The following is a 46,409-nucleotide window of genomic DNA, read 5'->3' as shown; positions in this document are numbered from 1 at the left end:
TCTTTTTCTTTCTTGCTCTCTTCAATCACTCTTGAAGCATAAGGTTCTGGTACTGGATCATAACGGTCCATTTCCATTGTATATGTTCCTAAACCAGTTGTCATACTTCTAAGTTCAACACAATATCTAGACATGTTTGCCATAGGAACTTGTGCATCAATTTCTTGATCTGAATCCACTGGAGTCATACCCATGATTGAACCTCTACGCTTGTTCAAATCACCAATGACAGCACCTGTAAATTCATCTGGAACACGAATCTTGACATTCATGATTGGTTCTAATAAGATTGGACGAACTTTTGTCATCGCATCTTTATAAGCTAAGTGAGCAGCCATCTTAAATGCCATTTCACTTGAGTCAACATCATGATATTTACCATCTAACAATGTAGTTTTTACATTTACCATCTTATATCCTGCTAAAGGACCCTTTTGGCAACATTCACGAAGACCCGTTTCAACAGCTGGAAAATATTGTTTAGGAACAGCTCCACCAAATACCTTTTCTGCAAATACCATTTCTTCTTCATCAGGATTAGGACTAAATTCTACAAATACATGTCCAAATTGTCCATGTCCACCCGATTGTTTTTTATGACGACCTTCACCAATAGCTGTCTTTGTGATGGTTTCACGATAAGTAACCTTTGGATTACTTAAGACAACTTCAGCTTTAAATTTAGAATTTAATTTATTCACAATCACGTCTAAATGCTGATCACCAATACCATAAATCACTGTTTCTTTTGTTTCCGGATTATTCACAACTTTAAATGTTGGATCTTCTTCTTGTAAACGAGCAAGACCATTTGATAAACGATCCTCATCATTTTTAGTCTTAGGTAAAACAGCCTGACCATACATTGGCGTATCGAATGTGATTGGATCAGCCATCAACAATTTACCTTTATCGCACAAAGTGTCATTTGTCTTTGTGTTTTGTAACTTAACTAAAGCTCCAATATCACCTGTAAATAATTTACCAGCCGCTGTCTGATGTTTACCCTTAACAATATAGATTTGACTGATCTTTTCTGGTTTACCATTATTGGCATTCACTACTGTACTATCAGCTGCAAGCACACCACTCAATACTTTGACATAGCTAATTCTTCCAACAAATGGGTCTACGATTGTTTTAAATACTTGCGCTGTTAAAACTTCCGTTTCACTTGTCAACAATTCCACTTTAACACCATTTGGAGTTGTAGCTGTATACATACCTCTTTCTGAATATGTTGGGAAATAACTAACGATTAAATCCATCAAACGTTGAATACCAATTGAATTAACTGCACTACCAGAATATACTGGACAAATTTCTCCATTACGCACACCAATTCGAACACCACGTTTTAATTCTGCATCACTAAATTCTTCACCAGAGAAGAATTTTTCCATTAATTCATCATCCCCCATAGCTACAGCTTCTGCAATCTGATCTTTATATAGAGCCACTTCTTCTTGCATAGATTCTGGAACTGGACATGGTTTATCCGCTAATTCTGGACTGTAATACCAAGCTTTATTTTTAATGATATTTACAGATCCAACGATTTTTCCATCTTCAACGATAGGAACTTCAAACGGAATAACACTTTTACCAAATTCTTCACGCAACGCTTGATAACTAGCATCAAAGCTTGTGTGTTCTTCATCTAATTTATTAATAAAGAAAATAGTAGGTTTCTTTTCAGCAACGGCTTGTTTATACGCAAGTTTTGTTCCTGATTGTAAAGGATCTTTGGCATTGACTACAATTAAACTTGAATCACCAACTGAAAAACCACCTTGTTTTTCACCAACGAAGTCTAAATAACCTGGTGTATCAATAAAATTAATCTTACTATCTTCCCATTCAATTGGAACAATAGTTGTATAAACAGATAGGCCACGACGAATTTCTTCAGTGTCAAAATCAATCATTGAACTTCCTTCTGTTGTTTTTCCAAAACGATCTGTTGCCTTTGTATAATACAACATAGCTTCTAATACACTTGTTTTTCCTGCTCCACTATGTCCGATTACGCTTACGTTACGTACTTCAAAACTTTGATAATCTCTCATACGCTTAACCTCATCTTAAGATAGGCTCTAATTGAGCTCTACAATGTTCACGAACATAATCCAATGCAACACGACCTTGTTTATCTGTCATATCTTTATCAGCTCCATACGCCAATAATTTTTCAACTAAACTTGGATATCCACCATAAGCAGCACGCATCAATGCAGTTACACCATTATTATCAAATAAATTCACATCGGCGTTTCTTTCAAGCAATAAGTGAATTGTGTCACGTTTAAATGCGATACAAGCTTCCATTAAAGCACTACGACCTACTTCATCTTGATCATTGATTCTTGCCCCAGCATCTAATAACACTTCAACACAACGATCTTGTCCTAATAAACAAGCACGCATTAAAGCTGTACGACCTCTATCATCTTTGGCATTTACATCTGCCCCTGCATCAATCAAAGCCTTTAAGATTGTTTTATTGCCTTTTTTTGCAGCTGTCATCAAAGCTGTTTTCCCTTTATTATCTGTAATATTCACATCTGCCCCATTATCAAGTAAAACCTGTACAACATCTTTTCGATCACGTTTACTTGCACGCATCAAAGCTGTACGTCCATCACCATTCTGATAATTTACATCTGCCCCTGCTTTGATTTGAGAACAAACCATTGGGAAATCACCATTTGCGCATGCATCCCAAAATACCTTATTAAAATTCTGATCCATTTCAATCATCCTCCTCATCCTTTATTGTTCATGAAATCACAGAAAAACTGGAATGATAGTTCACCCCAGTTTACATATGTACAAAGAAAAGATTGAAATTTTATTTAATTTTACACCTTGAACTTGATTCATCTCAATCACTCCTTTGTCTAACCTGATTTCATTCTAACAAAGAAATTATTTTGTGCAAATCAAGTACCAACTTGGACAGAAAACCTACCGATTATGCCTTTTCCCAGAACAATTCGATAGATTCATGAAGCGGACCTTCAATAAAAGCTACTCGAATAGGAAATACAGGATCTGTTTTCATAACTACATCTATAGGTTCAACACTCACTTTATAGCCAGCATTATGAACTCTTTCAACAATTTCATCCACATGATCTGTCGCAAACGCAAAATGACGAATACATCCTTCACCGACGGATTTTGTGCCATCCAAAAAGATTTCAATACAACTATTAAAACAATCCAAATGAATTCCTGAATCCCACTTTCTTAAAATAGGAAATCCAAGTAATTCGTGATAAAAATAAATCATTTCATCATATTGTTCTTGTGTCTCACATTTAAATGCGACATGATGAATACCTTTAATCATAATTTCTCCTTTCTAACAAGCTAAATGTAACTTGTCCTTTTTCCCTTTGAACATCCGTACAAACCACACGTACACGCATGCCCATTTGGAACACTTTACCATGTGTCTGTCCCTTTAAAGTCATTGTATCTTCATCATAATCGTAGAAGTCGTTTGAAAGAGTATGAACAGGAACAAGACCTTCAACCGTATTATCCATTTCCACAAAGAATCCAAAACTCATTACACCAACAATTGTACCTTCAAAAACTTGACCTACACGTTTTTCCATATATTGTGCCTTTTTATAATCATTGACCATTCTTTCCATCATGATCGCATCTCTTTCTTTTTCAGAAATATGGAAGGCTTGTTTTTCGATTTTCTTTTCATCATTTGATGGTGTACGCTTTTGTTCTTTAAAACAATATGCATGCAACATACGGTGTACGACTAAATCTGAATAACGACGAATTGGACTTGTGAAATGACAATATTCTTCTAAAGCAAGTCCAAAGTGTCCAAGACAATGTGCATCATAACGCGCTTTTTGCATAGAACGCAAAGAAACCATAGACAGGACTTCATATGCATTTTCATCTTGAATGGATTCTAAAAATTTTTGAATTTGACTCGCATTGACTTCATCTGGATAAAAATCAAATGGAATACGCAAAGAATTCGCAACCGTACAAATTGTTGCCACCTTTTTAGGATCTGGATTTTCATGCACACGATACATACTTGGTATCTTATTGACATGCATATGGTGAGCTACGCAAACATTGGCTAAAATCATACATTCTTCGATCATTTGTTCGGCAAAACCACGTTCTAACACATTAACATCCACTGGATATCCATTTTTATCCATAATGATCTTTGCTTCTTTTGTATTAAAATCAATACATCCACGATTATGCGATTGTTTCTTTAATAGTTTAGCCAAAGACTCTAAAGTAAACAACAATTCTTTTACTTCAGAATACTCTTGTAAAATTGCTTTATCACCATCTAAACACGCATTCACTTTTTTATATGTACAACGCTTGTCAGAATGAATCACACTTGGAAAAATATTGTATGTCAATAGATTTCCCTTTTCATCCACTTGCATAGCACAAGTAATTGTGAGTCGATCTACATTTGGATTTAATGAACAAATACCATTGCTTAAATCAAATGGAAGCATAGGAACAACTCGATCACAAACATATATAGAATTTCCTCGTAAATAGGCTTCTTGATCAAGGGCACTATTTTCTTTTACATAATGAGAAACATCCGCAATATGTACATACAATACATATCCTTTTTCATTTTTCACAATAGAAATCGCATCATCAAAATCCTTGGCATCATCCCCATCAATGGTAACCGTTAATAAGCCTCTTATATCTTTACGATTTTCAAGTTCATCCTTTTGTACTTTAGCAGGAATTCTTTTGCACTCCTTCACAATTTTTCCATTAAACACCTGGCGCACTTGATTACTTGTAAGCATCGCACTAATATCAACACCTGCATCATCTGGATGTCCTAGAACCTGAATAATTCTTACTTCTAGTGGATCTGCATATTTCACGATTTGACATACAACTTTTGTACGTTTTTTAAAACTAAATTCTTTTTCATTGACTACACGAATCGAACAATGTAAGTCTAGATCACTATAAAAGAATGTCTTCTTCTTTTTAACAATCATAACTCCTGTAATATTTGTCAATCCATGATTAAACACTTTAATTAAAGATGGTTCAGGCTTTAAGCGAACTAACACTTCATCTTTATCAAAGATCTTCATCTTTTTATTTTTCGGAACATATACTTTATTGTTTTCATTAAAGACAGCTATTTCATATCTCGAAATATCTTTTGCGCTTCCAGCCATAAAATGTATATCATCAATCAAATACAAACTTGTATGATCGTTATAAATCAACTTTTCATCTTCTAACTCATTTAAAGACTTCACCATTTCTGTAAATTCTTTACTTGATTTAGGTCTTACTATTTTTTCTAAATCTCGTATTTTACATTCTTTTTTTTCTTCTAAATATTGAATGATTTTTTCTTTCATTTCTTTCCTCCTTTAAAACAGAAAAAAGACCTTAACGGTCTTTTAATTACACAATCTGCAATGCGATCACAATCGCAAAGAACAAAATCCCACAAAACAAAGTTAAGCGAGAGATAACTTTTTCTGGTCCTCTTTCTTTTTGTACCGCAAACAAGTTCAAATCTCCACTTCCTGTAAAGGCAGCCGATAATCCGTCTGATTTACCACTTTGTAATAATGTTAATATAATAATAACACCAGATAATGTCATTAAAACCACGTTTAATATATCTTTCATTTTTTCATCACACCTTCTACGATATTTCGATTATACCAATAATTCAAAAAAAATACTAGTCAAAATTATAGCCCACTAAATCCATTAACGTATCCACTACGTGCGTCGGATAAATCTTTAGTTGTTCAATATCTTCCTTTTTATGAACACCCGTCTGTACAAGTACTGTTTCAATATTTTGTTCAAATCCAAGTTTAATATCCGTTTCTAAATTGTCACCGATCAATATGATTTCATCTTCTTTTAAGCCAAAATACTCCAAACATAAATCAAGAATAGCTCGATTGGGCTTACCAATACGAGGCGATTTTTGATTGGCTGCATACTCAAACATATCGACTACACTTCCATTGCCTACTTCAAATCCGCCAGGTTTTGCCAAAATACGATCATTATTTGTACCAATGATCTTAGCTCCATTTAAAATCAAAGATAACGCTTTTGAATAAGATTTATATGTTGCATCTTTATCCAATCCAATAAACACAAAATCCGGATTTTCATCATCAACAATAAAACCTTCTTGATCCAACGCATCTTTCATACCTTGTTTTCCGATATAATATGCCCTATTTCCCTTGTAGTGTTTCTTAACATATTGACAAGCTGCCATAGCACTATTATAAAACATGGACGGCTCTATGTTTGTATATCCCATATCTTGCATATGTTTTACATTTTCTTGTGGCGTACGCATAGAATTATTTGTCAAAAAAATAAACGGAATCTTATTTTGGATACAATAATCTAAAAATTGATGAGCACTTTCAATAATTTGGGTACCACGATACATTGTGCCATCTAAATCAAATACTAAAGTCTTCATAAACATACCTAAAAAAAGAAAGTCTTAGTCGACTTTCTTTAAATCCATATATGGAATTTCTGTTGGTGTTTCACGACCAAATAAAATCAATAATACTGTAGCTTCTTTCTTTTCTTCATCCATAGATTCAATAGTACCTTCTGAATTTTTGAATGCACCATTTGTGATTTCTACGCGATCTCCCACTTCAAAATCAACCTGAACATTTACATCTTGACGACCTAAACGACGCAATACCGCATCTACTTCTTCTTGAGCTACTGGGAATGGTTTTGCACCCTTTCCACTTGATCCGATAAATCCAGTTACACCTGGTGTATTACGTACAATATACCATGCTTCATCTGTCATAATCATTTGCACTAACAAATAACCAGAAAATAAGTTATGTGTTTTTTCAACTGGTTTACCATTTTTATATTCAATTTCTTTTTCTTCCGCAACGACGATCTGAAACAAGAAGTCTTCAAGACCCATAGTTTTAATACGACGTTCTAAGTTTTCTTTTACACGATTTTCTTGACCTACATATGTATTTACTACATACCATTCTTTTTTTAACTCTGACATAATTTCCTCCCTATGCGCCAACGATCATTTTAACTAGACCACTTGATAAAACCTCACAAACAAAGAAATACAAACCAAATAATACTGTAAATACAATAACTAAAGCACTTGATGACATCAATTCTTTAAATGTTGGCCATTTTACAGTCTTTAATTCTTTGAACACCTTTGAAGGTGAATATGTTCTTTCCTTTTTTTCTTTACTCATATGGATTCCTCACTTTGTTTCCTTATGCAAAGTATGTTTGCCACACTTTGGACAATACTTTTTAATTTCAAGACGTTGCGTGTTGGTCTTCTTATTCTTTTCGGTCGTATAATTTCTTGATAGACACTCTGTACACGTCAAAACAACTTTATCTGCCAATTCCTTCACGCTCCTTAACTCATTAAATGTACCATTTAAACCATTCAACTGTCAATTGTCGTATACCATTTTTTTACCTTTTCAAACATAAAGTTAACCTTTGCACAGCTTAATCCAAGTTTTTGCGCTATATATTTAAAGGTATATCCCTCCATACGTAAATCGACAATTTGAACATATTCTTCGCCAAATAAATTCATAATTCTTGTCTTAATGTGCTCCCACATCAACTTATCCATCACAATTTCATGTACTTCTAAAGAATCATCCGTGCTGATTGTACTATAATACAAGTTCGTATCTTCTTTCACTTTTTGATCAAAACTTATACAAACCTGATTTAGATAACATTGTTTGCGTATGGCTTGACGTAAAAGATCATACCCTTTATTTTTGGTGCAACGCCTATAAAAACTTGTAAATGTTAATACACGATCCATACGATATTCAAAAATACATCGATACAACAATAAGTCTGCATGTCTGTAAAACTCATCTCTTTCACATAATATTGTATTCGTCTTACGCACAAATATATCCGCCCATATTTCTGTAACCATAGGTCTGTAATATTGGATTAAATGATTCATCTCATAAAAATCATTCATTTGAATCAAGTATATACTTTCATATATGTTCATAACTATCACCTAAATTCATTATAATAAGGCAATGTGAAAAAGACATTAAAAAAGCCAATTTTTAAAAATTGACTTATTTTTTTGGATTTCTTTGATTATATACTTCATACATCAAGATAGCAGCTGCCACACTCGCATTTAATGAAGTGATACTTCCTACCATCGGTAAGTAAACCATATAATCGCATTGTTTTTTTACAAGATTTGAAATGCCTTGCCCTTCTGAACCAATTACTAATACAGTCGGTGAATCATACATACCTTCACGATATTCCCTGGCATCTTTCATATCGGTTCCGACAACCCAATATCCTTCTTGTTTTAGGTTTCTAAGTGTTTGTGATAAATTTGTAACAATGGAAACAGGCACTGTATACGCTGCTCCTGTACTTGCCTTCACAACCGTTGGTGTTAAGCCACAACTGTTGTGTTTTGTTAAAATTACACCATCTACACCTGCACAATCACAAGTTCTTAAAATTGCACCTACATTATGTGGATCTTGTATTCCATCCAAGGCAACAAGAAGACCTGGTTTTTTTTGCGCGAGATACAATCTGCTCAATACTATACGTTTCAATTTCACTGACCTTAACTGCCACACCATTATGATGTGTAGTATTGGCAATCTTATCTAATTTTGCACGATTACAATATTCTACTTTTAAATTTGATTTTTGGATTGACTTCAAAAGTTTTGCATCTTTCAATCCTTGAAGTACATATACCTTTTCGATTGAATCCATATCATTTTGAAGTGTAGAATATACGTTTTTTCCATATACGATCATAGACTATCCCCTATTTCAATAATTTTATCAAGACAAACCTTCAGTCTTTCTTGATGGCCATATAAGTACAAATAGCCAAGCATTGATTCCAATGCGGTTGCTTCTAAGTATGTTTTGTGTGTCGCATTTTTAGCTTTTGAATGAATAGTGGCATTTCTTCCACGCGCTAAAATTGTCTTTTCATCTTCTGTAAAAAAATCTTCTTCCATCATTTTATTTAGCATGATGGCTTGTCCTTTTGCGCTACAAATAACAGCATTTTTCTTTTGAAGAACATGGGCCTTACGAAAGCCTAAACTCAAAAGGTGTTCACGTACTGCCAAAGACATAACGGCATCACCAATCCATGCAAGACTAGTCGCATTTTCTGTTACTATTTCCATTACAGAATTCCTTTTTCAATCAATGTTTGACGAAGTGTATCCGCTGTTTTGAAATCTTTTTCTTTTACAGCACTTCTCCAGTTTTGATACATCTCTTTGTCTTCGTTAGTCATTGAAACTTTATCGAATTCAATACCTAGAATATAAAGCATCTTTTCTAATGTATGTACTAAAACAGCTAAATTTTCAACATCGATTTCTCTTTGACGTACGGCCTGATTGATTTTCTTAACCAATTCATATACAACACTTATCGCATTTGGCGTATTTAAATCATCATTTAATGCATCAATAAATGCAGTATATGTTTCATCAAATGTAGTAGCTTCTTGAGCACTTGATAATACCAATTTTACGCATGCTTGTTTATAAGCTGCCGCAATCTTGTCTAGTTCCTTCTTTGAAGTTGCGAAAGCTTCTTCATTTAAATTTAATGGTGCACGATAGTGTGTAGAAATCATTAACCAACGAGTTAAATTACCTCCGTGGTTGGCAATCAAATCTTTAGCCCACCATACATTTCCTAAAGATTTAGACATTTTAATACCATTGATATTGATCATACCATTGTGTACCCAGATATTTGCCAAGTGTGTATCGTTGCATACTTCACATTGGGCAATTTCATTTTCGTGATGTGGGAATTTTAAATCCAATCCACCACCATGAATATCAATCAATGTTTTCTTGAATACATCCTGAATCATTACAACACATTCTGTATGCCATCCTGGACGTCCTTTTGACCAAGGTGAATCCCATTTAATACCTTCTGTTGTCTCTTTCCATAAAGTAAAATCTAATGGATTTTCTTTCTTTTCATTTTCATCAATACGAGCTCCTACCATTAAATCATCAATACTTTGATGAGATAGTTCTCCATATTTTTTATCACTATTAACTCGGAAATAAACATCGCCTCCAACTTGATAAGCTGAACCATTTTTAACCATCTTATCAATGAACTCAATAATTCGATCCATAGTTTCTGTTACACGTGGTGCATAATCGGGAAGATCTGCATGAAGTCCTCTTCGTACATCATTGTAGGCAGCAATGAATTTATCTGTAATTTCTTTTTCAGACACGTTTTGTTCAATTGCCGTTTTGATGATCTTATCATCTACATCTGTATAGTTTGAAGCAAAAGTCACTTCATAGCCTTGTGCAGACAATGCTTTTTTTAATGTATCAAATACAACGATAGGACGTGCATTTCCAATATGTGGATAATTGTATACTGTAGGTCCACATACATACATAGAAATCTTACCTTCTTCGATGGGTTTTAATTCTTCAATTGTTTGAGAATAACTATTATATAATTTCATAATAAAATGTCCTCCAATTCATACAGTTTATTATACAATACAAAGCTCGAAAAAAAAAAGCTAACCAAAAGGTTAGCTTACATGTAAATTATTCATAATACGACGAATATCTTCTTCATATGGTGTACCTGCTAAATTTTCTAATGCCGGTGTAAAATATTCCATCATATGATCTACATCTTTCAAATATGAATATTGAAGTCCAATTAAATATTGAATGGTTCCAACTGGAAATTTCTTATTGTTGTCAAGCTCAGATTTTCCATCCCACATACCATTTAAGATATCTTTGCAATCCTCAATATATTTGGCTTCTTTCTTCATTAGAATGCTAAATTGAATTTGCATATTCTTAAATGATTTTTCATCAATATAGCTTTTTCCATAAGAAAGCATACCCTCTGCTTTTTTAATTTTACCTTTTTCTAAATAATAATAGAATCCACGAGAAGCAACACTTGCTTTTTGTTTATTTGAAATACGCATGTTTTTCAATAAATCAAATTGTTCTTCAATTTTAGCATCATTTCTTTGCGCTAAGTATCCACTTAAACGCATATACTCACGATTAAATGCTTGATATGAAAATTTACAAGCATTTGAATCCAATGTTTTATAGAATTCATCATATTGTTCATTATCCAATTGAGATAACAATTTTTTCCATACCACTTTCTTCATAATGATTGGCACAAAAATAAAAACCAATGTCATTATGACGATAATTATTAAATTTAAATTCTTACTCATCTTTATCCTTATCCTTTTCTAATTCTAAAGTTAAATCACGAAACTGAGCCAATAGATCTTCACTAATTCCGTCTTTTCTTAATTTTTCCATGTAGACAGCATCCAAATCATCTACATCTTTTGTCAAATCATCGCGCTCAGAATCTGTCAAACGATGTCGAATTCCCATCGCTAGCACCTCACAATCTCTAAAGGTTAGAATACAGTATTTACCTATTTATTTCAAGTTTTGGTTTGCACTTTTTAGTTAAGATGAAAAAAAAGGAATCCAATTGGATTCCTTTAAAAAGTCTTACGATAATTAAGCTAATTCTGAGAAATACTTAATTGTACGAACCATTTGGCTAGTGTAAGAGTTTTCGTTGTCGTACCAAGAAACAACTTGTACGTGAGTAGTTCCGTCACCTAATGAGTGAGCCATTGTTTGAGTAGCATCGAACAATGATCCGTAACGCATACCAACGATATCACTAGATACTAATTGTTCTTCAGTATATCCGAATGATTCAGTTGTAGCAGCTTTCATAGCAGCGTTGATTTGGTCAACTGTAACTTCTCCGTCAACAACAGCTACTAAAATAGTAGTTGATCCTGTAGGAGTTGGAACACGTTGAGCAGATCCGATTAATTTTCCGTTTAATTCAGGAATAACCAATCCGATAGCTTTTGCAGCACCTGTTGAGTTAGGAACAATGTTAACTGCAGCAGCACGGCTACGACGTAAATCACCTTTACGTTGAGGTCCGTCTAATGTCATTTGGTCACCAGTGTAAGCGTGAACTGTAGTCATGATACCTGATTTAATTGGAGCTAATTTGTTCAAAGCGTTAGCCATTGGAGCTAAACAGTTTGTTGTACAAGAAGCTGCAGAAATTACTGTATCTTCTGGTTTTAATGTTTCGTGGTTTACATTGTAAACGATTGTTGGTAAGTCATTTCCTGCTGGAGCAGAGATAACAACTTTACGAGCACCTGCTTTAATGTGTGCTTCTGCTTTAGCTTTTGAAGTATAGAATCCTGTACATTCTAATACTACGTCAACTCCTAATTCACCCCAAGGTAATTTAGAAGCATCAGCTTCTGCGTAGATAGTGATTTCTTTTCCATCTACTGTAATTGAGTTTTCACCAGCAACAACTGTGTCAGCCTTAGCGTAAGTTCCTTGAGTTGAATCATATTTCAACAAGTGAGCTAACATCTTAGGGCTAGTCAAGTCATTGATAGCTACTACTTCGTAGCCTTCAGCACCAAACATTTGACGGAATGCCAAACGTCCGATACGTCCAAAACCGTTAATCGCAACTTTTACTGTCATGTCAGTAAATCCTCCTTTAAATACCATTGTTATTATAAAAGCCTACCGTTAATTTGTCAATTCTCTAACAAGTAAAACTTTTAACAACTAACAACCACTTATATTTTAGACTATTTACAGTCCATTCTCAAGTGCTTTCACACTTTTTACATAACCTTAATTGTGCTATTATATTCAAAAGGAGGAATTCAAAATGAACCAAAGTTTAATCCTAGATTTACTAGAAAATAACGCTCGCTTATCATCACAAGATTTAGCAGATATTCTAAACGACGATGAAGCGAGTATAAAATCCGAGATTCAATCTTTAGAAAAAAATAAGATCATTTGTGGTTATCACACGATTATCAACTACAACAAAGCATTAAAAGACCAAAAAGTCTTAGCTTATATAGAAGTAAGTTGTACACCAACTAGAAATAGAGGGTATGACAAAACGGCAGCATTGATCGCCAATTATCCAGAAGTCGATACTATGTATCTTTTAAGTGGAGATTGTGATTTCTTGTGTTTAGTACAAGGAAAAACAATGTTTGAAGTGGCTCGCTTTGTATCAGATAAAATTGCTTGTGTAGAAGATGTACGATCTACCAAGACTTTATTTGTCTTAAAACAATATAAACAAAGTGGTATTGTTATGATTGACAAGCCTGAAGACAAAGAATCAAGATTGGTTGTGACTCCATAATGAAATGTTTATCTACAAAAGCAACATCCATTAAACCGAGTGGGATCCGAAAATTTTTTGATTTAGCAAGCACCATGGAAGGGGTTATCTCTTTAGGTGTTGGTGAGCCTGATTTTGCGACACCATGGCACATCTGTGAAAATGCAATTCATTATATGAGCACAGGTCACACACACTATACTGCTAATCGTGGGTTATTAGAACTTCGTGAAGAAATCTGTAAATTTCATAAAGAACACTACAATCAAGTATATGATCCTGAAAATGAAGTCATTGTTACAATTGGTGGAAGTGAAGCCATTGACCTATGTATGCGTGCCCTTTTAAATCCTGGAGATGAAGTCATTGTATTGGACCCAAATTATGTTGCCTATGCACCTAGTGTTATATTAAGTGATGGTGTCGTTGTTCCTTTAAAATTAAAAGAAGAAAATGATTTTAAAATTCTTCCAGAAGATTTAAAGAAAGTGATCACACCAAAGACAAAAGCTATGATCATTAACTACCCTAGCAATCCTACTGGTGGTGTCATGACTAAAGAAGATTACGCAAAGATCATTGATATCATTAAAGAATCTGGCATTTACGTCATTAGTGATGAAATCTATGCAGAACTTAGTTTTGATCAGCCATTTGCTTCATTAGCTCAATTTGATGAAATCAAATCTCAAATTATTGTCGTTAACGGATTTTCAAAAGCCTATGCGATGACAGGATGGCGACTTGGCTATTGTATGGCCAATAAAGAACTATCTTCTGTAATGAATAAGATTCACCAGTATGTGATTATGTCAGCTCCTGTTATGTCCCAATATGCTGGTATTGAAGCCATCAAAAATGGATATGACGATGTATTGATGATGAAAGAAGATTATCTAAAACGAAGAAATTTCTTAGTCAACCGATTGAATCGTATGGGTCTAAAAACAAATATGCCACATGGTACATTCTATGTTTTCTGTAATATTCAATCAACTGGGCTTGATTCAGAAACATTCTGTGAAAGACTACTACAAGAACAGAAAGTAGCCTGTGTTCCAGGAAACGCTTTCGGAGATAGCGGAGAAGGATATGTCCGTATCTCCTATGCGTATAGTATTGACCATATTAAAGAAGCCATTGTTCGCCTAGAACAATTCTTAAAGGATTTAGAAAATTAGTCTAAATCCTTTTTTTCAATTAAGCACAAAAAAAGGATGCCATTTTGACATCCTTTAATTTTACTTAGCAATCAAATCATCCATTGCCTTTTGGAAATGAACTGTTTTGTTGTGAGCATCCTCTTTTGAAGCTCCCTTGATACAATAGTAGAATTTACATTTTGGTTCTGTTCCACTAGGACGTACCGCAATCCAACTTCCATCTTCTAGATAGTATTTTAATACATCGGATTTAGTGAATCCTGTAAGTTCAGTGACTGTATCTCCTTCTTTGATTGTACATTCTTTATAGTCTTCACTACGAACAACTTTCGTACCACCAATTTGGGTTGGAGCATCTTTTCTTAATGTAGCTAGAATTTCTTTTATACGCTTAGCACCTGCTTCGCCCGCTAATGATAAAGCCACTTGACTTTCTTCATATGTTCCATGACGATCATACAAGCTATCTAATACATCGACTAAATCTTTTCCTTGTTCTTTGTAGAATGCACAAGCTTCTGCAAGCATCAAACAAGCTTGAGGCGCATCTTTGTCACGAACGAAAGGTTTGATTAATGAACCATAACTCTCTTCATATCCGAATACATAATTCTTTTCGTGCGTTTTTTCATATTTAGCGACTTTTTCACCAATGAATTTAAATCCTGTCAATGTTTTTTCTGTTGATACACCATAATCAGAAGCTACCTTTTCACCTAGATCACTAGTTACAACTGTATTGAACATTACAGGGTTTTCAGGCATTTTACCTTGTTTTTGAAGCTGTGAACAAATATATTCAATTTCAACAGAACCAGATTGGTTACCAGTTAAAACAACATATTCTCCATTATGCAATACTCCAACACCCATACGATCAGCATCAGGATCACAAACTAAGATCAAATCAGCTTTATTTTCTTTTGCGTATTTCAATGATAATTCATAAGCACCGGCTTGTTCTGGGTTTGGTGTTGGTGTGTTTGAAAAATCAGGATCTGGACTACATTGTTCAACAACTGGAATGCAAGTATATCCTGCACGTTTATAAACTTCTTGTACTGGAATATTTGCCGTACCATGTTCTGGTGAGAATACGATTTTGATATCTTTTTTAACTTCAGGATTTAATTGAATACTCAATACATTCTTGTAGTATTCTTCATCGACATCTTTACCAATGACTGTAATCAATTTCTTTTGTTCCTCTGTACAATTTGCATCAATAGCCAATTCGTCTTCAATTGCGTTTACTTTATCAATAACCTGACTCGCTAAACATGGAATCAATTGACATCCTTTATCATCATACAATTTATAACCATTATATTCTTTTGGATTATGACTCGCTGTGATCATAATACCACCAAAGCAATTTAAGTGACGTACCGCAAAACTTAATTCTGGTGTTGGTCTTAATGATTCAAACACATAAGATTTAATATTATTTTTTGCTAATAAATCAGCGCAGTCAAACGCAAATTCTTTTGACATATGACGATTATCATACCCAATCGCAATACCAGCTTTTCCACCATTATTTTCGTTAATGTAGTTCGCATATCCTTGAGTAGCTTTACGAATTGTATGAATATTAATACGATTTGTTCCTGGACCTAAAAGACCACGCATACCTGCAGTTCCAAATTCAATTGTAGTATAGAATGCATCATTTTTTTCTTCAGCATCCATAGCTTCTAAAACAGGTTTATATTGAGGGGCTAAATTTTCATGGTTCAACCATTTTGAATATCTTTCTTCAACAATAGACATTATTCATTCTCCTTCTTTTCTAACTTTGAAATAAAAAAGTCTCATAAACTATGAGACTTTTCTTAATTAAGCAATGATCTTTTGAGCGCGCAATACTTCTTCGATTGCAGCTACAGCAGCATCTTCATCTTCGCCTGAGCAGCTAATTGTGATTTCTGACTGTGTAGGAATTCCTAAAGACATAACTCCCATGATAGATTTCATGTTTACTTCGCGTCCTTTGAAAGCTACATTGATTTCACTTTTGAATTTACTAGCAGCGTTAACAGCTACAGTTGCTGGACGTGCGTGAAGACCTACTGGATCTACTACAGTTACAGTTACTTGTTTCATAATTATCCTCCTAAATCAAATCTAAATGTATTTTATGACATTTTGCTAAAGAAAACAATACCTAAACGAATTTTTCTGATTCCGCTTCCATAATTGGAATATCTAAACTTTGCAACTTTTGGGCAAAGATACCACTACCAACTATAAGATTCCCATTAAAAGTCCCATCATAAATTAGGGAATATCCACAACTAGGTGATCTTCTTTGTAAAATCGCAAAATCCACTTGTTTTTCTTTCGCTATATTTAGAGCAATTTCTGCTCCTTTGATAAACTGTTTTGTACAATCGTTCCCCTCTTTATCCATAATTTTATCCCCAACTTTTTCACAAGGAATGCGCGGACAAGAAAGTCCACCAAGCATTTCTGGACAAACAGGAACCACTTCATGTTCTTTTAAAAGTTCAACAATTTTCGAATTATAATTGTTCTTCCCATTATACTTACAGTTATATCCTAATAAACATGCACTAACAAGAATTCTCATTAGTCTACTAATTCATCATACAACAAAGAATATGTTTTAGCACTTTGTTGCCATGATACATCTGTGTTTAACGCATTGCGTTGTAACATTTCCCAATCTTCTTTGCGATTATAGTAAACATCACAAGCATAATACAATGTGTGGATCAATTCATTTGAATCGTAGTTCTCAAAACTAAATCCATTTCCTGATTTTTCATATTCATTATATGCATCGACTGTATCTTTTAAACCACCTGTTTCACGAACAAGAGGTAAAGTACCATAACGCATAGAACACAATTGCGAAATACCACATGGTTCAAATAAACTAGGCATCAAGAATAGATCACTTGCCGCATAAATACGGTGTGCCAAACTTTCATTATATCCGTAATAGAAACAAATTTTGCCTTTGTTTCCATCTTCCAATTCGCGGAATTTATTTTCAATTTGACTTTCTCCGCTACCCAAAATAACCAATTGAATAGGAGCAGCACATAATGCATCTAATTGTTCCATCAATAGATAGAATCCTTTTTGCCAAGTTAGACGAGAAACGACTCCAACCATCATAACATCTGGATTTTTTTCCAATCCTAATTCTTCTTGAAGAGCCATTTTTGCCTTTTTCTTTTGAGCCGTAATATTTACCTTATCAAAGTGATAAGGAATTTCTGGATCTGTACTCGGATTCCATAACTGGATATCAATTCCATTTACAATTCCCCACAAATCATATTTACGCATATTCAATACAGCTTCTAAGTGTTCACCATATTGAGGTGATAAAATTTCTTGAGCATAAGTTGGTGATACAGTTGTAACTTTATCTGCATATAAAATACCAGATTTCATGAATGAAATTCCACCATCAAAACGCACATTACCATTGTCTAACAAATAGTATGGTAAGCCTAAACAACTATCTAACATTTCAGGACCAAAGTTTCCTTGATATGCCATGTTGTGAATAGTATATACGAAACGAATAGCACGATATCTAGGATCTGCATCATGTGTTTCTTTTACCATACATGGAATCATACCTGTATGCCAATCATGGCAATGGATAATGTTAGGCCAATAGTTCAACTGATTCAACATTTCGATAACAGCTTTTTGGAAATATCCAAAACGTTCACCATCATCTTGATAACCGTATAATGAATCTCTTTCAAAATAACCTTGATGTTGAATGAAGAAGAAACAAACATTATCTACCACTTTTGAGAATACACGCACCGGTACTTCATGATAATTGATTGAAACTGAGTATTCACAATCAAAGTGAAGTTCATTATAGTATTTATCACTAATTTTCTTATATAAAGGCATTACAACCTTTACTTCATGTCCTCTTTCAGTAAGTGCTTGTGGTAAAGAACCAATAACATCAGCAAGTCCACCTGTCTTAATGAATGGTAATCCTTCCCCAGCAACCATCAAAATTGATGCCATTAAACGTTCTCCCTTCTACCAATATACAAAGGTTGTTCTTCCAAACCTGCTAAATCTTTTTTCTTTGCGATTTTAGAATGTTTGTCAACAATCACATTTTTCAAATGTGCACCATCTGCAATTTCTACATCTGGCATAATGATACAATTTTCAATTAATGCATCTTTTCCAATTTTACAAGAACGACCCACAATCGAATTCTTAACTACACCACTAATTTCACAACCGTTCGAAATTAATGAACCTGTTGCAGTACCACCATTTAAATAAATAGCTGGAGCTGAATCACTTGTACGAGTATATACAGGCCATTCAGGATCATTAATATCTTTCATTTTTTCTTCTGTTAAGAATTGCATATTACTTTCATAATATGATTTCAAATCATTAATAACATAAACGTGTCCACGATAATTCAATCCACGAATATCCATATCTACACATTTGTCATTCAAAATATCTTTAAACCAATACATTGAACTTGTTTCTTGAGCTTCTTCAACTAATGTTTTGAAGATTTCCTTTGACATAATGTATGTTTGTAAAGATAAATATCTAGATTTATAGTTACCTAAATTTTGTTCAATACTCAATACACCACGTTGTTTATTCATTTGAAGAACATCACATCCAATGTAGTTTTCTTTTGCGTTATCAACATGTTGATATAAAACAGAAACTTCTGCACCACTTTCAATATGTTGTTTTAATAGTTCTTCATAATTTCCTTTATAAAGCATGTTAGCAGGAGCAATCACAACATAATCATTGTGGTTTTCCATAACTGCATGAATATTTTCTGCATAACATGAAATATCTGTAGTAAAACGTGAAGTTCCACCATCTGTATATACAGGCACTAACGATAAGTGTCCATGTTTTGAGTTTATATTATAGTGACGACCTGTTCCAACATGATCAATTAAAGAACGAGGATTTCCATTTACATAAATTTGGATATCATCAATTCCTGAATTTGACATATTTGAAATCGCAAAGTCAACTAAACGATAACGCCCTAAAAAGCTAAATCCAGCGATTGGACGATATTTTTGCATACCTTCTACATATACAGAAGAATCATTGTAAGTAATTATTCCTAAAGCGTTACACATAATTATTCACCCTTCTTTACTCTTTTTGAAATCAATACGATTTCTTCACTGTCTGGACTACCAACAACAGCACCATCATCAATTTTTACACCATCCGCAACAATTGCACGATAGATTTTTGCGCCTTTACCAACTTTAACATTCGGCATTAATACAGCTTGAGATACAAATGCATCTTCATCAATATCAACATTATTAAATAATACGGAATCCACTGCATGTCCTCTAATGACAGCACCTTGGTTAATATAACAATGTTCTACTTTTCCAGTTGGACCTACATAGTGAGGTAAAGTTGGAATATCTTCTGTATAAATTTTCCAATTTGGATCATCCAAATTCAATTCATTATTTTTGTTTAACAAATCCATGTTAGCTTCCCACAATGAATCAATTGTACCAACATCTTTCCAATATCCTTCAAATTTGTAAGCATATAAACGCTTATCTGCATTTAAGAAGTTAGGAATAATATCTTTACCAAAGTCATGGTGAGAGCCTTCTGCAGTCATGTCCAAAATCAATGCTTTACGCAATTGTTTCCAGTTAAAGATATAAATACCCATACTTGCTAAATTACTTTTTGGATGTTCTGGCTTTTCTTCAAATTCAACAATTCTTCCTTCATCATCCGTATTCATAATACCAAAACGGCTTGCTTCTTTCATTGGAACTGGAAGTACTGCAATTGTACAATCAGCATTGTTTGCCTTATGACAAGATAACATATCCGCATAATCCATTTTATAGATGTGGTCACCTGAAAGGATCAATACATATTCAGGATCAAACTTGTCAATAAAGTCAATGTTTTGAGTAATGGCATCTGCCGTTCCTTGATAAACGTCAAATTTTGTTCCATCTTTTTCACGTGGTGGTAGAACATAAACTCCGCTTCCACGTGCATCAAGTCCCCATCTTTGTCCAGCGCCAGCGTAAGCATTTAATTCTACAGACTCATACTGCGTTAAAACACCTACAACGTTGATATCTGAATTCGCACAGTTACTTAGTGGGAAATCGATAATACGATATTTTCCTCCGAAATAAACAGCCGGCTTCGCATTCTTTTTAGTTAGTTCTAAAAGACGTGTACCGCGGCCACCCGCTAAAATCATGGCGAGCATATTATTCTGTTTCATAATCATCCTCCTAATAATACTCTTTATATAACTAAAGTATAGCACTTTTTCAAATAAAATCTACTTATTTAAGGAAATTTGTATGCGTTTTCAAATCACTATAAAAAAAGACAAATCATTCTCTGACTTGTCTTTGTAAAGCATAAATTGACTCATTTTGGTTTACTATATAGGAGATAGCACATACTACAAAGAAGAACGGAAAATATTGATATCCAAATACTTCCATACCTATCGCAATCGGCGCTAAAAAGGTATTCGTCGCAGCACCAAAAACACTACAATATCCCAAAGATGCGACAAATAAAGGGTTTAATCCAAAAACAGGCGCAATTATAACTCCTAGACTTGACCCAATCGCAAATAATGGTGTAACTTCTCCACCTTGAAAACCAGCTGATAAAGTTAAAATTGTTAAAATAAATTTTAAGATCCAATCATAACTATATATCTTTTCAGATGTAAAAGATCCCACAATCAAGTTTTCACCAACCCCAGAATAACGACACTTGCCAAATACAAACAATAAAATCGCAACAATAATACCCATCATAAAAATGCGTTTATAGGGATTCGTAATTTTATTTGTGACAAAAGCCTTGGTATGTTTTAAGAAATACGCAAATAAACCACCAACCATACCAAACAAAATACCTAACACTAATAATTTTATAGATAATTCCATATTTAGTTCGGCAACATTTCCTATCTTGAAAGTACTTTTGTGTAATCCAAACAAACCAGAAACATAAGCTGCCGTAAAACTAGCCGGAATTGCACATGACATAGCTCGATATTTTAAGGTTCCCGCAACAAGTACTTCTAAGGCAAAGAAAATAGCCGTAATTGGAGTCCCAAATAAACCGGCAAAACCAGCTGCCATACCTGCAACCATGAAGATGACACCACTATTTTTAAAACGAAAATACTTACCAAAATAATGGGATACAGTCGCTCCAATCTGCATTGCAACTCCTTCTCGACCAGCACTACCACCAAAGAAATGCGTGATCCATGTCGATACAACCATAAACGGTGCCATACGAAGAGGAATCCAATCACTCTTTCCTTGATCAACTTCAAAGACAAGCCCCATACCTTTTCTTGAGATTCTTCCCCAATGATCAAACAAGAACACAATTGCTAAACCAGCAAACGGAAGTCCTACTAACATAACACATCCCATATGTTCTCTAAAATTTAAGATCCATTCTAGACCTTTGCCAAAAACAACTTCACAAATCGCAACAATTGCGCCAATAAAAATTCCGCAAAAACACTTTAATACGATTTCATCATATACTTTAAATGATTCTCTTAATTTCTCTTTATACATACATTTATTATAAGAAAACAGATTGTTTATTTCAACAATCTGTTATCATTTTTACATTTCCGTTACAATTCTATTTCATTTTTCCACAAACCATGCAAGTTACAATACTCATACACAGTTACTTTGCCTGTTCTTCCTTTTGGATCGAAAACATATTCTGGTTTCATTCCTGGTACTAGTCCTGCACGATCCACAGTTCCATCACTATATTCAACCCAGATATTTGTGATATAGTGTGCTTCTAACATTGGATGTTCGACACTTCCAACTACAACTTTAAGTTTATTATCTTCTACACTTACTTGTGGAACATGTTTTTCTTGTGCCGCATCCACTTCACCAGCTTTTAATTCACGATACCCATTAGGAACAACATCCATCAACAATCCTTCAACAACACTACCGTTTTCTAAATTTTTAAAGATTTTCATAAGTATTCCTCCTGTTCTTCTATTGACATTATGCCACACATCATTAAAATATTCTATTGATATGCTCATAAAAGATATAAATGAAAACTACATGCGCTATACAACAACTTCTCAAGAAATCTTTGAGACTTTTTGTATTTCAAAAACACATAAAAAGCATCTTAAAATAGATGAAGAGAAAAAGACGATTTATTTTAATTACCCAGAAAAAGATGTTGAAATAAATTATGAACCGGTTGACATTTTATACGAAAATACCTTTTTGATTGTAGCCTTTAAACCTCCATTTTTATTGGTTCACGATGACGGAAACAACCAAGACACTCTACAAGCTCGAGTCAATGGATATTTACAATTAAACCAAAACAAATATCCCGCTCAAGCGATCCATCGAATCGATTATGAAACAAGTGGTTTAGTCTTATTTTGTAAGCATCCATTCTTTCAGGCATATTGCGATAAAAACATGGAAGAGCACCATATAAAAAAAGAATATATTGCCTTAGTACAAGGTCATACAAATTATAAAAATAAAAAGATCATTTCAAATATCGCAAGAGATCGTCATAATGCCAAGAAAATGATCATTCATCCAAATGGAAAAGAAAGTGTTTCAATATTTAATACACTTAAAAATTATAAAGATTGTTCATTAATTCAAGTAACGATTCTTACCGGAAGAAAACATCAAATCCGTGTTCAATGTGCTTCTTTGAACCATCCCATTTTAAACGATTCTCTATATGGAGGTAAAAAAATTGATAATACAGGACTTTTACTTCAAAGTCATCATATTCAATTTAATGATGTAGATATTACTTGTCCTCAAGAAAAAAGATTCATTAGAAAATAGAAAATCGTATATCCTTTCAAAACGGCAATCCATACACCAATTGCCAAACACGATATATAGGGAAGGATATGCTTTTTTTTATATAAAATCCAAAGTATTCCAAGTAAAACACTAATATATAAAGCTACAAGCATTCTTTCTATGCCCAAATAAAATCCAAAAAAAGCCAAATAACACACATCCGCACTGCCAATCCAATCGGATTTAATCAATTTAATGGTTCCACTGACAAAAAGAAAAGCTAGACTTGTACAGACTCGATTTAATAATGGCACATAACTTGAACAAAAGAATAAAAAAAGTAACGATGGAAAAATCCAATACTTTTCAATATACATCGTTTCATAGTCTTTTTTGGCAAGAAAATACAAGAATAAAATGAAATAAACAGTCGATAGTTGAATTGGTTTTATTAAAAATGTAATTATAAACATAAATAAAAGAGTCTTCATACTTTCAGTATAAAGACTCAATGTGAATTTATTATTAACAATTTGCAGTTTGTACAAAATCTGCATCATTTGGTTTCTTTTTGTATACGATTTTTAATAAGATTGGTGTAATAACCGTTGTGAATACGACACACAATAATACCGGAGTCACAAAGACCTCAGGTAAAATACCTAATGCCATACCTTTATTTGCGACAATCAAGGCAACTTCTCCACGACTAATCATACCACATCCAATACGAATAGCTTGTGTAGGTGTATATTTACATGCAATAGCACCTAAACCACATCCAACAATTTTTGTCAAAACGGCAACCACACATAATACAATAACTAACTCAATAAGTTTGGCATTCCATGTGATTGGAGAAAGTTTTAATCCAATACTCGCAAAGAATACAGGTGTAATCAACATATAAGATAATGTTGAAATACGTTTTGTGACATAATCACATTGTCTTGTACCAGAAAGAATCAATCCGGCCACAAAACTACCAGTGATATCTGCAACACCAAAGAAGGCTTCTGAACAGAAGGCCATAATCAATGCGAACGCAAAAGATACGATTGAATATCTTTGTAGTCCACCACATGAATCATGTTCAAACCACCATGAGAATACTTTGTGTAAAATCACACCTACAACAACGGCAAACACAAAGAATAATAAGATTTTAAACATAACAACACCAATATTAACTGAACTATCAGCCATACCTGTTACTAATGTTAAACAAATAATACCTAAAACATCATCAATGACAGCGGCTGCTAGAATCGCATTTCCACTTTCTGTAGACATACATCCCATTTCTTTTAATGTTTCTACCGTAATACCAACACTTGTAGCTGTTAAAATAACACCTAAGAATAAGTTGTGTAACCATGCATCTGGTCCAACATTATAGAATCCACCAACCACGTATCCAATAGCTAATGGAACCAACACACCAAGTGTCGCAATAATAAATGCTTTTAGTCCTGCTTTCTTTAAATCTGTTATGCTTGTTTCAAGACCAGCCGCAAACATTAAGACGATAACACCAATTTCCGATAAAGATTCAATTAACTTACTTGGCTCAACTATATTTAATACCGCAGGCCCTAAAACGATTCCTGCGATCAATGCACCTACTACAGATGGCATACGTAATCGACGAGAAAAAAGTCCAAAGGCTTTTGTCATTAATAAAATTAAGGCAATATCTAATAGATATCGATATTCTTGCATATTCATACCCTCCTACTATGCTCTTGGAATTTCAAACACCGTTTGTTGAAGTGGCAAATCTACTTCATGAAATTCCAACCGATATGCCATCAATTCTATCGGCCTTTTCTTTCCATGATATCCATATTTGACGTCACCCAACAAAGGATGTTGTATGTGCCCCATTAAAGCACGAATCTGATGAAATCTTCCTGTATGAAGAGTAATTGTACATATTGAATTCTCGCCATCATCTCTTTCAACATGTACATCCATTAATGCTTTTTGATAGCCTTCTAATTTTTTATCACTTACCTTCGCAATTGTATTTTCTTTGCGAATGTAATAACACATAGTAAAATCTTTTTGTTCAAAAGTACCCACAACATGGGCTCGATACATCTTTTGAATCGTACGATTTGCGATTGCCTCATTTACTTTTCTTAAAGCATTCGCATTTTTTGCAGCAATCACTAGACCCGTTGTATTTCGATCTAATCTATGACAAATACTAGGCGCAAAAGAATGTTCCTTATTAGGATCATATTCGTTTTTCTCCATTAAATATGCCTGCACACGATTCACTAGACAATCTTGATTTTGACTTTGATCACTCTGTGATAATAAGCCATATGGCTTATTCACAATTAAGATATTTTCATCTTCATAAATGACATCTAATTTCGATGATATATAATTTGTTTCCACTTTTTTCTCTTCTAAAACATCCGGAGGTAAAAACAATAGAATACTATCATTTTCCTGGATTTTCTGATCAAAAGTACAACGCTTGCGATTTACTTTGATTTTTTTATTTCGAATCGCCTTATACATCATTGACTTGCCTAGCTTAGGAAAAGTTTTCATTAAAAACTTATCTAATCTTTGATTCGCATCATTTTGATTGATCTTAATCTCTTTCATAAATAAAATCCAAACTTTCCATTAAACTGTCCATAACCGGTACATTCACACTTTCTAAAGTCTTACGATTTTGATGCCCTGTTGTCACCAAGATACATTTGGCATCAATACTTTTTGCGACTTCATAATCATGAACGCTATCTCCTACAAAATAAATTTCATCATCTTGGCTGCATGTTTGTTTAAACGCATGGGCTAATTCCACTTTACTTTTCGCATAGATATCATTGATTCCATAAATGGAATCAAATAAAGTATCTACATTTAAATTTTGCATTTGTTTTAGAAGATAATCCATCTTGCTTGCAGAAAGTACAGTTTGTGAAAAACCTAAACGCTTAGCCTTTTCTACAACATTCAATACATCCGCATGTAAATTACAATCATAACTTTTTTCTTGATAATCTTCCATATATTCGTGAGCCAATATGGAAAAAGGTATTTTATCAAAATTAAAGCCAACCCTTTTATAATAATCCTCTATTGGAAATGTAAATACTTCTCGATATTGATTTAAAGTGCTTAACGGCTGTAGTTCATGATTCACTAAAAGTCGGTTGATACATGAAAAGCATAAATCAACATCATCTAACAAAGTTCCGTTCCAATCCCATACAATTTTTACCAAACAATTCACCCCGCACGGTATTATATCACTATTAGAAAAAAATAATAATATTTTATACTAATTAAAACTTTCACAAATAGACTTTTTACTATATAATATTGTATGAGTCTATATGAGGAATAAAAATAGGAGGAAATATGAGAGGAATTTATAACTCGGTAACTGACCTTCGTCGTCAGGTCTTTACTGCCATCGCTTCAATGGCGTACGATGACAATACAGATTATTCGAAACGTATGGAAGAGATTCCATATGAAATTTTACCTGGTACAAAAGCAAAATATCGTGACAGCATCTTTCTAGAACGTGCAATCATTGGCGAAAGATTACGTTTAGGTATGGGTTTACCTGTTCGTGACATTACTGAATATACGAATGTTTCTGATGGAATTGAAGAAAGTACGATTGCTAAAAAATACTATGATGATCCACTTATCAACATTATTAAATTTGCATGTAATGCATGTCCAGAAAAGAAAGTATTTGTAACAAACGCTTGTCAAGGATGTTTATCACACCAATGTACAGAAGTTTGTCCAAAAGACGCGATTCATATCGTAAATGGTAAAAGCTGTATTGATCAAGAAAAATGTATTAAATGTGGACGTTGTATGGATGCATGTCCTTATCACGCAATCACTAAATTAGAACGTCCATGTGCTGCTAGCTGCGGTATGGATGCAATTAAATCCGATGCAGATGGAAAAGCAGAAATTGATTATGATAAATGCGTTAGTTGTGGAATGTGTCTAGTTAACTGCCCATTTGGAGCTATCGTTGATAAAGGACAGATTTTCCAAACAATTTATGCCATGAAAGAGGGTTATGAAGTCATTGCAGCTGTTGCCCCTGCTTTCGTTGGTCAATTTGGTCCAGCTGTAACTCCAGATAAAGTAAAAGCTGCATTAAAAGCTGTAGGTTTTGCGGATGTTGTAGAAGTTGCGATTGGTGCTGACTTATGTACAATTGAAGAAGCGGAAGACTTCTTAGAGAAAGTTCCTGAAAAACAACCATTTATGGCTACAAGTTGCTGTCCTGCATGGTCAGTTATGGCGAAGAAAAACTTCCCTGACTTTGCACCATATATTTCAATGGCATTAACTCCAATGGTATTAACAGGTCGTTTGATCAAAAAAGAAAAACCAAACGCTAAAGTTGTATTCATCGGTCCTTGTGCTGCTAAGAAATTGGAAGCAAGCCGTAAATCAATCCGCAGTGATATTGACTTCGTATTAACTTTTGAGGAAGTTATGGGTATGTTCAATGCGAAAGGTATTGAATTAGACCAAATCACTACTTCAGATCCATTAACAGAAGGAACTAATGCAGGTCGTGGATTTGCCGTGAGTGGTGGTGTTGCCAAAGCTGTTAAAGATTTAATCCTAAAAGAACATCCTGGAACTGAAGTTAAAGTTCAAGCTGCTGAAGGATTAAAGAACTGTAAAACAATGTTGATGATGGCAAAAGCCGGAAGACTAAACGGATACCTACTAGAAGGTATGGCATGTCCTGGTGGATGTGTTGCAGGTGCTGGTACTTTACAACCAATCAACAAATCAAGTGCATTAGTTAAAAAATATGCTACTGAAAACGATAAAAAAGATGCAGATGAATCTGCATATGGAGATCGTCTTCACGAACTAAGTGAACATTAATCAAAGACGTCCTTAAAATGGACGTCTTTTTTTGATATAATTTTTAATGGAAATGAGGTATCAACATGCATCGTTATTCATATTATAAAACGGCTGCCTGTACTCCTGAAGTCTTCATTGGAGATCCACAGGCAAACAAAGAAGAAATTTTAAAATGTATTCAAGAATTGGATTCAGATACACAACTTGTTGTATTTCCAGAACTATGTATTACTGGATATACATGTCAAGATTTATTCTATGAACACACATTATTAAATAAAGCAAAACAAGTTCTATTTGAAATTGTCGAAGAACTACCAGAAAACCTTGTTGCAGTCTTAGGCTTACCTTTAGAAATTGATAATAAGCTTTATAACTGCGCTGCCATTTGTTTCAACCATGATATTCTAGGTATTCAAGTAAAAACATATATTCCAAGCTACAACGAATTCTATGAAACAAGATGGTTCTCAAGTGCTAGTGAATTGAAAGAAAACACAACATTTACTTATAAAAATAAAAAAGTACCTGTTTCAAATCATATCGTATTTAAAGATACTACAACATCTGCTTGTTTAGGTATTGAAATATGTGAAGATCTATGGGTGACTATTCCAGTAAGTTCAACCCATGCACTAGCTGGAGCAAATATATTATGTAATCTAAGTGCTTCCAATGAAATCATCTCAAAAGCGAATTACAGAAGAAATTTAGTCAAATATCAGAGTGCTAAATGTTATGCAGGCTATATATATGCCAGTGCCGGCCCAACAGAAAGTTCAAGTGATTTGGTTTTCTCTGGACACAATTTAATTTGTGAAAACGGGGCTATCTTAAATGAGACAAAAACAGATAAGATCATTTATGGTCAAATTGATTTAGACCACTTAAATCATGATCGTCTACACTATAAGACAAGCATGCAAGATTTATTTCATGTAAATTATACAACCGTAGATTTCGCATCAAAACCAATCCATGAAATTGAATTCAATCGTTATATTGATGCTTATCCTTTTGTTCCAAATAATCAAGATGAAAGAATTACGCGTTGTTTAGAAATCTTACATATTCAAGCACAAGGCTTAGCAACACGTCTTTCTAAGATTCATTGTAAAGATGTTGTGATTGGAATTAGTGGTGGTTTGGATTCTACTTTAGCTTTACTTGTATGTCATGAAGCCTTTAAAATCAATAATTATGATTCAAAAGGAATTCATGCGATCACAATGCCTGGTTTTGGAACAACAAAACGTACTAAATCCAATGCGCAAATCTTAATGGACCTACTTCATGTATCTAGTGAAGAAATTTCTATTGTGGATGGTGTAAACCAACACTTTAAAGATATTCACCACGATCCAGAAGTTCATAATATTACGTATGAAAACTCACAAGCTCGTGAAAGAACACAAATTCTTATGGATTTAAGCAATGCTTACAATGCGATTGTTGTAGGTACTGGAGATTTAAGTGAACTTGCTCTAGGATGGTGTACATATAATGGAGATCACATGAGTATGTATGCAGTCAATGCCAGTGTTCCTAAGACACTTGTTCGTTATATTGTTGAAAGTGTTGCCTTAAAAGATGAAGTATTACATGATGTATTGATGGATATTTGTGATACACCAGTATCTCCAGAGCTTTTACCACCAGATAAAAATGGTAAGATTGCTCAAAAAACAGAAGAAGTATTAGGTTCTTATGATCTACATGATTTCTTCTTATATCAAATGTTAAGACATCACGATGAACCAAAGAAAATCTATGATTTAGCTTGTGTTGCATTTAAAGATGTAGAAAAGGAAACAATAAAAAAGGCCATCATAACATTCTACAATCGTTTCTTTACCCAACAATTCAAAAGAAATTGTATGCCTGATGGTGTTAAGGTTGGATCCATTTGTTTCTCACCTAGAGGTGATTGGAGAATGCCTAGCGATGCATCAAGAAATCTATGGACAAAGCAAGTGGAGGAAATTTAGTTCCCCCACTTTTCTTTATGCTTTATCCATATTATTTGAAAAAATATCAGCCACTTCACTCATGATAATATAAGCTTTAGAATCAATTTCATGAACTTGTTCTTTCATTCGATTCACTTGGTATCGGTTGACTATACAAAATAGACAATGGATTTAAGCCTTTTTGAATAACCACCCGTGGCATCCACTCTGGTAACGCCACTTTCCAAAGTATCACTTAATGCTTCACATATTTCGTTTGGATACTCAGATACAATCATGGCACATTTAGCTCGATCAACACCTTCAACGACAAAGTCAATTGTTTTTAATGCAGCTGAATAAGCAACTACCGAATAAAGTGGTAATACCCAACTATTTAATACAATGCCACAAACATATATAAAATCACATTATAGATCATCACAAAGGTACCAACCATTTTACCTAACTGTTTTGAAAATATCACAGTCATAACTTCAATACCATCCATAGCTCCTCCAAAGCGAATGGCTAAGCCACAAATCATACAACCAAACAAGGCACAAAGGAGTAAATCTGTACCTGCTAAAGGTGAAGCAATACTTACATCAATTGGAAAAACATCCGTTATCAGCCATGCGAATAAGGAATATATAAAAACAGTATATATAGCATAAAAAGTAAATTTCTTTCCTTGTTTTTTAAGTCCAATCAAAAACAAAGGAATGTTTAATATTAATAAGAATAGTGATAAAGATAAATAAGATGGTGTAATCTGTTCAAGTAGCATAGAAGTTCCAGAAATTCCACTATCATACAATTTTACAGGTATCATAAACAATGTGATTCCAAAAGCATTCACAATTCCAGCAATTGTCAACATTAAAGATTCGTAATACAAGGTGTTGGGTTTTGTTTTATAAGCTCAGCACTCCTTTTTAGGGCTTCATTTTAACATTCTCACACACCAAAATCATTTCATTCTCAAATCTTTTAAACAATTTAAAATTAATCAGATTCTACCACATAAGGGATTTCATTTTCTGCAAGAAGAAAATTAGTAGTAATATTTTGCGAATGATGAATCACTCTTAATATATAAACTTTATCACCCATTATTTCATAGATTATTTTAGATTTTTTGTATACTGCATATCTAACATTAGTTTCTTTTTTTAATAATTCAAATCTTGGATATCTTTCTGGCAAATATTCTAAAGATTTAATGAGTGAAACAATTCCGTTTATTAAGTGTTTCACATAATTCAAATCAAAATTATTCATGACATAGTACTCGTAAATGTGTCGAATATCCAAATTTGCCTTATATGATATTTCTACTTCAAAATTCATAATTTTAGATCCTTTTTCAATGATTCATAAAACTGATCAAAAGGAATTGTATTCCCTTTTAAAACTTCATCATGAGCAGCAAATATCTCTTTAGCTAATTCCTCTTTTGTAAGTTCATCTTCATTTAAAATTTTATTTGATGGAATTTTCACATCAAAAGGCAATCCATTATTTAAAATAATTTGATTATAAAACATGTTAATTGCGACAGAAGATGGTATACCTAATTTTGATAAAATGGCTTCTGCTTGTTCTTTTGTTTCTGGTTCAATTCTTGCGTATACATTTGATGTTTTTGACATAAAATAAGCTCCTTTTTTTCTTTATTATAAGTCAATGTACTTACATACGCAATCGATTATCAGACGTTATAATAAAAGAACAGACTATTTTTTAGCCTGTTCTACAATTTCATTGATTTTTTCTAAGACAGGTTCAAAACCTGTTTTTTCTGTACTACTAATCCCAAAGATGTTTTTCATTGGCAAATGAAGCTGTTGAGAAATATCTTTTAATGCACGAACACGTTTTGTCTTAGGAATCTTGTCAACTTTTGTAGCTACAATGACGATTTGAATTCCAAGACTTTGAATCATTTCAATCATATCTAAATCATCATGTGTAGCGCCATGTCTTGCATCGACAAGTTGTACAACACAACAAATCTGCTCTCTTTGATTAAAATAAGTATCCATCATTTTACCCATCTTAATCAGCATTTGTTTAGACATTTTCGCATAGCCATATCCTGGAACATCCACCAACATCCATGTATTATCAATCTTAAAGAAATTGATCAAACGTGTTTTACCTGGTGTATTTCCTACATAGGCAAGTTTCTTCTTATTAGTCAATGCATTAATAAAGCTTGATTTTCCAACATTACTACGTCCAACGACGACAACTTCTGGTAAATCAGATTCTGGCCATTGTTCTTTTTCAACAGCACTAATCACAAATTCACTGATCATACTATTTTACCAATGCGTTATGTAACACTTGAGATACATTTGAACAAGGAATAAAAGTAACTGCATCTTTTACTTCTTGAGGTACATCATCTAAGTCTTTTACATTTTCTTTTGGAATCAAGATTGTATCAATTCCAGAACGATGTGCTGCCAATGATTTCTCTTTCAATCCACCAATAGGAAGAACATTTCCTCTTAGCGTAACTTCACCAGTCATAGCTAAATTCGCTTTAACTGGAATATTAGAGAAACAAGATACCAATGCCGTTGTCATTGTAACACCAGCACTTGGTCCATCTTTTGGTACAGCACCTTCTGGTACGTGAATATGTACATCATTTTCTTCAAACAATTTTGGATCGATTTTGAATTCAGTTGCATGCGTACGAACATAGTCTAACGCAATACTAGCACTTTCTTTCATGACATCACCTAATTGTCCAGTAAGAACAAGTCTACCTTTACCTGTAAAGCGAGTTGCTTCAATTTGAAGGATGTCACCACCAAAACTTGTATAGGCAAGTCCTGTTACCGTTCCAACTTGATCTTTCTTTTCTTTTTTACCATAGTCAACTTTTTCATTACCCAACCACTCATGAACTAATTTCTTAGTTAACTTAATGCTGCGTTTGTTGTTTTTTAAGATAGCCAATACAGTTTTACGGCAAATTGTCGCAATTGTACGCTCTAATGAACGAACTCCCGCTTCACGAGTATAGTAACGAATTAAATATAGTAACATATCATCATCAATTTTTAATTGAGATGGTTTTAATCCATTTAGTTTTAATTGTTTAGGCACTAAGTGATCCTTAGCAATATGAACCTTTTCTGCATCTGTATAGCTTGATAATTCAATGATTTCCAAACGATCTCTTAATGCAGGTGGAATATTTTCTAAATAGTTAGCCGTTGCGATGAATAATACTTTTGATAAATCATAAGGCTCTTCAATATAGTGATCTGAGAAAACTGAGTTTTGTTCAGGATCCAATACTTCAAGCATTGCACTTGATGGATCTCCCTTATAATCACTTGCCATTTTATCAATTTCATCAATTAAGAATACAGGATTTGTCACGCCTGCCTTTTTCATGCCTTGAATGATACGTCCAGGCAAAGCACCTAAATACGTTCTTCTATGTCCTCGAATTTCCGCTTCATCACGAACACCACCAAGAGACATCTTCACAAATTTACGGTCCAAAGCACGTGCTACACTTTTTGCCAAAGATGTTTTACCAACTCCAGGAGGCCCTACCAAACAAATGATTGGTGCATTTAATGAATTAGTCATTTGTTTAACAGCTAAATATTCTAGAATACGTTCTTTCACTTTTTCTAGACCATAATGATCCGCATTTAAAGTGGCTTCTGCCGCATTTAAATCCTCGTTATCTTTTGTTTGTTGCCACCAAGGAAGATCCATTAGCCAATCAATATACGCTTTGATTACGCCAGTTTCTCCACTAGCCATAGGAAGCATTTCATAACGACTTACTTCATCTGATACCTTTTTCTTAATATAGTCAGGATATGGATTTTCAGCTAAACGCTTACGAATTTTAGCTGCATCTTCATCTTGAGCAACTGTATCCCCTAATTCTTCACGAATGACATTCATCTTTTCACGAAGATAGTAGTCCTTTTGCCCTTGATCGATTCTTTCTTTTACAGTTTCGTTGATTTGTTTTTCAACTTCACTCATCTTTTTTTCTTTTGCCATATCTTGAAGCAACATCATCAAACGATCATTCACTCCAAGTGTTTCAAGATATTTTTGTTTTCTTTCAAGGTCTAAAGGTAACCCCTGAACAGCTTTATCACTTAAGAATTCACCGCCCATACCTTTAGAAATTTCCATAACAATTTCTTTTGTCACAAAACGATCCTGACCTTGCATGCGATCAAGCTCATCTGCGATCATGCGAATTAAGGCTTCCTCTTCAACCGTATCTTGTTTTTCGCTTTCAAGAATTTCAACTTCCACAAGATCACTCAAGCTTCCATTGATCCATTTATTTAATTTAACACGCTTAATTCCACGGAATTTAACGCGTAAAAAGTTATCAAAACGACGAATATGGCGAACTTCACACAAAGTCCCTACAGAATATATGTCTTCGGTTGCAGGATTTTCTTGTTCAAGTTCTTTTTGAGAAAACAAACAAATCTTTTTATCATAATTATCCTGCGCATTTTCAACAGCATGTACAGAAGTATCTCTACCTACATCAATGACAATTTCTTGATTTGGGTACAGTACGACTCCTCTTGTACAAACTAAAGGATAGGTATTTAATTCCATACAAAAACCTCCTTATATTAAATATGGAAAAAGACGCTAAGCGTCTTTTTTCGTTTACATTATACTACTTTACAGAAGTTTTAATGAAGTCTAATGCTTTTTGATTAGCTAAATCTGCTTTAATACTTTCTGGAGAAATCAATGATTTGATTTTTTCAACTTCCATATTGTACATTTCAGACATTGTAGTAAATTCTTTTTCTACATCTTCGTCACTAGCTTCGATGCTTTCAGCTTTTACGATAGCTTCTAATACTAATTGAGTCTTAACACGAGCAGCAGCTTCTGGGCTCATTTGAGCACGAATTGCTTCTTCAGTCTGATGAGTTGCTTCTAAGAATTGTTTAGCAGTAAATCCAGATTGTTGCATACGACCTTCGAATTCTCTATACATACGATCAACTTCTGCATCGATCATAGCTGCTGGAATTTCAACGTTTGCGTTATCACAAACTTTTCCTAACAATTCATTAGTGAAGTTTTCTTCAGCTTCTCTTTCTTTTTGAGCCGTTAAATCTGTTTTTACTTTTTCTTTATAAGCATCAACTGTTTCAACGTTTTCGATTTTTAACTTTTTAATTAATTCATCATTTAATTCAGGAAGATCTTTATATTTTACTTCGTGAACTGTGCAGTGGAATGTTGCAGGTTGACCAGCAAGTTCAGCTGCTTGGTAGTTTTCAGGGAAAGTTACTTCAACGTCTTTTTCTTCACCTTTCTTAACTCCAACTAATTGTTCTTCGAAACCTGGAATGAATGATCCTGAACCAAGTTCTAATGGATAGTTTTCTCCAGATCCACCTTCGAATGCTACACCATCTTTTGTTCCTACAAAGTCGATAACTACTTGATCACCTAATTGAGCAGCATCGTCATCTTCACGAACAACCCAGTCTGCATAACGATCTTGAACACGTTTAACTTCGTTTTCAACATCTTCTTCTGTAACTTCTACATCCGCTTTTTTGATATCTAATCCTTTATATTCACCTAAAGTTACTTCAGGAAGCACTGTACATGTAAATACTAATACAGCTTTTTCATCATCAGCTTCTTTAACATCTAAAGTAGGACGAGCCACTAATTCGATATTGTGTTCTTTGATTCCTTCTGATAATGCTTCATTAGCAACTTCTTCACTAGCCATATCATATAATGCTTTTGAAGAAAGTTGTTTTTTTACTAAAGCATCCGGAATTTGTCCTTGACGGAATCCTTTCAAATTCATGTGAGATTTAGCATAGTTTAATGCTTTTTTCTGTGCTTTTTTCCAAGCTTCACCTTCTACTGTTACTTCTAATTCACCAGTAGAATTTTCTTTCAAAGTCCAAGTACTAGTCATTGTTTTCTCCTCGCTTTTCAATGGATAACTCAATATCCTCAATTTTTTCAAGACCTTGTTTTTTCACAAAACTAGGCCATTCATCGGATTTCTGCATTGCATCATACACAAGTCTTGTTACACTTTTCGCAAGTTGGTAAGGATCTTTATCTTCTTGATCAAATGGTCTTTCATATAAAACAAGCTGCATCAAAAGTGACATACAAAATTGAACCATAGTTGGATCTTCATTTGTAAACCAACTTTCAAATAACGAACTTGCTTCACAGATTGACAAGTCTTGCTCCATAGGTAAGATGGCACTTGGAATAAATGTAATGTTCAATCCGGATTTTATCAAATCAAATGGATCATCGATTTTCTGCTCCATTAAAGCCTCAATCAATGTACCCTTATATTCATCAGGTAAATCTGAATCCAATAATACCTGAACTTCATCATGACACATTCTTAAATTCATGTTCTCTAGCATAGAAATCGCATAGATTTTTTGTTCTAGACTTCCATGAATATAATCATGTAACTTGTTGAAATCCATACTCTTATTCTTCTGTTCCAAATAAGGTTTACATTCAGACTTATAAGATTCTAATAACTCCAATGCATCTTGTGGGACATAAGGCATGTTCAGCTCCTGACAAATCAATTCGTACGCCTGGGCATAACTTTTTTCATCTATCTCTTTTTTTATTTCTTTGATTAAAGAATGATAATATGCGTTCACTTATACCTCCATGCGAAACATTAGTATTCTACCATAAATATCGACAATAATCAATTCTACGCATTTTTAAAATACAGAATACGTAGAATGTCATTGAAAGAAAAAAACTCTCCTTTTATAGAGAGTCTACTTTCATATTTTTTTCTAATTCATTTAACTTCTTAAATTCATCTAATATACAAATAACAGAAACTACAAAAGCAACAAAATCCGCAATTGGAGCCGCATATAAGATTCCATTCAACCCAAAAAATTTAGGTAAGATCAAAACTAATGGAATCAAAAATAATACTTGTCTAGTCATAGATAAAAACATTCCTAAATATGCTTTTTTAATTGACGAAAAGAAGCTAGACGATAACATCTGTACTCCATCAACACATACTAGCATTAGATAGATTCGCATAAACATTGTCGCAAATTCAAAATAGTTCGCATCCCCTGATCCAAATATTGATAATACAGTACTTGTGCAGAATTGAAATAAAGCCCAGCCAATAAATGAAACAACCAAATTTACACTGATCGCAAGCTTGAACGTCTTTTTGACACGCTCATATTTTTGGGCTCCATAATTAAATCCAATAATTGGCTGCATTCCTTGCGAAATACCAATAATAATAGCTAATAATATCGCAGTGGTTTTCATCACAATGCCACAGGCAGCTAAAGGAATATCACTACCAAACTTAGTAAACTGTCCATAATACGTCAATGAATTGTTTAATACGATTTGCACAAACAAAATCGCAATCTGATTTAATGAAGCACTCATTCCAATGGTTGCCATTTCCTTTGTATCATTTAAAGAAATACGTAAACTCTTTTTATTAAATTCAATATGTTGAAAACTCTTAATATACCAAGCGGCAATAAAAAATGAAATTACTTGACCAGCTACTGTAGCGATGGCAGCCCCAGCGACACCCATATGAAATACAAAGATAAATAGTGGATCTAACATAGTATTCACAATAGCACCCGCAACCATACATGTCATTGAATATTTTGGTGACCCATCTGCACGAATCAAGTTACTAATCACATTTGTCGTAATCAAAAACGGAACACCCAAAGTTGTTATTCGTGTATATTCAAGTGCCAAAGGCATAATTGTGCTTGTTGCACCAAATGATTTTAGTAGAGGTTCAAGAAATACAAGTACTAAAACAACATAGATTACTGAGCAAAGAACAGACATACTAATACCATTCCCAGCAATACTACTTGATCGTTCTGGCCTTTTTTCACCTAGATATAAACTAAATAAACTTGCTGAACCAATCCCAATCAACAGTGCAATCGCAAGCGCAATGGTTGTCAATGGAAAAGCCACATTGGTTGCAGCATTTCCTAAAAATCCAACACCTTGACCGATAAAGATTTGATCTACAATGTTATACAGTGACGATACAAGCATTGAGATAATACTTGGTATCGCAAACTTTTTTAATAATGATGACTCTTTTTCATGCCCTAATGGATTTTGCATACTAATTCAATTCCCTCTTTCTAAACTGTGCAATTAAATGCTTATTCCCCATTGAATGCTCACGAATGACATTTAACTCATTTCCTCTTTCGTCAAACCATCCCACAAATTCATAACCTGGCTTTGTTGCCGGCAACAAATGAATTGTATCCGAAAAATACGTATATGACTTTGGGTTTCTTCGACTACTTAGTCCCCCATTTAAATCATACGTAATCTTATATTGACTTACTTGCCAATGGGCATATAAAGTACAAGACTCATGAATGGGTTCATCCAAGTTATAACGCCAACGATAATCACAATCCCAGAACCATCCATCAAAGGTATATCCAACTCGAACTGGCGGCTTTAAATCCCCCAATAAGCCATGTTCATCCGTACATACATCCATATAATTGGCTCCACCACACGTTTCAAAGTGGATAACTGGACATTCTTTATAAATAGCTGTTAATATGACTGGTTCATGAATGCCTGCTGGTAAACTTGTTATAATTTCACCATTAAACTGCCACCCTACAAACATAACGCCCTTCTTAAATGCCGGATACAACAATAATTCTTCCGATTCAATGCATGTATATCTTGGATTACGACGCGACATAACTCCGCCATCCACATCATATTCAATGGGATACCAAATAGGAATCCATTTATCATATAAAGTCACAGAATGAGGAAGCACCCCACCTGGATTTAATCTTTTTGTACACTCTTTATCTATATACCAACCAACAAACTGGTAACCTTCTCTTTTTTCACTCATCAAATATCACCTGCCCATTATTTTATCACAAATAGAAAAACTTCTAGGAAAATTTCTAGAAGTTATTCAAATAATTATATAAACTATTCCCAAAAGTCATTTCCATAAGTTCACTTGCGATTTCTTTACTTTGAATCCGCATCATATGATCTTCTACATCTTGTTTACCTAATAAATTTATATTTCCATACCATACAATTTCCTGATCAATAATCGCAAAATGTTCACAATTATCTTCTGCAGATTTTAGATAAAAACCAGATTGTCTCATTTCTTCTAACAACTGCATTCTATAATTTGAACTTCCAAACCTAATTTTATCAGGCATCCAAGAAACTATGGTTACTTCAACTCCACTTTCCATCTTTTCTTTGATCAATTTAGTAAATTCTAGAACTCTATCGCCAGATAATGAAGGACTGGATACAATAATATTCTTCTTTGCACGCATTAAGTCATGACTATACATATCGTAATAATTACTTGCATCATATATAGATTGAGAAATTTTCAATTCACTTTTTATGCCGTTAGTATCCGAAATTAATTCATAACCTGATTTTTTATAGGCCTTTAATCTTTTTCCGTACATTCGATCAAACATCGGAATATGGACATCTACATAATCATATACAAGTATTGTATCTTTTTTATCATATAGTCGATGAATTCTTCCTGTAAATTGTTCTATAACGCTACTACTAGCTACAGGCATTGCTAGAAACAAAGTATCTAACCTATCAAGGTCAAAGCCTTCTCCAACAAGTGATCCTGTCGCAACCAATATCATAGTTTTGTCTTCTGGCACACTTTTCATTAATTCAACAATATGATTATTTTCTTTTTTTGATTGACTACCTATCAATAAGAAAACTGAATCTGCCACACCTTCTAATTGTTTATATAGCTTCTTACAATGATTTACATATTTTGATAATACAACAGGCGTACGTTTTTTCTTTATACATTCTTTTATATCCTGAATAATCATTTGATCTCGCAAATCATTATCTCGTAATATTGAGTATGCTTCATTTGGATTCTTTTCATCTTTCATCATTCCTCTTGGTGCAACTACATGCGTAAACCGAGGATATAATAAACGAGGAATCCCTTGTTGTTTTGCTTGTTCTTTTGCGGAATATTTATGTCGTATTGGACCAATAAGCATAAAATTCATCTTATCCAATTGATCCGTTCGATCAACAGCTGTAACACCATACACATACTTAGCTTTAATTTCCTTTAAAACAGCACTTTCTGTATTTGAAGCCGCATGATGACATTCATCCACAATGATCATGCCATACTCATTCAACAGTTTATGAAATTTCCCCTTTTTACATATAGAGCCAGCCATTGCGATATCAATTATACCTGTCATAGAATCATGAGATCCTTGTAAAGTACCTATCAATGATTTTCTCTTTTTGATCAAACCTTTAGGTGTCGTATATTCAGGTAACTCTTCATTTATATCCAAAAATGTCTGCAGCTTATCTTTCCATTGTTCTAATAAAGATGAACTTTCCAACAAAATTAATGTATTCACTTTCTTTGTCGCAATTAAATCTGCACAAAGAACGGTCTTACCAAAAGCTGTAGTTGCTAATAAAATACCATTATCATGCTCAATCATTTTATTTAGAGCTACGTTTTGTTCAGGTTTTAACTCTCCCTTAAAAGTAACATCAATACTTCTTCCTTGTTGCCTTTTATCATCAATCATCATTTGAATCCGAGCGTTCTTATTATACGAAATTAAAGTATCATAACAACCTCTAGGAATTTGTATATATCCACTATCGTGATCTTCACCAAGATATATATATTTATACATGCCAAAAGTAGAAATTCCCATACCTTGATTTTTATAATAAATAGGATTACTAATTCTAGCCAATTTGCGAATTTTATTTTGAATAGATACGCTTAAATTTGAAGTATCCACATAAATACCATTTGATAAAATGATATGCATTTTTCCATCCACTTCATTCTTTTCAAATTCTTTAACAGACTCCCAAGGTTTATCATCTGAATTTCCATGCCATTCTTTTATCTTTTCTTCAATAAACGACTGTGAAAGCTTAGGCTTAGACCACAATATATTCCATTGATTTGAATAGGCATTCCAATTTTCATCAATAAATGCACTGTTGCCATCTTTCAATGCTCGTCCTTGTAATGGCAATGCGATTAAATTTCCCAGACCACCCTTTGGCATACTATCTTGTGCTGGTATCATACGATCATAGTATTTAAATGATTTTAAATTCACTTGTTCTGCACCTTTATCCAACAAAGCATTTCCAAAATTTCTTGCCAAAATAGCTGAAATCGGTTTATCAAAGAAAATCCAAATATGTGCTCCTTTACCTGATCTAGAACGTTCAATCAATGGATCAATTCCATTTAATTGACAAATCTCACGCATCGCATTAACTTCTTCTTTCCACCTCTCATCTTTATTCGCAAAATCATTTCCTGCATCTTTATCATGATTATCAAAATCAAAAACTAAAAATCGACACGTATTATCTTTATACAATGGATAAACACCAATCACTTCATTTCCTTTTAAATGTGACATAATACTATCAATTGTCAAAGCTTTATACTTTTGGTAATGACAATCTTGGCAACGAAATCCTGCATTCCATTTCTTACCACAACCATCTGACCAAAAATTAATACATTGTGGATAGTATCCCGCTTTATTTGTTTTCTTGTTTTCTACTCTTTTTGCGTATACGTCTGTACGACCCCAAAAACGTGCAAAAAATCGATTTGCCATATCTTTTGTGATTTCATTTGGAAAAACAATACGACTTTCTTGGTTCGTTTCAATAGTTTCTGCATTCGCAGAATTCTTTAATTGATCCAATTCTTCCTGATAAGAAATTCCTTCTCGATTCAAAATGTTCTTCAAGCATTGAATCTCTTTTTTTAAGTCATCTATGATAGTCAAATTGTCATTCGTCTGTTTCACAAAACCACCTACTCTTTTCAATACTATTTTAATTGAATTAGTTAATAAAAAAAACACCCAAGACTCCGTTAGTTAGACGGAGAGGAGTGTTTTCAGAACACATCTGCAAGTAGTAGTCTTGTAGTAGTTCTATTCATATAATACTCCTTTTCCTTTCCTTCTGTGTTAACAAATAATGATAAAATACCAATTAACGAAATTGTGCTATATCAAAATTTTAAGTACGATAATATTAGAAAGGTTCATGGAGGGTCAAATGCGTATGTATTACTTATTATTCACTGTACAATTCATCTTATTTTTCATTGCACTTACAGATTATTCAAAATGGAAACTGATTTCATTTTTCACCATTACTGCAGTATTGATTCTCTATAGTATCTATACACATGATACAGCGCAAATCATCATGTGTATTTTAGACATAGTTTTCATTGGTTTCTATTGGTTTTACAAGAAAAGACACTAAATAATAGTCAAGAATTACCATTCAATATACTTTTTAATTTCCATTTTTGTTGCTATCTGCTCCTCTAATAATGATATTTTTTCTTTCAACGGTTGTATCTACATATGTTTGAAGAAATTTGTTTTCACTAAATTTGTTTCTATTTTCATTTTTCAAATTGTTCTTTTTTGTACTATGTAGTGTTTGAAACTTTGATACTTTTTTATTTAATTATGAGTTTATTAACTTTAGTGCTTTGAATAAATTTTTTAAAATCTACTTCTAACATTCTATATACTCCTTATCTTTTTTAGCATTAAATTGACGCATTCATATTTTATACTTATTATGTCCCATTTTTATATTTTAACATACATACCTTTGCCCCCTACATCTCATCGCCTTAAAAAAAGTAGCAAGCATGTCATTTGTCTGACGCCAAACGACCAAACTTTTTAGGGTTGCACCCCTAAGACCCCATGCCTCCGACGGATTCTAAAATAAAAAAGCGGAAAATGAATCTACACACACTAAAATATACATGCATTTTCTCTTTTATATTTTATGTAATGCTTTATGAATGGTGGCAATATTGCCACATTAGCTTTTTTGAATGATTCCCAAAAAGTCAAATATTTGATTATTTATTTACATGAGTCCATTAGTTAAAAGTTAAAAACTTTAATTCTTTTATAGCTGTTTTATAATTTCATACAAAAGTATAAATAAGTAAACAAATGGTGTAAAATAATAAATGGGAGGCATAATGATAAAAATATTAATTTGTGAAGATATAGAAAGAGATAAGCTACACTTGCATCAATTACTAGATTCTTTTTTGTTAGCGAACAAAATATCATATAAGATTGATTATCTTGAGAACTTCGATGTAGGGACCAACTTATTCTTAGAATATGATTTGATTTTTTTGGATATTGAACTAGGAGACTACAACGGCATAGAAATCGCATCAAAAATAAGAACCTATAATCGTAGTTCTATTATTATAATTACTTCTAGCTTTAAAAAATATTTAATAGATGGATATAAAATAGAAGCAAAAAGATATCTTATTAAACCAATTGATGAAAAAGTATTTAACATAGAGATGCAGAGTGTCTTATCAACTTCATTTAAACAACAATACGGTTTTTTCGATAAAAAGATATCTCAATATAAGATTCACTATAAGGATATGTTATACATAGAATTTCTTAATCGACATACGATTATTCATTTTGTTAATAATATTGAGAAAAAAACTACATATCCTCTTAAACATTGGATTGAAAAACTATCTAATAAAGGGTTTGGACAACCCTATAAGTCTTTTTTAGTTAATCTTGATTATGTTAGTGGTTTTTCTTCAGATGGTAAAGATATCATCATGAACAATGGTGAAAAAATCCCGTTGTCTAAGAATTTTAAAAAGTCATTCACAAATCAATATTTTGCTAATTTGCATAACATACTATGATGATTTTTCTATCCGATATACTCACAGTTATTTTTATTACACATTTCTTTAACCAATTTATTGCCAAAAGAAAAATATCCTATTATATGTTTTTTTTATTATTTCTTCTTGCTATTATGTGCACTTATTTAGGAAATTATAACGGAATCAATCAGATAGGAAAAATTCTCTCTTTTATTACACTATACATATATATATCATTTTTATTTAAGGGTTCGCTAATTAATAAATTTATATTGTTTTTGGTATGTTACTTGACGATAGGGATTTCAGAGTCATTATCAATTGTTTTTTTTCAATTATTTAATCCTAGTTTCTCTTTAAATAATATCTACACATCAAATACTTATTTGGTGATTATAATTTTAACGCAGTTTTTTGCTTATTTTTTTTCATATATCATACAAAAAATATGTCATACTATTAAAATCACAAACTTACCCAAATCCTTTTATATTTTGTTTTTTCCTGCATTAATAACGATATTGTTTCTCATTGTATATGGAAACTATCAAACACTCTTTTCAGGAAACAAGATTCTTGTTATTATTTTATTTCTCTTGCTAATTTCTAATTCCATTACAATACTGTTTCAACTACAAATCATCAAAAACGAAAACCTTCGAAAAAGTTTAGAAATATCAGAATTAAGTAATGAAATGATGATTTCAAAATTTAATTCCTTAAATAAGGAATATGAATCCAATTTTAAATTTTTACACAATTTACTTCATACTTGTGCTGAACTTAATCAGTTAATAGATCAGAAAAAATATGATGAGCTAGACTTATTAATTCAATCATTGTCAAACAAGACAATCAAAGAATTTAATGAAATATATACCAATTCCCCAATCTTTTCAACAGTTTTAAACCATAAAAAAAATCAATTATCAAGTTTACATATTTCAGTTACATCAACCCTTTATAGTGATGATTTATCAAGCTTAGATTCCATCAATCAAATGATTTTTTTTACTAAAATCTTAGATCTTGCTATAAAATATTGTAGTTTATCTGATGAGCAAAGATTTATTATCATTAAATCGCGAAAAGATATATATTCTTGTACTCTTCAAATTATTTTTAATTTTCCTTCTACATTCGAGAATGATATAAAAGAATCAACTTCAAATATTGATAAAGAGTTTAATACTCAATCAGACATATCATTTGATTATAATTTAAAGATTGTAGATATAATTTTCTTAATAAACTAATTCACCTAATCTCACATCCAAATGTTCGAACACAAAAATGCCTCGTTTCACCGCAGTCAAACTATGGTATTAAGGCCTTATTACACCGATCATCCGTTATGTTACACCGATTCAAACCGTCATCAGTAACTGGTATAACCGCTAGAGTCACACCGAATTAGCCATCAATTACAGTTTTAGTGACTCATCCTACACAATTCTTTTAAAAAGAAGGGGATTATTCAAAAGTCGAACGATAAAAAGAGCCATTTCATAATTTGAAGTGGCTCTCTTCATGGATTCAGTGGCTCTGAGCAATGGATTGTATGGATCTTAGTGATGATTCTCAGTGTATGAAGCACCTACTTTATCAACTTTTTGGAAGGAGAGAATATTTCTCTCCTTATTTTATAGAAAAGAGGATGACTTATGCCATATCAAATAAAGGTACAGAATAAAATGGGGGATTGGTATCAAATTTTTCCTGAAGATGAAATGCTAAAATCTTTTTTGAAAGTAATGAAGGAACAAGGTGCTATTTTTCAAGAGGACGGAAGTTTTACTTGTGAAATTTATGAAATACAACCCGTAATTGATTCTATTGAAGAATATATTAAAGATAAACAAAAAGAATTTAATTCGCCTCGTGCATTGCGTACAAGAATTCAAATAAGACAATTAGAAATGGATCAGGGCATTTATAAGGTGGTTCCTAATAGTTTATTTGATTTAACAAATGACTTTGTACCATCAACTCGAAAAAAGAATACGGGATATGACATAGAGCCGACATGGAGAATTATTGAGAAAAATGCTACACATTGGTTTTTATTTACTAGTTTTAATTTTATAAAATTTCTGGAAGGTTCTATAATCAGATCTGATATTTTAACATTTAAATTAAGAGAGCATGAGACAATTCTAATAAAAGGCGTAAATGAATAAACAATGTTTATTTGAAAACATTTTGAAAACCTTTATACATAAAACTTAAATAAAATGCTGCTAATTATTATAATTCCCTGCTTTATGTAAAGGGAAATTCAGAATTGCTGAGATATAAAAAGACATAGAGTTATATCCCTCCGTCGACGCCATCTTGTGAATAAAGCCCTTATATAAGGGCTTTT

The 46,409-nt window shown here is 33.1% G+C and carries 49 protein-coding genes and 1 pseudogene; 8 read left to right on the top strand and 42 right to left on the bottom strand.

Translation table 11 applies throughout. The annotated features are described in order from the left end of the window. From fusA to gap, 17 genes are all read right to left on the bottom strand, one after another. Positions 1 to 2,069, bottom strand: a 2,069-nt coding sequence (gene fusA / locus EUBIFOR_RS10510; protein ID WP_003866037.1) for an elongation factor G, incomplete at its 3' end; no start/stop codon positions are given. A gap of 10 nt (positions 2,070 to 2,079) precedes the next feature. After that, positions 2,080 to 2,751 (bottom strand): ankyrin repeat domain-containing protein, encoded by a 672-nt coding sequence (locus EUBIFOR_RS10505; protein ID WP_040466503.1) that lies wholly within the window; start codon positions 2,749 to 2,751, stop codon positions 2,080 to 2,082. 223 nt (positions 2,752 to 2,974) lie between these two features. Then, a complete protein-coding gene (locus tag EUBIFOR_RS10500) occupies positions 2,975 to 3,355 on the bottom strand; it encodes a VOC family protein (RefSeq protein ID WP_003866035.1) in 381 nt (126 codons plus the stop codon). Then, the gene (gene rnr / locus EUBIFOR_RS10495; RefSeq protein WP_003866034.1) at positions 3,348 to 5,414 is read right to left on the bottom strand and encodes a ribonuclease R; all 2,067 of its coding nucleotides are present in this window, start codon (positions 5,412 to 5,414) and stop codon (positions 3,348 to 3,350) included. Before rnr ends, EUBIFOR_RS10500 begins: the two co-directional genes overlap by 8 nt. A 46-nt stretch (positions 5,415 to 5,460) precedes the next feature. Then, a complete protein-coding gene (secG, locus tag EUBIFOR_RS10490) occupies positions 5,461 to 5,691 on the bottom strand; it encodes a preprotein translocase subunit SecG (RefSeq protein ID WP_003866033.1) in 231 nt (76 codons plus the stop codon). A gap of 55 nt (positions 5,692 to 5,746) precedes the next feature. Continuing rightward, the gene (locus EUBIFOR_RS10485) at positions 5,747 to 6,517 is read right to left on the bottom strand and encodes an HAD-IIA family hydrolase (RefSeq protein ID WP_003866032.1); all 771 of its coding nucleotides are present in this window, start codon (positions 6,515 to 6,517) and stop codon (positions 5,747 to 5,749) included. Between the two features lie 24 nt (positions 6,518 to 6,541). Continuing rightward, positions 6,542 to 7,087: a transcription termination/antitermination protein NusG gene (gene nusG / locus EUBIFOR_RS10480; protein ID WP_003866031.1), complete on the bottom strand. Its 546-nt coding sequence runs from the start codon at positions 7,085 to 7,087 to the stop codon at positions 6,542 to 6,544. 10 nt (positions 7,088 to 7,097) lie between these two features. Next, positions 7,098 to 7,295, bottom strand: coding sequence for a preprotein translocase subunit SecE (gene secE, locus EUBIFOR_RS10475; protein ID WP_003866030.1), 198 nt, complete (start codon positions 7,293 to 7,295; stop codon positions 7,098 to 7,100). Between the two features lie 9 nt (positions 7,296 to 7,304). After that, on the bottom strand, positions 7,305 to 7,454 hold the full coding sequence (rpmG, locus tag EUBIFOR_RS12545; RefSeq protein WP_083783560.1) for a 50S ribosomal protein L33: 150 nt from the start codon (positions 7,452 to 7,454) through the stop codon (positions 7,305 to 7,307). Between the two features lie 44 nt (positions 7,455 to 7,498). Next, positions 7,499 to 8,095: a hypothetical protein gene (locus tag EUBIFOR_RS10470; protein WP_003866028.1), complete on the bottom strand. Its 597-nt coding sequence runs from the start codon at positions 8,093 to 8,095 to the stop codon at positions 7,499 to 7,501. A gap of 73 nt (positions 8,096 to 8,168) precedes the next feature. Beyond that, positions 8,169 to 8,612: a 23S rRNA (guanosine(2251)-2'-O)-methyltransferase RlmB gene (gene rlmB, locus EUBIFOR_RS13325; RefSeq protein ID WP_003866027.1), complete on the bottom strand. Its 444-nt coding sequence runs from the start codon at positions 8,610 to 8,612 to the stop codon at positions 8,169 to 8,171. Continuing rightward, entirely contained in the window at positions 8,587 to 8,886 is a 300-nt protein-coding gene (locus EUBIFOR_RS13320; RefSeq protein ID WP_003866026.1) for an RNA methyltransferase substrate-binding domain-containing protein, read from the bottom strand. The genes rlmB and EUBIFOR_RS13320 overlap by 26 nt, the downstream gene beginning before the upstream one ends. Next, complete coding sequence (locus tag EUBIFOR_RS10460) at positions 8,883 to 9,269, bottom strand: Mini-ribonuclease 3 (protein ID WP_003866025.1); 387 nt, start codon at positions 9,267 to 9,269, stop codon at positions 8,883 to 8,885. Before EUBIFOR_RS10460 ends, EUBIFOR_RS13320 begins: the two co-directional genes overlap by 4 nt. Continuing rightward, complete coding sequence (cysS, locus tag EUBIFOR_RS10455; protein WP_003866024.1) at positions 9,269 to 10,600, bottom strand: cysteine--tRNA ligase; 1,332 nt, start codon at positions 10,598 to 10,600, stop codon at positions 9,269 to 9,271. Before cysS ends, EUBIFOR_RS10460 begins: the two co-directional genes overlap by 1 nt. A 72-nt stretch (positions 10,601 to 10,672) precedes the next feature. Continuing rightward, positions 10,673 to 11,350 carry a hypothetical protein gene (locus EUBIFOR_RS10450; protein WP_003866023.1) on the bottom strand — a complete coding sequence of 226 codons (678 nt, stop codon included), beginning with the start codon at positions 11,348 to 11,350 and terminating at the stop codon, positions 10,673 to 10,675. Continuing rightward, a complete protein-coding gene (locus EUBIFOR_RS13025; RefSeq protein ID WP_003866022.1) occupies positions 11,343 to 11,519 on the bottom strand; it encodes a hypothetical protein in 177 nt (58 codons plus the stop codon). Before EUBIFOR_RS13025 ends, EUBIFOR_RS10450 begins: the two co-directional genes overlap by 8 nt. Before the next feature lie 132 nt (positions 11,520 to 11,651). Next, a complete protein-coding gene (gene gap / locus EUBIFOR_RS10445) occupies positions 11,652 to 12,665 on the bottom strand; it encodes a type I glyceraldehyde-3-phosphate dehydrogenase (protein ID WP_040466502.1) in 1,014 nt (337 codons plus the stop codon). A gap of 193 nt (positions 12,666 to 12,858) precedes the next feature. On the opposite strand from gap, the gene EUBIFOR_RS10440 reads away from it, so the two are divergent. Further along, a complete protein-coding gene (locus tag EUBIFOR_RS10440) occupies positions 12,859 to 13,353 on the top strand; it encodes an Lrp/AsnC family transcriptional regulator (protein WP_003866020.1) in 495 nt (164 codons plus the stop codon). After that, the gene (locus EUBIFOR_RS10435) at positions 13,353 to 14,513 is read left to right on the top strand and encodes a pyridoxal phosphate-dependent aminotransferase (protein WP_003866019.1); all 1,161 of its coding nucleotides are present in this window, start codon (positions 13,353 to 13,355) and stop codon (positions 14,511 to 14,513) included. Before EUBIFOR_RS10440 ends, EUBIFOR_RS10435 begins: the two co-directional genes overlap by 1 nt. Positions 14,514 to 14,573: 60 nt before the next feature. Here the strand turns inward: EUBIFOR_RS10435 and EUBIFOR_RS10430 are convergent, their stop codons facing one another. From EUBIFOR_RS10430 to EUBIFOR_RS10395, 8 genes are all read right to left on the bottom strand, one after another. After that, positions 14,574 to 16,268, bottom strand: a complete 1,695-nt coding sequence (locus EUBIFOR_RS10430) for a phospho-sugar mutase (RefSeq protein WP_003866018.1) — start codon at positions 16,266 to 16,268, stop codon at positions 14,574 to 14,576. Between the two features lie 66 nt (positions 16,269 to 16,334). After that, on the bottom strand, positions 16,335 to 16,601 hold the full coding sequence (locus EUBIFOR_RS10425) for a phosphocarrier protein HPr (protein WP_003866017.1): 267 nt from the start codon (positions 16,599 to 16,601) through the stop codon (positions 16,335 to 16,337). A gap of 61 nt (positions 16,602 to 16,662) precedes the next feature. Then, positions 16,663 to 17,088 (bottom strand): 2-thiouracil desulfurase family protein, encoded by a 426-nt coding sequence (locus EUBIFOR_RS10420; protein WP_003866016.1) that lies wholly within the window; start codon positions 17,086 to 17,088, stop codon positions 16,663 to 16,665. After that, positions 17,088 to 18,527 carry a glycogen synthase GlgA gene (gene glgA, locus EUBIFOR_RS10415; protein ID WP_003866015.1) on the bottom strand — a complete coding sequence of 480 codons (1,440 nt, stop codon included), beginning with the start codon at positions 18,525 to 18,527 and terminating at the stop codon, positions 17,088 to 17,090. Before glgA ends, EUBIFOR_RS10420 begins: the two co-directional genes overlap by 1 nt. Beyond that, on the bottom strand, positions 18,527 to 19,642 hold the full coding sequence (gene glgD, locus EUBIFOR_RS10410) for a glucose-1-phosphate adenylyltransferase subunit GlgD (protein ID WP_003866014.1): 1,116 nt from the start codon (positions 19,640 to 19,642) through the stop codon (positions 18,527 to 18,529). Before glgD ends, glgA begins: the two co-directional genes overlap by 1 nt. 2 nt (positions 19,643 to 19,644) lie before the next feature. Further along, positions 19,645 to 20,784 (bottom strand): glucose-1-phosphate adenylyltransferase, encoded by a 1,140-nt coding sequence (locus EUBIFOR_RS10405; protein ID WP_040466501.1) that lies wholly within the window; start codon positions 20,782 to 20,784, stop codon positions 19,645 to 19,647. A 115-nt stretch (positions 20,785 to 20,899) separates the two neighbouring features. After that, complete coding sequence (locus EUBIFOR_RS10400; protein WP_003866012.1) at positions 20,900 to 22,120, bottom strand: chloride channel protein; 1,221 nt, start codon at positions 22,118 to 22,120, stop codon at positions 20,900 to 20,902. Positions 22,121 to 22,182: 62 nt separating this feature from the next. Next, a complete protein-coding gene (locus tag EUBIFOR_RS10395) occupies positions 22,183 to 22,551 on the bottom strand; it encodes a desulfoferrodoxin family protein (RefSeq protein ID WP_040466500.1) in 369 nt (122 codons plus the stop codon). Positions 22,552 to 22,642: 91 nt separating this feature from the next. On the opposite strand from EUBIFOR_RS10395, the gene EUBIFOR_RS10390 reads away from it, so the two are divergent. Next, complete coding sequence (locus EUBIFOR_RS10390; protein ID WP_003866010.1) at positions 22,643 to 23,404, top strand: pseudouridine synthase family protein; 762 nt, start codon at positions 22,643 to 22,645, stop codon at positions 23,402 to 23,404. Here the strand turns inward: EUBIFOR_RS10390 and EUBIFOR_RS10385 are convergent. The 4 genes from EUBIFOR_RS10385 to EUBIFOR_RS10370 are packed head-to-tail and all read right to left on the bottom strand — an operon-like array spanning position 23,377 to position 26,618. Further along, positions 23,377 to 23,838 carry a prepilin peptidase gene (locus EUBIFOR_RS10385; RefSeq protein ID WP_208853815.1) on the bottom strand — a complete coding sequence of 154 codons (462 nt, stop codon included), beginning with the start codon at positions 23,836 to 23,838 and terminating at the stop codon, positions 23,377 to 23,379. The two genes, EUBIFOR_RS10390 and EUBIFOR_RS10385, sit on opposite strands and share 28 nt — an antisense overlap. Before the next feature lie 52 nt (positions 23,839 to 23,890). Further along, on the bottom strand, positions 23,891 to 25,087 hold the full coding sequence (locus EUBIFOR_RS10380) for a cation:proton antiporter (protein ID WP_003866008.1): 1,197 nt from the start codon (positions 25,085 to 25,087) through the stop codon (positions 23,891 to 23,893). A 15-nt stretch (positions 25,088 to 25,102) separates the two neighbouring features. Beyond that, on the bottom strand, positions 25,103 to 25,990 hold the full coding sequence (locus tag EUBIFOR_RS10375) for an RluA family pseudouridine synthase (protein WP_003866007.1): 888 nt from the start codon (positions 25,988 to 25,990) through the stop codon (positions 25,103 to 25,105). Continuing rightward, complete coding sequence (locus EUBIFOR_RS10370; protein WP_003866006.1) at positions 25,977 to 26,618, bottom strand: HAD family hydrolase; 642 nt, start codon at positions 26,616 to 26,618, stop codon at positions 25,977 to 25,979. The genes EUBIFOR_RS10375 and EUBIFOR_RS10370 overlap by 14 nt, the downstream gene beginning before the upstream one ends. A 137-nt stretch (positions 26,619 to 26,755) precedes the next feature. On the opposite strand from EUBIFOR_RS10370, the gene EUBIFOR_RS10365 reads away from it, so the two are divergent. Both EUBIFOR_RS10365 and EUBIFOR_RS10360 read left to right on the top strand, forming a co-directional pair. Continuing rightward, positions 26,756 to 28,273, top strand: coding sequence for a 4Fe-4S dicluster domain-containing protein (locus EUBIFOR_RS10365; RefSeq protein WP_003866005.1), 1,518 nt, complete (start codon positions 26,756 to 26,758; stop codon positions 28,271 to 28,273). 65 nt (positions 28,274 to 28,338) lie between these two features. Beyond that, the gene (locus tag EUBIFOR_RS10360; protein ID WP_003866004.1) at positions 28,339 to 30,243 is read left to right on the top strand and encodes an NAD(+) synthase; all 1,905 of its coding nucleotides are present in this window, start codon (positions 28,339 to 28,341) and stop codon (positions 30,241 to 30,243) included. Between the two features lie 15 nt (positions 30,244 to 30,258). Here the strand turns inward: EUBIFOR_RS10360 and EUBIFOR_RS13185 are convergent, their stop codons facing one another. The 13 genes and pseudogenes from EUBIFOR_RS13185 to EUBIFOR_RS10310 form a co-directional block, all read right to left on the bottom strand. Further along, a complete protein-coding gene (locus tag EUBIFOR_RS13185; protein WP_208853814.1) occupies positions 30,259 to 30,351 on the bottom strand; it encodes a hypothetical protein in 93 nt (30 codons plus the stop codon). 23 nt (positions 30,352 to 30,374) lie between these two features. Further along, a complete protein-coding gene (locus EUBIFOR_RS13470; protein WP_003866003.1) occupies positions 30,375 to 30,503 on the bottom strand; it encodes a hypothetical protein in 129 nt (42 codons plus the stop codon). Between the two features lie 18 nt (positions 30,504 to 30,521). After that, positions 30,522 to 30,611: pseudogene (locus tag EUBIFOR_RS13595) on the bottom strand (hypothetical protein); the annotation flags it as partial. After that, positions 30,602 to 31,087 carry a YitT family protein gene (locus tag EUBIFOR_RS13175; RefSeq protein WP_003866002.1) on the bottom strand — a complete coding sequence of 162 codons (486 nt, stop codon included), beginning with the start codon at positions 31,085 to 31,087 and terminating at the stop codon, positions 30,602 to 30,604. The gene EUBIFOR_RS13175 and the pseudogene EUBIFOR_RS13595, both read right to left, overlap by 10 nt. A gap of 125 nt (positions 31,088 to 31,212) precedes the next feature. After that, entirely contained in the window at positions 31,213 to 31,557 is a 345-nt protein-coding gene (locus EUBIFOR_RS10350; protein ID WP_003866001.1) for a type II toxin-antitoxin system RelE/ParE family toxin, read from the bottom strand. Next, positions 31,554 to 31,859, bottom strand: a complete 306-nt coding sequence (locus tag EUBIFOR_RS10345; protein ID WP_003866000.1) for a type II toxin-antitoxin system RelB/DinJ family antitoxin — start codon at positions 31,857 to 31,859, stop codon at positions 31,554 to 31,556. Before EUBIFOR_RS10345 ends, EUBIFOR_RS10350 begins: the two co-directional genes overlap by 4 nt. Before the next feature lie 84 nt (positions 31,860 to 31,943). Next, a complete protein-coding gene (yihA, locus tag EUBIFOR_RS10340) occupies positions 31,944 to 32,528 on the bottom strand; it encodes a ribosome biogenesis GTP-binding protein YihA/YsxC (protein ID WP_003865999.1) in 585 nt (194 codons plus the stop codon). 1 nt (position 32,529) lies between these two features. Further along, entirely contained in the window at positions 32,530 to 34,836 is a 2,307-nt protein-coding gene (gene lon, locus EUBIFOR_RS10335; RefSeq protein ID WP_003865998.1) for an endopeptidase La, read from the bottom strand. 64 nt (positions 34,837 to 34,900) lie between these two features. Next, the gene (gene tig, locus EUBIFOR_RS10330; protein ID WP_003865997.1) at positions 34,901 to 36,178 is read right to left on the bottom strand and encodes a trigger factor; all 1,278 of its coding nucleotides are present in this window, start codon (positions 36,176 to 36,178) and stop codon (positions 34,901 to 34,903) included. Further along, positions 36,171 to 36,902, bottom strand: coding sequence for a DUF3196 family protein (locus EUBIFOR_RS10325; RefSeq protein ID WP_003865996.1), 732 nt, complete (start codon positions 36,900 to 36,902; stop codon positions 36,171 to 36,173). Before EUBIFOR_RS10325 ends, tig begins: the two co-directional genes overlap by 8 nt. 115 nt (positions 36,903 to 37,017) lie before the next feature. Then, positions 37,018 to 38,394: an MATE family efflux transporter gene (locus EUBIFOR_RS10320; protein WP_003865995.1), complete on the bottom strand. Its 1,377-nt coding sequence runs from the start codon at positions 38,392 to 38,394 to the stop codon at positions 37,018 to 37,020. A 1-nt stretch (position 38,395) separates the two neighbouring features. Continuing rightward, positions 38,396 to 39,163 carry an InlB B-repeat-containing protein gene (locus tag EUBIFOR_RS10315; RefSeq protein WP_003865994.1) on the bottom strand — a complete coding sequence of 256 codons (768 nt, stop codon included), beginning with the start codon at positions 39,161 to 39,163 and terminating at the stop codon, positions 38,396 to 38,398. A gap of 55 nt (positions 39,164 to 39,218) precedes the next feature. After that, entirely contained in the window at positions 39,219 to 42,155 is a 2,937-nt protein-coding gene (locus EUBIFOR_RS10310) for a TOTE conflict system archaeo-eukaryotic primase domain-containing protein (protein WP_040466497.1), read from the bottom strand. Positions 42,156 to 43,369: 1,214 nt separating this feature from the next. Between EUBIFOR_RS10310 and EUBIFOR_RS10300 the strand changes: the two genes are divergently transcribed. The 3 genes from EUBIFOR_RS10300 (at position 43,370) to EUBIFOR_RS10290 (ending at position 46,224) form a co-directional block, all read left to right on the top strand. Further along, a complete protein-coding gene (locus EUBIFOR_RS10300; protein ID WP_040466496.1) occupies positions 43,370 to 44,080 on the top strand; it encodes a LytR/AlgR family response regulator transcription factor in 711 nt (236 codons plus the stop codon). Between the two features lie 659 nt (positions 44,081 to 44,739). Beyond that, positions 44,740 to 45,300 (top strand): hypothetical protein, encoded by a 561-nt coding sequence (locus tag EUBIFOR_RS10295; protein ID WP_147587422.1) that lies wholly within the window; start codon positions 44,740 to 44,742, stop codon positions 45,298 to 45,300. Between the two features lie 408 nt (positions 45,301 to 45,708). Next, positions 45,709 to 46,224, top strand: coding sequence for a hypothetical protein (locus EUBIFOR_RS10290; protein WP_003865988.1), 516 nt, complete (start codon positions 45,709 to 45,711; stop codon positions 46,222 to 46,224). Positions 46,225 to 46,409 lie beyond the last annotated feature (185 nt).

Origin of the sequence: Holdemanella biformis DSM 3989 (assembly GCF_000156655.1) — a bacterium.
Lineage (GTDB): Bacteria > Bacillota_I > Bacilli_A > Erysipelotrichales > Erysipelotrichaceae > Holdemanella > Holdemanella biformis.
Note: the sequence above shows the minus strand (reverse complement) of the source record. Positions and strands in the feature narration are given on the sequence as shown.

Coding starts and splice junctions, on each gene's coding strand:
- EUBIFOR_RS10300 (WP_040466496.1), top strand. CDS start 43,370: ATGATAAAAATATTAATTTGTGAAGATATAGAAAGAGATAAGCTACAC.
- EUBIFOR_RS10380 (WP_003866008.1), bottom strand. CDS start 25,087: ATGCAAGAATATCGATATCTATTAGATATTGCCTTAATTTTATTAATG.
- EUBIFOR_RS13185 (WP_208853814.1), bottom strand. CDS start 30,351: ATGAAAGAACAAGTTCATGAAATTGATTCTAAAGCTTATATTATCATG.
- EUBIFOR_RS10435 (WP_003866019.1), top strand. CDS start 13,353: ATGAAATGTTTATCTACAAAAGCAACATCCATTAAACCGAGTGGGATC.
- EUBIFOR_RS10450 (WP_003866023.1), bottom strand. CDS start 11,350: ATGAGTAAGAATTTAAATTTAATAATTATCGTCATAATGACATTGGTT.
- EUBIFOR_RS10290 (WP_003865988.1), top strand. CDS start 45,709: ATGCCATATCAAATAAAGGTACAGAATAAAATGGGGGATTGGTATCAA.
- glgA (WP_003866015.1), bottom strand. CDS start 18,527: ATGGCATCAATTTTGATGGTTGCTGGGGAAGGATTACCATTCATTAAG.
- yihA (WP_003865999.1), bottom strand. CDS start 32,528: ATGATCAGTGAATTTGTGATTAGTGCTGTTGAAAAAGAACAATGGCCA.
- EUBIFOR_RS10375 (WP_003866007.1), bottom strand. CDS start 25,990: ATGAAAGAGATTAAGATCAATCAAAATGATGCGAATCAAAGATTAGAT.
- gap (WP_040466502.1), bottom strand. CDS start 12,665: ATGACAGTAAAAGTTGCGATTAACGGTTTTGGACGTATCGGACGTTTG.
- EUBIFOR_RS10440 (WP_003866020.1), top strand. CDS start 12,859: ATGAACCAAAGTTTAATCCTAGATTTACTAGAAAATAACGCTCGCTTA.
- glgD (WP_003866014.1), bottom strand. CDS start 19,642: ATGTGTAACGCTTTAGGAATAATTACTTACAATGATTCTTCTGTATAT.
- secG (WP_003866033.1), bottom strand. CDS start 5,691: ATGAAAGATATATTAAACGTGGTTTTAATGACATTATCTGGTGTTATT.
- EUBIFOR_RS10420 (WP_003866016.1), bottom strand. CDS start 17,088: ATGAGAATTCTTGTTAGTGCATGTTTATTAGGATATAACTGTAAGTAT.
- EUBIFOR_RS10400 (WP_003866012.1), bottom strand. CDS start 22,120: ATGTATAAAGAGAAATTAAGAGAATCATTTAAAGTATATGATGAAATC.
- EUBIFOR_RS10295 (WP_147587422.1), top strand. CDS start 44,740: ATGATGATTTCAAAATTTAATTCCTTAAATAAGGAATATGAATCCAAT.
- EUBIFOR_RS10430 (WP_003866018.1), bottom strand. CDS start 16,268: ATGTCTATTGTTGAAGAAAGATATTCAAAATGGTTGAACCATGAAAAT.
- EUBIFOR_RS10505 (WP_040466503.1), bottom strand. CDS start 2,751: ATGGATCAGAATTTTAATAAGGTATTTTGGGATGCATGCGCAAATGGT.
- tig (WP_003865997.1), bottom strand. CDS start 36,178: ATGACTAGTACTTGGACTTTGAAAGAAAATTCTACTGGTGAATTAGAA.
- nusG (WP_003866031.1), bottom strand. CDS start 7,087: ATGTCAGAGTTAAAAAAAGAATGGTATGTAGTAAATACATATGTAGGT.
- EUBIFOR_RS10320 (WP_003865995.1), bottom strand. CDS start 38,394: ATGCAAAATCCATTAGGGCATGAAAAAGAGTCATCATTATTAAAAAAG.
- EUBIFOR_RS13320 (WP_003866026.1), bottom strand. CDS start 8,886: ATGATCGTATATGGAAAAAACGTATATTCTACACTTCAAAATGATATG.
- EUBIFOR_RS13175 (WP_003866002.1), bottom strand. CDS start 31,087: ATGTTGACAATTGCTGGAATTGTGAATGCTTTTGGAATCACATTGTTT.
- EUBIFOR_RS10315 (WP_003865994.1), bottom strand. CDS start 39,163: ATGAGTGAAAAAAGAGAAGGTTACCAGTTTGTTGGTTGGTATATAGAT.
- EUBIFOR_RS10360 (WP_003866004.1), top strand. CDS start 28,339: ATGCATCGTTATTCATATTATAAAACGGCTGCCTGTACTCCTGAAGTC.
- secE (WP_003866030.1), bottom strand. CDS start 7,295: ATGAGTAAAGAAAAAAAGGAAAGAACATATTCACCTTCAAAGGTGTTC.
- EUBIFOR_RS10390 (WP_003866010.1), top strand. CDS start 22,643: ATGCGCTATACAACAACTTCTCAAGAAATCTTTGAGACTTTTTGTATT.
- EUBIFOR_RS10345 (WP_003866000.1), bottom strand. CDS start 31,859: ATGTCAAAAACATCAAATGTATACGCAAGAATTGAACCAGAAACAAAA.
- EUBIFOR_RS10365 (WP_003866005.1), top strand. CDS start 26,756: ATGAGAGGAATTTATAACTCGGTAACTGACCTTCGTCGTCAGGTCTTT.
- EUBIFOR_RS10385 (WP_208853815.1), bottom strand. CDS start 23,838: ATGTTTATAATTACATTTTTAATAAAACCAATTCAACTATCGACTGTT.
- EUBIFOR_RS10500 (WP_003866035.1), bottom strand. CDS start 3,355: ATGATTAAAGGTATTCATCATGTCGCATTTAAATGTGAGACACAAGAA.
- EUBIFOR_RS10485 (WP_003866032.1), bottom strand. CDS start 6,517: ATGAAGACTTTAGTATTTGATTTAGATGGCACAATGTATCGTGGTACC.
- EUBIFOR_RS10425 (WP_003866017.1), bottom strand. CDS start 16,601: ATGAAACAAGTAACTGTAACTGTAGTAGATCCAGTAGGTCTTCACGCA.
- EUBIFOR_RS13025 (WP_003866022.1), bottom strand. CDS start 11,519: ATGGGAATTCGACATCGTTTGACAGATTCTGAGCGCGATGATTTGACA.
- cysS (WP_003866024.1), bottom strand. CDS start 10,600: ATGAAATTATATAATAGTTATTCTCAAACAATTGAAGAATTAAAACCC.
- EUBIFOR_RS10460 (WP_003866025.1), bottom strand. CDS start 9,269: ATGGAAATAGTAACAGAAAATGCGACTAGTCTTGCATGGATTGGTGAT.
- lon (WP_003865998.1), bottom strand. CDS start 34,836: ATGGAATTAAATACCTATCCTTTAGTTTGTACAAGAGGAGTCGTACTG.
- EUBIFOR_RS13470 (WP_003866003.1), bottom strand. CDS start 30,503: ATGATTGTATCTGAGTATCCAAACGAAATATGTGAAGCATTAAGTGAT.
- EUBIFOR_RS10350 (WP_003866001.1), bottom strand. CDS start 31,557: ATGAATTTTGAAGTAGAAATATCATATAAGGCAAATTTGGATATTCGA.
- EUBIFOR_RS10470 (WP_003866028.1), bottom strand. CDS start 8,095: ATGAACATATATGAAAGTATATACTTGATTCAAATGAATGATTTTTAT.
- EUBIFOR_RS10395 (WP_040466500.1), bottom strand. CDS start 22,551: ATGAAAATCTTTAAAAATTTAGAAAACGGTAGTGTTGTTGAAGGATTG.
- EUBIFOR_RS10405 (WP_040466501.1), bottom strand. CDS start 20,784: ATGAAACAGAATAATATGCTCGCCATGATTTTAGCGGGTGGCCGCGGT.
- rnr (WP_003866034.1), bottom strand. CDS start 5,414: ATGAAAGAAAAAATCATTCAATATTTAGAAGAAAAAAAAGAATGTAAA.